The sequence below is a fragment of the Mucilaginibacter sp. genome, assembly GCF_025359345.1.
GTDB lineage: Bacteria > Bacteroidota > Bacteroidia > Sphingobacteriales > Sphingobacteriaceae > Mucilaginibacter.
On sequence record NZ_JANYGQ010000015.1, the window covers coordinates 1 to 57,671 of the forward strand.

The 57,671-nt window shown below is 42.4% G+C and carries 29 protein-coding genes, 1 tRNA gene and 1 pseudogene (1 of these 31 running past the window's edge); 13 read left to right on the forward strand and 18 right to left on the reverse strand.

Features of this window, described 5'->3' with window-relative positions:
- Positions 1-51: 51 nt before the first annotated feature.
- A pseudogene (locus Q0R52_RS07880) lies at positions 52-129 on the forward strand (ParA family protein); the annotation flags it as partial.
- On the opposite strand, the gene Q0R52_RS07885 reads toward Q0R52_RS07880, so the two are convergent.
- The 3 genes from Q0R52_RS07885 to Q0R52_RS07895 form a co-directional block, all read right to left on the reverse strand.
- Positions 110-247: a ParA family protein gene (locus Q0R52_RS07885; RefSeq protein ID WP_295793726.1), complete on the reverse strand. Its 138-nt coding sequence runs from the start codon at positions 245-247 to the stop codon at positions 110-112. The pseudogene Q0R52_RS07880 and the gene Q0R52_RS07885 sit on opposite strands and share 20 nt — an antisense overlap.
- Before the next feature lie 423 nt (positions 248-670).
- A complete protein-coding gene (locus Q0R52_RS07890; RefSeq protein ID WP_295793728.1) occupies positions 671-991 on the reverse strand; it encodes a hypothetical protein in 321 nt (106 codons plus the stop codon).
- Complete coding sequence (locus tag Q0R52_RS07895; RefSeq protein WP_295793729.1) at positions 988-1,317, reverse strand: helix-turn-helix domain-containing protein; 330 nt, start codon at positions 1,315-1,317, stop codon at positions 988-990. The genes Q0R52_RS07890 and Q0R52_RS07895 overlap by 4 nt, the downstream gene beginning before the upstream one ends.
- 228 nt (positions 1,318-1,545) lie before the next feature.
- On the opposite strand from Q0R52_RS07895, the gene Q0R52_RS07900 reads away from it, so the two are divergent.
- From Q0R52_RS07900 to Q0R52_RS07925, 6 genes are all read left to right on the forward strand, one after another.
- Positions 1,546-1,746, forward strand: a complete 201-nt coding sequence (locus Q0R52_RS07900; RefSeq protein ID WP_295793731.1) for a helix-turn-helix transcriptional regulator — start codon at positions 1,546-1,548, stop codon at positions 1,744-1,746.
- Positions 1,743-4,985, forward strand: a complete 3,243-nt coding sequence (locus Q0R52_RS07905; RefSeq protein WP_295793733.1) for a helicase-related protein — start codon at positions 1,743-1,745, stop codon at positions 4,983-4,985. Before Q0R52_RS07900 ends, Q0R52_RS07905 begins: the two co-directional genes overlap by 4 nt.
- A 1-nt stretch (position 4,986) precedes the next feature.
- The gene (locus Q0R52_RS07910; RefSeq protein ID WP_295793735.1) at positions 4,987-8,445 is read left to right on the forward strand and encodes an Eco57I restriction-modification methylase domain-containing protein; all 3,459 of its coding nucleotides are present in this window, start codon (positions 4,987-4,989) and stop codon (positions 8,443-8,445) included.
- Position 8,446: 1 nt separating this feature from the next.
- Positions 8,447-10,405, forward strand: a complete 1,959-nt coding sequence (locus tag Q0R52_RS07915) for an ATP-binding protein (protein WP_295793737.1) — start codon at positions 8,447-8,449, stop codon at positions 10,403-10,405.
- Between the two features lie 128 nt (positions 10,406-10,533).
- Positions 10,534-13,617 carry an N-6 DNA methylase gene (locus tag Q0R52_RS07920; protein WP_295793740.1) on the forward strand — a complete coding sequence of 1,028 codons (3,084 nt, stop codon included), beginning with the start codon at positions 10,534-10,536 and terminating at the stop codon, positions 13,615-13,617.
- Position 13,618: 1 nt separating this feature from the next.
- Positions 13,619-14,230 (forward strand): hypothetical protein, encoded by a 612-nt coding sequence (locus Q0R52_RS07925; protein ID WP_295793742.1) that lies wholly within the window; start codon positions 13,619-13,621, stop codon positions 14,228-14,230.
- Positions 14,231-14,591: 361 nt separating this feature from the next.
- Here the strand turns inward: Q0R52_RS07925 and Q0R52_RS07930 are convergent, their stop codons facing one another.
- Both Q0R52_RS07930 and Q0R52_RS07935 read right to left on the reverse strand, forming a co-directional pair.
- Positions 14,592-15,818 (reverse strand): site-specific integrase, encoded by a 1,227-nt coding sequence (locus tag Q0R52_RS07930; RefSeq protein WP_295793744.1) that lies wholly within the window; start codon positions 15,816-15,818, stop codon positions 14,592-14,594.
- A gap of 293 nt (positions 15,819-16,111) precedes the next feature.
- Positions 16,112-16,185: transfer RNA gene (locus tag Q0R52_RS07935), tRNA-Ile, on the reverse strand.
- 139 nt (positions 16,186-16,324) lie between these two features.
- On the opposite strand from Q0R52_RS07935, the gene Q0R52_RS07940 reads away from it, so the two are divergent.
- The gene (locus Q0R52_RS07940) at positions 16,325-16,948 is read left to right on the forward strand and encodes an HAD family phosphatase (RefSeq protein ID WP_295793746.1); all 624 of its coding nucleotides are present in this window, start codon (positions 16,325-16,327) and stop codon (positions 16,946-16,948) included.
- A gap of 408 nt (positions 16,949-17,356) precedes the next feature.
- Here the strand turns inward: Q0R52_RS07940 and Q0R52_RS07945 are convergent, their stop codons facing one another.
- From Q0R52_RS07945 to Q0R52_RS07975, 7 genes are all read right to left on the reverse strand, one after another.
- On the reverse strand, positions 17,357-17,698 hold the full coding sequence (locus Q0R52_RS07945) for a hypothetical protein (protein WP_295793749.1): 342 nt from the start codon (positions 17,696-17,698) through the stop codon (positions 17,357-17,359).
- 52 nt (positions 17,699-17,750) lie between these two features.
- Positions 17,751-19,010: a glycosyltransferase gene (locus Q0R52_RS07950; protein WP_295793750.1), complete on the reverse strand. Its 1,260-nt coding sequence runs from the start codon at positions 19,008-19,010 to the stop codon at positions 17,751-17,753.
- 16 nt (positions 19,011-19,026) lie between these two features.
- Positions 19,027-20,952 carry a kelch repeat-containing protein gene (locus tag Q0R52_RS07955; protein WP_295793752.1) on the reverse strand — a complete coding sequence of 642 codons (1,926 nt, stop codon included), beginning with the start codon at positions 20,950-20,952 and terminating at the stop codon, positions 19,027-19,029.
- Between the two features lie 36 nt (positions 20,953-20,988).
- A complete protein-coding gene (locus tag Q0R52_RS07960; RefSeq protein WP_295793753.1) occupies positions 20,989-30,798 on the reverse strand; it encodes a LysM domain-containing protein in 9,810 nt (3,269 codons plus the stop codon).
- Positions 30,799-30,818: 20 nt separating this feature from the next.
- Positions 30,819-31,865, reverse strand: a complete 1,047-nt coding sequence (locus tag Q0R52_RS07965) for a hypothetical protein (protein WP_295793755.1) — start codon at positions 31,863-31,865, stop codon at positions 30,819-30,821.
- Between the two features lie 15 nt (positions 31,866-31,880).
- On the reverse strand, positions 31,881-35,525 hold the full coding sequence (locus Q0R52_RS07970; RefSeq protein WP_295793756.1) for a hypothetical protein: 3,645 nt from the start codon (positions 35,523-35,525) through the stop codon (positions 31,881-31,883).
- Positions 35,526-36,421: 896 nt separating this feature from the next.
- Positions 36,422-36,991, reverse strand: coding sequence for an NlpC/P60 family protein (locus Q0R52_RS07975; RefSeq protein ID WP_295793758.1), 570 nt, complete (start codon positions 36,989-36,991; stop codon positions 36,422-36,424).
- Between the two features lie 231 nt (positions 36,992-37,222).
- On the opposite strand from Q0R52_RS07975, the gene Q0R52_RS07980 reads away from it, so the two are divergent.
- From Q0R52_RS07980 to Q0R52_RS08000, 5 genes are all read left to right on the forward strand, one after another.
- Complete coding sequence (locus Q0R52_RS07980) at positions 37,223-37,999, forward strand: hypothetical protein (protein WP_295793759.1); 777 nt, start codon at positions 37,223-37,225, stop codon at positions 37,997-37,999.
- Between the two features lie 116 nt (positions 38,000-38,115).
- Positions 38,116-38,472 (forward strand): hypothetical protein, encoded by a 357-nt coding sequence (locus Q0R52_RS07985; RefSeq protein WP_295793761.1) that lies wholly within the window; start codon positions 38,116-38,118, stop codon positions 38,470-38,472.
- Between the two features lie 92 nt (positions 38,473-38,564).
- The gene (locus Q0R52_RS07990; protein WP_295793762.1) at positions 38,565-38,981 is read left to right on the forward strand and encodes a hypothetical protein; all 417 of its coding nucleotides are present in this window, start codon (positions 38,565-38,567) and stop codon (positions 38,979-38,981) included.
- A 370-nt stretch (positions 38,982-39,351) separates the two neighbouring features.
- Positions 39,352-41,148, forward strand: coding sequence for an erythromycin esterase family protein (locus Q0R52_RS07995; protein WP_295793765.1), 1,797 nt, complete (start codon positions 39,352-39,354; stop codon positions 41,146-41,148).
- Between the two features lie 321 nt (positions 41,149-41,469).
- On the forward strand, positions 41,470-42,048 hold the full coding sequence (locus Q0R52_RS08000; RefSeq protein WP_295793766.1) for an alkylphosphonate utilization protein: 579 nt from the start codon (positions 41,470-41,472) through the stop codon (positions 42,046-42,048).
- 278 nt (positions 42,049-42,326) lie between these two features.
- Here Q0R52_RS08000 and Q0R52_RS08005 read toward each other — a convergent pair whose 3' ends face one another.
- The 6 genes from Q0R52_RS08005 to Q0R52_RS08030 all read right to left on the reverse strand — a co-directional run.
- Complete coding sequence (locus tag Q0R52_RS08005; protein WP_295793767.1) at positions 42,327-43,181, reverse strand: DUF2911 domain-containing protein; 855 nt, start codon at positions 43,179-43,181, stop codon at positions 42,327-42,329.
- A gap of 321 nt (positions 43,182-43,502) precedes the next feature.
- On the reverse strand, positions 43,503-44,138 hold the full coding sequence (locus Q0R52_RS08010; RefSeq protein ID WP_295793769.1) for a response regulator transcription factor: 636 nt from the start codon (positions 44,136-44,138) through the stop codon (positions 43,503-43,505).
- An 11-nt stretch (positions 44,139-44,149) separates the two neighbouring features.
- A complete protein-coding gene (locus Q0R52_RS08015) occupies positions 44,150-46,234 on the reverse strand; it encodes a tetratricopeptide repeat-containing sensor histidine kinase (RefSeq protein WP_295793771.1) in 2,085 nt (694 codons plus the stop codon).
- A 187-nt stretch (positions 46,235-46,421) separates the two neighbouring features.
- Positions 46,422-56,708, reverse strand: a complete 10,287-nt coding sequence (locus Q0R52_RS08020; RefSeq protein ID WP_295793774.1) for a putative Ig domain-containing protein — start codon at positions 56,706-56,708, stop codon at positions 46,422-46,424.
- A 509-nt stretch (positions 56,709-57,217) separates the two neighbouring features.
- The gene (locus tag Q0R52_RS08025) at positions 57,218-57,595 is read right to left on the reverse strand and encodes a hypothetical protein (RefSeq protein ID WP_295793776.1); all 378 of its coding nucleotides are present in this window, start codon (positions 57,593-57,595) and stop codon (positions 57,218-57,220) included.
- Positions 57,596-57,632: 37 nt separating this feature from the next.
- Positions 57,633-57,671: the final stretch of an FtsX-like permease family protein gene (locus Q0R52_RS08030; RefSeq protein WP_295793777.1), read on the reverse strand. It continues 1,644 nt past the right edge of the window; 39 of the gene's 1,683 nt are visible here — the last part of the coding sequence; its start codon lies off the right edge, out of view — the gene reads right to left on this strand; its stop codon occupies positions 57,633-57,635.

Here is a 57,671-nt window from a genome sequence, read left to right on the forward strand (position 1 = left end):
CATTATGCAATTACAGCATTATGTATTTATAACAATTTAGAATTACATACAATGGGAAAGATCATCACAGTAGCCCACCAAAAAGGGGGCGTAGGTAAAAGCACACTGGCTATGAATTTAGCAGTCTGTTTTCAGGATCAACTAAAGCAACATTTAATTGATCCTGAAAACACACTGCTAAATTCATTGCCAATGTGCTTTTTCCAACGCCCCCTTTTTGGTGGGCTACTGTAATGATCTTTCCCATGTTATGTAATTTCTAAATTGTTATAAATACATAATGCTGTAATTGCATAATGCCGTAAATCATTAAATACATAAATCTTTAATTGCAGACTTTTGTAAATACATAATGCTGTAAACCTGTATTTCTAAAAATGCAGGTTTCTTGAATTGTATAACTCTATAATTGCAAATTGCTGTAGATACATAAATCTGTAATTATGCATCAGGAAAGACTTTGCTCGTTGCTCTCCGACGTTCCATTATTTTTGCTTTTAAATGGCAATTAATTAACAATCGTTTGCTAAACATTCACATTTTAATCACTTAATGTTGATGCCCGATTTGATTACACTTTTAAGACCACAGCGAACCACTTTGTGATTCGGTGAACAAAGTTCAAGATCAACTAAACCGCCAAATTGTCATCAACATTTATAATTGTTACTCAGAACGATTCGCTGTAAAACGGCGACTTCCTTAACCGCATCTTCATTGCCTGCCTATAATCATAAATCCAATCAGCAGCACAAACTTTCCAGTTAATTATCGGGTGGCCGGTAGCACTTTTCCATTCCCGCAATTCATGTTCGGTGAAGAAATCGGCAGCAATTTCCGCCAGGCCTTTTTGATCAAAATAAATTTTAATGCTGATAAGCGATGGCGGCATGGAGGTGCCTAAGCCATCATCATTACGTACAACATTGGCAATCCTGTCTGTTGACTGTTTATCAAGATTTGAAACAATCCGCTTTGCCTTTCGCTTCATGCCATTTTCATTTGATCGTTCAACTTACCGGAACTCATCAGCGCCTCGATATCTTCCAGGTTGTAATAAGTTATACCACCTAACTTTTTAAAAGGTATTAGGCCTTTATCACGGAGATATTGGAGCTTGCTTTCAGAAAGGCGCAGCATCTTTTTAATCTCGAATGCTTTGAGCCATTGATGTCCCGGATGCCCGGTTTGTTCCTTCAATAGCTTTTTAATGTCAACAATCAATTGTTGTTTAAAATCAATCAAGTCCTGGACCGTGATCAGTTGATCGCGGTGAACTTTCGGAAAGTCATTTTGGGTTTCATTGTAATTTGCCATAGCTTAAATATTTACTCCAGCAAATGTGAGGAAGGGGAAAGTATTTTTTTCACACCTCATGTACGAGGTAGGTGTTTTTTTTCGGTAGTGCGGCCCATTCTATATGATAGATATAAGGCATGTTGATAACGTAACTATAATTTGTTAGATTAATCAACCAGTCACTATTTTTATATCACGCAATGAGATACTATATATTTGGTTACTTTAGTAAAAAGTTTCATCTCAATGAATCGTATAAAGGTAATCCTTGATCAAAAAGGAATCAAACAAACTTGGCTGGCTGAGAAATGCGGTAAAAGCTACAATATGATTAACTCATATGTGCAAAACCGAAGGCAACCAAGCTTGGAATTTCTTTATAAGATAGCAGAGATACTGGAAGTCAATGTGAAAGAGCTTTTAGTTGAGAAGGAGGATACAAAATGAGTACTAAGTTTTTTACAAACGACGGCGAGAATACCTTACTTAAAAAATTCGATGGCATATTTAAATATACAAATGTGTTTTATTTTGATGCGTTGGTCGGATATTTTCGTTCATCAGGTTATTTTAAAATCAGAGAACATTTAAGCCAGGTCAAGAAGATCCGCATACTTGTTGGCATTGACGTTGATCAATTAATAAGTCAAGCTGCCCTGAAAGGTTTAGAATTTAATTTTAATTCTGATATAACAAAAGAAGAATTTCTAAAGGATCTAAAAAACGATATACAATGCGCATTATATAAAAAAGAAATTGAGGAAGGTATATTAGAGTTCATAGAAGATATTGTAAATGGGAAAATTGAAATAAAAGCCCACCCGGATAAAAATATTCATGCGAAGATATATGTGTTTCGTCCAGAAATATGGAATGAACATAACAGCGGGTCTGTAATAACTGGTTCCAGTAATTTAAGTGAAGCCGGACTTGATAGAAATTTCGAATTTAATGTCGAACTTAGGGATTATGACGATGTTGTTTATGCCAATAAAACATTCGAAAACTTATGGGCGGAATCAATCAATATTTTGGCCACAGAGATTTCTAACTTAAAAAAAGAAACGTATCTCAACACAGATTTCACTCCGTTCGAAATATACATCAAATTATTAATCACTTATTTTGGCAACAGCATAGAATACGATCCTGAGTCGATTACAGATTTGCCCAAAGGCTACAAAAAGTTAGCTTATCAAATTGATGCTGTTAATGACGGATTCGCCAAATTGATGAAACACAATGGTTTCATTTTAGCCGATGTGGTGGGACTTGGAAAAACTATAATTGCTACTATCATCACTAAGAAATTCTACTTCTCGAATGGTTATCGCACCAAAACACTTGTAATTCATCCTCCCGCTTTAGGCGATAATTGGAAAAAAACTATGCGAGACTTTGAAGTGCCCAACGTGGATTATGTTACGAATGGGAGTCTTCATAAAGTTAAACATCCAGAGGACTACGATCTGATTATTGTCGATGAAGCGCATAAGTTTAGATCGGACGAATCGGAAATGTTTAATGAATTGCAAAAACTTTGTAAAACGGAAAGAAAACGACCAGGAATTAACGGGGCAAATCATAAGAAAGTCATGCTGGTTACTGCAACCCCTTTAAACAATAAACCGGAAGATATTCGTAATCAATTGTATTTGTTTCAAGACTCAAAGAAATCGACACTGGAAGTCGGTAATTTACAACACTTCTTTAGACCGCTGATTGACGAATACAAGAAACTTAAGCGAGAATTGAATCATGAAAAGATTGCGCATGGTGTAAAACGCATTTATGACGAAATTAGAGTAAAGGTATTAGAATCTATTATTGTTAGAAGAACTCGGACTGATATTCGAAATACGCCCGCTTATTGGGAGGATATAAAGCAACAGGGCGTTACATTTCCAGATATAGAACCACCAAGACAAATCCTATATCAATTGGATGAGCAATTAAATGAGTTGTATGACCATACATTCGATATTATCAAAGACACTCAAAACGGGTTGGGTTATTTTCGATACCAGGCGATCAAATACTTGAACCCCGATGCAAAAAAACAATATAAACAGGCCAATTTGATATCGGAACAATTGGCTCATATAATGAGAATCTTGTTGGTGAAAAGGATTGATAGCAGCTTCTTTGCCTTCAAAATGAGTTTAGCCAGGTATTATGATGCAAATCGAGCAATGTTAAAAATGATCGAGAATGATAAAATTTACATTGCACCTAAAATTCCAATAAGTGATTTCATATTGGAAGATAATGAAGACAAACTGGAGGAATTGTTACGAAATACGGATAATCCAGAAATAATTCAACAGTTCAAGGTTGAAGATTTCTCTGATATATTTATTAAGGGCATTAAAAAAGACAATGAGATTTTAAAAAAATTGAACGAGGCTTGGTCGTTAGTAAACAGCGATCCTAAATACGACACCTTCCTTCAGAAATTGAAATCGGAATTTTTAATAGATGGTATTAATGACAATAAAAAGTTAGTTGTTTTCTCTGAATCTCGCGAAACCACGGATTACATTTTTAATCGATTGAAACAGGATGGCATTGAAAAGGTATTATCTGTAAATAGTTCAAATCAAAAAGAACTTACTAAAATCATTGCTAAAAATTTCGATGCAAATCAGTTGAATATTTTAGACAGCAGTGATTACAATATCATAATTACAACAGAAGTCCTTGCAGAGGGCGTTAATTTGCATTTATCAAATGTTATCATCAATTATGATATACCCTGGAATGCTACTAAATTAATGCAGCGTATAGGACGAGTAAATAGAATTGGAACGCGATCTTCTAAAATATTTATTTATAATTTCTTTCCGACTGTCAAAACTGACAGTGAAATTGAATTAAATAAAAAAGCCTATATGAAGTTGCAGGCCTTTCACTCGGCCTTGGGCGAGGACAGCCAAATTTATTCTGTTAAAGAAGAGTTTAGTACTTTTGGCTTGTTCGAAAAATTGCCGAGTGAAGAAAAAGATGAGCGTTTAGAATATCTCAATTTTATCAGGCAATTCAAGGATCAATTTCCGGATATCTATGAAAGAATAAAAAAGAAAATTCCTGAGCGAGGCCGTGTTGGTAGAAAAGATGCAGGCCTTAATGACCAAACTGTAACTTTCATTAGAAATAAGCGACGAGATGCTTTCTATTTAATTAAGCCTGATTTGTTTTTAGAAGAGTTGACTTTCACTGAAGCCGCGCGTTTATTTAAGGCTCAAGCCGACGAAAAATCAATCCCACTACACCATCTTCATCATCAACATATAAATGAAGGTCTGAACTGTTTCCATAAAGAAAGTGATATTGTCAATTTGGGAGATATTGCTCCAGTTAAATTAGGGCCTAATGAAAAAAGAGCGCTTGCTTTTATTTCCCACAATATAGAATTAGATTTTGTTTCGAGTGAGGAAAGGACCCTTTTAGACAATGCAAAAATTGCAATAAAAAAGGGTCGTTTTCAGAAGTTACCTCGGGAAATAAATCAACTAATGAAAGGTGGTAAGGACGGCGCTAAAGGGCTGATAGACGTTTATAGTGCGTTAATAAAAATAGTAGAAAAATACCCGGTAGTAGAAAACCTGTATATTCAACAGGCTTCCAGTTTGCCAAAAAAAATTGAAATGCCAAAAATAATATTGTCCGAATCTTTTTCAAGTTAAGATGGAAAACCATTTAATAGCTGACGTTTTCAAATCGTCTTATAATTATGAAAACTGGAAAAGTATATTGATTTTTCTTTTTCCAGATGCTAACTTTTACAATACACCAATTCAAAGTGTTGATAAAAGTCTGGCTAAACACAGCATCGTAAAGTCCATTTGCGAATTCGGCAGCGCAAAGTTAACTGATGGGAAATTGATCAGGTTTTATGACGTAAGCCTTGAGGATGGCAAAAGTGTAAATAAAAACAGAGTTGGGTTAAGAAATCTTATCCATACTGAACTAAATCCTGGAGACACTGACGCATTGTTTGCGGTATATCATGCTCAAAATGAGCTGGACTGGCGTTTGACTTTTATTTCTAAATCAATTTACTGGGATAAAGATTTTGTTGAACACGTTAACATAACACACCCAAAGAGGTTCACCTACGTTCTTGGCGTAAACGAAACCGTAAAGACAGCTATATCACAATTCGATAGCTTGGTAGAAAAGAAGATAGACTTAAAAAGTTTGATCAATGCGTTTTCGGTTGAAAAACTCAATAGGGAATTTTTTACGCTTTATAAATCGCAATACGAAAAATTCTTTCTGTATCTGGCCACACACGATAGTTATCGTAATATTTTATTGGATAAAAATAAAATCAGTACAGACGACCAGGAAAAACCGTTAAGGGATTTTACAAAAAAACTTCTTGGAAGGATCGTTTTTTTATATTTTTTGCAAAAAAAAGGCTGGATGGGGTGTCCGGTAAATTCTGAAAATTGGGAGAAAGGTGACAAACAATTTTTGCTAAACTTATTTATAAGTTTTGAAAACAAGCCCTGCTTTCTAAGTTCATGCCTAAGCGAACTTTTTTTTAATACACTAAATCGCAGATCGGAAATATTTAAATTTACTGGTACACGTGTACCTTATTTAAATGGCGGTTTATTTGAACCGGACGAACCAAAGGAGTCCCAAAATATTGACTTTCCGGTAAGTTTTTTTGAAAAATTGTTCGACTTTTTTAGCCAATACAATTTTACTATCGATGAAAATAGCCCGGATGATCACGAAGTAGGCATTGATCCCGAAATGTTGGGACATATTTTTGAAAACCTATTGGATGATAATAAAAGTAACGGAACCTTTTACACGCCGAAGGAAATCGTTCAATATATGACCCAGGAAAGCTTGGTGCAATATTTGGAAACACACTTGGGTAAAAATGAGGCTATCGGCGCATTTATTCGTTATGGACAAAAGGGTGATGAAAACACCAGACATAATTTTATTCGAGATAATGCAAAGAGAATTGAAGAGCTTCTTGACAATGTAAAAATTTGTGATCCGGCTATTGGTTCGGGTGCGTTCCCAATGGGCATGCTTCATGAGATTTTTAAAGCTAAGCTTTCTTTGGATTGGACGCTGGACAGAGTTGAAGTTAAAAAGAATATTATTCAAAAGTCCATCTACGGGGTTGATCTTGATAGTGGAGCAATTGATATTGCAAGGCTCCGTTTTTGGCTCGCTTTAATTGTAGATGAGGATGAACCACATCCACTACCCAATCTGGATTTCAAAATTATGCAGGGAAATAGCTTAATGGAGAAATTTGAAGGTATTGATTTGAGTAAAATCCATGAAGGGCAAATTTATAATATTGAAGTAAAGGACCCCCAAATAAATATGTTTTCAGGGCAGTCCAAGCGGAAGGTTACACAAAGCCTGAATTTCGAACGGATTGAGGATTTAATGAATCTTTACTATAACGCAAATACACCTGAAGACAAAAAGGATCTGCACCAACGCATTGATAAACATGTCCTTGACCACATACACTTCACCTTAGAGGAACATAAAAGTGAACTTACGAAAGACTCCAAAAAATACATTAAAAATATAGCAACAAAGGTATCTGATCTAAAAACAGCAGAACAAAAGATCGCCTATCAAAACGATAGTAAGGATGCCAAAAATTTGAAAACACTAAACCTTAGATTAGATCAAGTAAACCAAAAGGAAATTGAGTTATTCCGCCTTAGCCAATCTTCAGACCGACCTTTTTTTCTTTGGCATTTATTTTTTAAAGAAGTATTTGACTGCGGGGGATTTGATATATTAATCGGAAACCCGCCTTACATCAATGCAAATGCGCTAAAAAAGATGTATGGAACAGACAAATATGATGAACTGAAAAGTGGCTATGAAACTGCTAAGGGGACAATTGATATCTATATTCTTTTTTATGAATTAGGAATTAACATACTTAAAGATCATGGTGTATTAAGTTATATCAATCCTAATAGATACCTGTCGGCAAGCTATGGTGAAGAATTAAGAAGATTTATACATAAAAGGACACAACTGGTATCCTTAGCAGATTACAGTGGAATAAAGGTATTTAAAGAAGCAAGTACCTATCCAGTTGTCACTATACTTCAAAAGGATGGCAACGAGCAGACAACGCCTATTATTATTAGACATTTTAACTCGTTAGGAAAAATGAGTTCAGAAAGGGAAGTTCCCTCAACTGATTTAACTTATTTGCCAGGCTATATTTGGGGCTACCTTTTAAATGAAAAAATTAATATTACTAAATTTATTATTGAACAGAGTGAGCCAATTTCAAATGTAGGGTTGATCAACGCAACTTCTACAGCTAAGGAAGCTGATGAATATCATTATTTACTCAATGAGAACAATATTGGCAAAAAGGTAATCAACACAGGAACCATTGATCGATACACATCTACCTGGGGAATAAGAAAAATGATTGATAAGGGTTCAGAATACCTTCGGCCCTGCATCGATATTAATGATTCCAGAATCAGCCGCAATAGAAGAGAGTTATACTCAACACCTAAGATTATTTTCGCTAAGATTGCTATTAGAACGGAGGCTTTTTTTGATAAGCATGGCGACTATGCGTCGGTTAATACAAATTGTATTCATTCCTTCCGCCCCGAATACATTCCCGAATATGTATTATGTTGGATTAATTCCAAGCTTTATCAATTTCTATTTGAAAGCTTTTTTGACGGGCTTAGAATGTCTGGTGGGTTTTTGCTGTATTCTGCCCCCAATGTTCTAAATACCAATATTAAAAAGGTTCCTATCCCAATTCAAAAGATTTTTGTCAACCTTTCAGAAATAATAACAGAGCTAATAAAAGAACAGGAAAGTGATAAAAAAAAGGACTCTCTCATTGAGCATGTTGCACTTTTTTTCGATGATATTATTGACGGTTGTATTTACGAGTTGTTTTTTGCTGATCATATGGTAGACCGCAACCTCAATATTCTAAATCTTGTACAAGAGCTTGTACCTCATATGCAGCGGATAAAGGCCGAGGATAAGATCAGCGTTATTATGGATAACTATCAAGAACTTCGTAAGAGTGAAATAAATGCAAGAATGAAGCTTTTCGTAGTAAAAAGCCCGGATATTCTTAAACCAATAATTCAAAATTAGCATGTCCGGTATAGACAAAATTATTTTACAAAACTTCAAAGCATTTCCAGCAGAAGAAACAATCTCTATTGAAGGTAGACACTTGCTGGTATATGGTGAAAATGGCAGTGGTAAATCATCCATCTACTGGGCATTGTATACCTTATTACAGGCTAAGGACAAAGGTGTCGACAAAACAAAAAAATACTTCGAAAGAGCAAATGAGGAAAATTTGCTGAATATTTTTACTCCAGGTGACGAATCTCATATTAAGATTTCATTTGTTGATGAGAAAGATGTTTTTTATAAACTTGACGTTAATGGAATTACCATCGAAGGGCAATCATTAAAAACTGATGATATTTTAACTGGACTTAACAATAATAGTGATTTTATAAGTCACAGGTTGTTATTTGCATTTTATCATTTTAGAAATTCCCACGAAATTGATTTATGGACAGTTTTTGAGCGGGATGTATTGCCATTTATTAAAACGGATAGAGGGACAGGTGAAAAGACGTTGTCTCAATCGTACAAAGAAATAATTGACAGTAAACCCTTTCGATTGCTTCGGGATGGTAAGATTGAGAATATTAAACCAAAAGCATTTTTCACTCGGGCCATTAAAAAATTTAATGAAGATCTGTTATGGTGGATCAATGAAATAAATCAAGAGGTAAATCAATTTTTTGAAAGCCATTTTCAAAAAGACAATGAAGAAAAGATCATTATAGAATTGAAATTTGAGGAACCGAATTATTTAAGTTTTGGCGGAATCAAGCAAAAAAGAAAAATTGGCACTCGCGAATATATTCACCAATCAAGAGAAATAAAAGATTTGATTGATCCGGTAATAGGGCTTTCTTTAAAAGCAGTAAAACTGGACAATACAATAATTCCGATAACCAGGCCCCAATCATACCTAAATGAAGCAAAATTAACGGCAATAGCACTTTCAGTTAGGTTTTCACTATTGTCGGACAATATAAGGGTTCCTTATGATGGGAAAGTTTTAGTACTTGACGACTTGCTGGTAAGTCTGGATATGAGCAATCGCGACAAAGTATTAGATATCATTTTGAACGAATTCGCAAGAGTCGATAAATATAAGGTTTACATTTTTACACATGATCGGGCGTTTTTCGAAATGGCTAAAAGCAGGATTACATATGCCCCAGGTCAAAATGAAAAAGATTGGAAGTTTCACGAAGTATATGCTTCAAAAAATGCTCAATTTCAAAGAAAACCTAAAATCTACGATTCCAAAGATCATATTGCCAAAGCAAGCTATCACTTGCACTCAACCCACGATTATCCGGCAGCTGCAAATTATTTAAGGAAAGCCACAGAGGATATACTTTCAAAATTACTGCCAAGTAAAGTGCTGAAAAACGATAATGGATCTGATAAAGAAAAGCTTGATAGTCAGCTACAGTCGGCAATAGTTTTCATTAAAAGGTTTAATATTGATCCAGCTTTCCTTGAAAGACTCAAAGAGTTCGTATCAACGCTTCTAAATCCACTTTCTCATAAGTCTGACAATTATGAATCAGCTTACAGAGAGGAAATCGAAAAAATTATTGATATAGTCGAAAAAATTAGGTCAACGCTGTCGGCGCTGAATTTTGTAGAAATAATACCCAGGCTCGCCGAAGTAAGATTACAATTAACAAAAAATGTTAATACTATTGATAACTACCGTTTAAGACTAAAAGATGATTTTTACGTCTGCCGGTCGATTACTGGTGTCGCAGTATCTAAATGCCAACTTGAGCGTGAACTGATTTGTTACGAGGTGATTGATGGGGCAAAACAAGCTGATGTGCCGTATACCGTGCCTGCGGCAAGCAATCAATGTGATGACCTAAAGATCTTTTATGACGGCGTTTGCAATAGAAGCCATATTGCAATTATGCCAAATTATTTAGATTTTTATTTAAGAAGTCAGGGCGAGGTTCAATTATCAACTTTGATCGTTTAATTTTGAATACTAAAAATATTAGTATAAATTAGCGTTTTGATATAAATTATTAATAATTAACTTATGTTTAGTGCATATATGGGCTTTGATAGTGGTCTTCAGTTGATAAATAATCTTTTAACTTAGAAATGGATAAGAGTTTTTTTATTGAAGAATTGGATTTTGCCCGTGCTGTTTCAACCAGTGATTCAAGTCCAGGAATATCTGATTATCAGAGCGATGTCATTCAGCTTGCTAAAGCATTTGACATTGACCAGGTCTACTTTTGCGCTGATTTTCCTGCGGTATTTATAAAAAACGTACCGGATTTTGAACTAAACTCATTAAAACAAATAGCAAACATCCATCACGATGTTTGGAATTATAAAAAGGTGTTGCAATTGTATGTAATATCAGATGTTGAAATTCGCATTTACAATTGTTCCGAAAAACCAGTTTATCTTTCACAAGACACAGATTTTGAGAAAGAAACCCAAAAATTGGAATTATACCGTTGTAAAAAAACCGACAAGGAAAGGTTAGCTACGTTAAATAAGATATTTTCACGCATAGCTGTAGACACAGGAATAATTTGGACGCTGGACGAAGCAACTGAAATAAGAAAAAAAATTAATCTTCAACGTCGTGTTGATAAATACCTGGTCAATAGCTTAATAGGTGTAGCATCTAAATTGCAGGACGATGGTTTGCCGGATATTAATTTAATTCATAAATTGATAATGCGGTCATTGTTCCTGTTGTTTTTAGAGGACAGGAATGCAACAGATGAAAAGTTCTATAAGGCGATAGACACTAAAGCAAAAAATTATTTTGATATATTGGGGAGTGTTTCGGCTACCTATAAATTATTTGATGAGTTAGAAACCCACTTTAAAGGTAATTTATTTACAGTAAATATTGATGAGCAGCAATTGGTTAAGCCGCAGCACCTGGATCTTATCAAGAGATGTTTTATAACTGGGTTTGACAACCCAAATCAAACGACATTATTTGACAACTGGCGGGTATTCAATTTTAATATTATTGAAATTGAGTTACTTAGTGAGATTTACGAGAACTTTTTAACCGCAGTCGACGCTAAAAAGAAAGATGAAACTGGTACATTTTACACACCACCTTCACTTGTTGAATTAATATTAAACCAAAAAATCCCTGTAAATAATGCCGAGACTCATTATAATATTAAAATACTTGACCCGGCCTGCGGTTCTGGAATTTTTCTTGTTGAAAGCTTTAAACGGTTGGTTAAACGTTATGAAAATAATAAAGGTGAAAAGCTAACTGATTATAGCGTTTTAAAAAAATTATTGATTGATAATATTTTTGGGATTGAATTAGATCCAAAAGCGATTAAAGTAGCCGCTTTCAGTCTCTATTTGGCTTTATTGGAGAATCTTAACCCAAAAACACTATGGCAAAAAAAGGAATTGCCTAATTTAATAAATGATCCTTTAGACCTAACACTTAAAGAACAGGGAAAGAACTTGTTTAGAAGGGATACCATTGCAGAAAACATAGAAATCGAAAATTTACAATTCGACCTGGTTGTTGGAAATCCGCCCTTTGGAACAAAGAAACTTTCAAAAACCATAAGTGATTACTGTGCTAAATTTGGTTTTGCAAAAGAAATGGTATTGCCATTTTTACACAAGGCAATTAAGTTTTCACCAAAGGGAGAAATTGCTTTGATTTTTAATACTAAAGTATTAACCAATACAGGTACTACATATCAAAAATTTAGAGATTGGCTATTCAATGACTGTTATGTCGAAAAGGTATTTAATTTTTCAATTCTTCGTAGAGTACCGATCAATTTAGGGGGACAATTGTTTGGCTCAGCCGTTGGCCCCATTAGCATTGTGTTTTACAAAAAAGAAGGTCCTGAAAAGGCAAGTGATACTATACTTTATTATGCCCCAAAAACATATCTTAAAATGGACGTGCTGGAAGGAATAGTAATTGATAGTACTGATGTTAAGTACCTGCCCAGGGAAGATTGTAAGACCTCCAATGCAAAGATATGGAAGATAGCTATGTGGGGTGGAACGGGTGACATCAATTTAATAAGAAAGTTGGACACGGTAAGTAAACTTTCCGACTTTATAACTAACAAAAAAATAAGGAAAGGGTTGGGCTTTCAATTTTTGATGGATTCTGCCAAAAATCCAATAACTGATAACGAGATACCTGAGAGATATCTTCCACCTCAGAATATAGCAAGGTATCATTCAAGTGCTTTTGTTAATATTAACAAAGGTTTAACACCTAACTCCATCAAACTATATGCGAAACACTATGGCGTTGCTATTGACCAACTGCCGACCATAAATATCTTTAGGCGAACGGGTGTAAAAGCAGCTTACAAGGGTCCGCATATTCTAATTAAAGAAGGCTTAAATAACTGGCAAATATGTAGCTCGTATGTCGGCACTGATTGTTCTTTTAACAGTAAGGTTCTTGGCTTACATCATTCTGACGAAAAGCTATTGAAGGGACTTACCTGTTACATCAACTCGAACTTTGCCTATTACTATCTATTTATGGTCTCCGCGTCGATTGGTATTGAAAGAGAAGAAATAAAACCCAACGAAATTTACGATCTGCCATTTATTTTAAGTGACGAACAATTATATGCCCTTGCAGATCTATATGACACAGCAATCAAGCCGAATGAGTTTTTCAAGAAAGACTTATCACGATTTGAGAGTGAGGTTGATCAATTGATTTATGGTTTTTATGATCTTTCTATTAAAAGCCGGATTATAATTGACAATGCGGTAAATACCACATTTCCATTGTTGTTTAAAGGAAGTAAATCCGTCAGTTTGTTGCCAGTTAACGGAAATCAATTCAAGGAATATGCTCAATCCTTAAGTAAGGAATTAGGGGATTTTTTACAGAATTCAGATTTAAAAGTCGCTGTAACAAACTACCAACTTTATAAAAGCAGCCCTATAGCCATGATCAAGCTAAGTTTTGGCAATAGCGGTGAAATTATTTATTCTCGGGAAGACGTAAATATTGAATTAAAACAACTTGATAAAAAACTGTTTAAAAAGGAGGCAACTAATATTTTTTTTAGAAAGAAGTTAAATTATTATGATGGTGATGATATATATATCATCCGCCCAAATCAGCGAAGATTTTGGTCAAACGGTGCGGCATTAGAAGATGCTACCGATTTAATTAACGAGATATTAAATATGCGTTAAGATGACCGGAGGATTTAACCCAGTTTATGTTGCTGTTTTCAAACAAGAATTTAATTCAAGATGTATGCAATTAGTTATTAATGCATACCATTCAGCAATCTCTGCAAAGTCAATTACACCTGTTTTGGAAGAAGAAGATATAACCGCAGTACTTTCAAAATTTATAGATGACAACCCAGTAAGGCTGGATTGGGGTATTGTGAACAATACAGAAGACCGGCTAAGAAATGATAAAATAACGGTTGCGAAAGGTTTTGCCAAAAAATCCGCGAGAATAGATTTAAGGTTTACAACTATTAATGCATCTACGGAGCATAGATATTATATGGAGGCTAAAAATCTAAAAGAAAGCGATTCCGCTTTAAAAAGAAGATATATTGTAACGGGTATTGACAATTATGTTTCTACAAAGTATAATGACGGTTTTTTAGTTGGTTATTTATTAGAAGGCAATGTCATGAACAATGTCGACGGTTTAAATAAGCTGCTGGTAAAGGATAACCGAAATGTCGAAGTAATCAATATCAGCCCTACCCAAATAAGTGGTTATAATTATTATGTTTCTGATCATACCACCATTAAAATAAAGCATTTATTTTTTGATTTCAACTGAAGAATCCATCAGAATTAATTCTACCTATCATCCGTTCGGAGTTCATGCCGACAAAAGGAGTTTATTCAAAAATTAAAATGTAATCCAATTCATTTATTAAAATCTGATAGACGTGACACAACAGCAATAATTGTAGAATTTAACGAAAAACCGTCACAATCCCTTCATTCAATTACTTGCAAAAAAGAAAATATATTCAAAAATTAACCTTAAGGAAGTCGAAAACGCAGTTTTTGGCTCAAGATATTTAGTTTAAATAGACAACTAATAATCTTTTGGTCTATATCTTTTCTTTTAAGGTATTAATTATGAGATCGTTATAAAACGATCTCATAATTATTTTACTATAATCGATCACTCGTTACACTAAATTCAGACGATTTTTTAAAGCCTCCATATCTTCCTTTAATTTTCGCTCTACTACCTTAGCATATATCTGAGTGGTAGTAATTTTAGTGTGACCTAAAATTTTACTTACCGTTTCAATGGGAACGCCGTTAGATAATGTAACCGTAGTAGCGAAAGTATGCCGGGCAATATGAAAAGTAACTTTTTTAGTAATCCCACATATGTCCGCAATCTCTTTCAGATAACTATTTACCTTTTGATTAGATACGGTTGGGAAAACTTTGCCATCTGAAAGTGACCTAATATTATCTTCGTACTTATCCAAGATTTTCAAGGCCGGGGGCAATAGGGGTACGTTTACCGGTATCAATGTTTTCTCTCGGCATGTCCTAACCCACCGTTCTCCATCGCTACCAGCAATGATATGGGCAGGAGTTAGATTAATCATATCCACATAAGACAATCCTGTGTAGCAACTAAAAACGAACATATCCCTTACCATATCTAAACGGGCGATGGCAAGCTTCTTACCTTCCATATCCGACAACTCTTTTTCAGATAGCTGCTCGCGATTAACTTTAAGAATTTTTAATTTGTAGGTAGCGAAAGGGTCATTGGTGATCCACTGCAAGTTTAAAGCAAGATTTACCATTTTCTTGAGACGAATAATATGTTTCATCACCCCATTATTATTTAAGGGCTGTTGATGATCTTTAGGTTTGTGGTTTCGTAGAAAAACTTCGAAGTCCTTGACAAACTTATAGTCTAATTGATGCAGGTAGATATCCGTAGCGCAAAACTGCGCTTCCAGAAACTTTACTAAATACCGCTGTGTAACATAATAATGTTTCAGGGTACTCCACTTCAAATCTTCGGTCGAAGTCTCGTTGTGGTAAGTGAAAAGACGGCTTAGCGTATAAACCTGTGCCTCTTCGCCCAAATATAGATCCTTAACTGCTTTGGCCGATAACATCTTCCTTTTGATTTGAAGTTCCTTATAACTGTTGCCTATGGCAAGGCGTACTTCCTCCAGGTAGTTATTAATGGATTTAACTTCTTCTTTGTTGCCTTTAGCCACACCCTTGCGGCCATCCCAATTTTTGGGGTCAACGTTTTGCTTCAAAGCAATGTAAGCGCGCTGCTTATTTACGGTAACGCAGGCATAAATAGGTTCTTTTCCGTCCTTTACTTTGTCTGGGCGGGTGGTAAAATGAATACCGAACGACTGTGATGTTTGCATAATATTAATTTTTAAGTTCAAAATGCTTACTAAACACCCTGTTTTCAGGTAACGAAAAGGTAACGCAGGGATGCTTAAAAAAGACCACTTTTTACAAACTTTTATCGATGTAATTGATTGTATGTCAACTAATTGAATAGGTTTGTGTTACCTAAGTTAAAAATTAAAAACAGGTAGTCGGATAGGTAACGAGAACGTTAGCTTTACAAAGGGTTGTTAAGGGGATAATTAATGAAAAAACCCCTTAAATCAGCGATTCAAGGGGTTTTTAGGTGTGGAAGGCTTCCACTTTGTGCGCCCACCTGGGCTCGAACCAGGGACCAAAAGATCATGAGTCTTCTACTCTAACCAACTGAGCTATAGGCGCTGGTTATTTTTGTGAGTTGCAAAGGTAAAAAAAAGTTGATTACTTAAAAATGAAATTATACAAATTATAAATATTCTATTTTCCGTGGCCTAATTTTCCTCTTATTAGTATGTTTGCTGTCAACGTTTAACCTCACTTTATGGCCACTATAAAAAATATCATTTTCGACTACGGCAATGTAATTTTCATGCTCGATTTCTTAAAATCGCAGAAAGCATGGGAGGAAATCGGAATTAGTAATTCGAATGAGTTTTACGGACACAGGGTGCAGGACCCAATTTTTACGGCGTTTGAAGATGGCTCTGCGACGGCTGAAGAGTTCAGGGCCTATATCCGTCAAAAGATTGGCAACCCAGGTTTAACTGATGCGCAAATTGATAGCGCATGGAACGGATTACTTGTTGGTGTAACACCCGGCAACCACGAATTACTGCTGAGCCTAAAACCGAAGTACCGGACTTTTTTATTGAGCAACATCAATCCAATTCATTATGATTACATAATGGATTACCTGCAAAAAGAGTTTGGGTTTGCCGGAAACGACCATTTGTTCGAGAAAGCGTATTACTCGCACCTTGTGGGCAAGCGCAAGCCCAATGCCGAAATTTTCGAACAGGTGCTAAACGAAAACAGCCTCGACCCGGCGGAAACGCTGTTTATTGATGACAGTCCGCAGCATATTGCAACTGCAACAAAACTCGGCATTCAAACTTATTTAATGACCGCACCGGATAGTATACAGGCCTTGAGGTTTTTAGAATAACCGATTACCAGTCATTTACCCCCATGGTTCGGGTACAAGCAGGCATATAATTCACGAGATTCGTAAAAATTCCCTATATTTAAACCTGCTAAACATACTTAACTCACTCCCAATGATCCAAGTTTTTATTTTTGCCGTTATAGCCATAGGATTTGCAATTTGGCTCATAATAGCCAGTAAAAATAAATCCAAATGGGGCATAAATTTAAAGCGCGTACACTGCCCCGTATGTCAGACCAGGCAACCTATTGTTCGTATGCCCAAAAGCGGATCGCAGGCACTTTGGGGCGGAACATCCTGCCCTAAATGCAACACTAACCTTGATAAGTATGGCAATGTAATTCCCTGAACAGCATCTTTCCCAATGGGGAAATAATGCAGCAAGCCAAAATATGTACGGCGCTGGTGTTATATTGTCCAGGTATTGGAAGTTGTCACCACGAACGACTGATTATTAAGCGCAATGGTTATGGTATCATTCGTATTAAACATATCGTCGATAATACTGCCACGGGTAACCACAATTTGGTTGGAGATGATGTAGCCGCCAAGGGCAAGTGTCGAAATCTCCAGTTGATCCATAAACAGGTTATTAGGATCGCCGTAATTAACTACCTGCTGCGACCCCATCGACGAATCCAATACAAATTGAACCGAATTTAAGTTTTGGCCGGGTTGACTGCCTGCCCTTACGGTAAGGTTGCCGTTAATTTCGTACCCGGTGTTGTTTACAAATAGTTTAGCTGGCATGGTAATATTTTTATGGTTGGTTGAAAAAATCTTAAAAATTGTGCATGTATTATTAAATATCCAATACTCCCGGCAGGCGTTCATCTGTTTTTATTGCCGTTAAATTTGCTGTTACGTAGTAAATATTGTTTTGTTTACAAAAGTCATTAGGGTAGCTGGTTTCGATAAACGACGCCTGAAATCTTGCCTTAATTTGCGGCACAAAATTCCTGATGTTTGATTTTGTGTAATACCAGAACGAGTTTTCGTTCCAGAAGCTTACGTGTGTTGGGTCCTGGAAAGCACCCCTCCCATCGGTTGATGGTGTCATCGACAGCAGCATGCCGCCATGTGCAAGCACCCTGTAAAACTCGTTCATCAGGTGAATCGAATCTTTTACATGTTCCATAAAATCAACCGCCCTTATAACCCCTACCGAATTATCTTCAAACGGCAGTCTTTGATTGCAGTCGGCAACAATATCCACATGCGGCAAATCGTACATATCAACGCCTAAGAAACCGGGCCTTTTACGGTGTGCAGCCCCCATATCCAGGGCCAGCAGGTTATTGCGTTTGGCCCAGCTGAGCATAATATCGCTAATATTCTGCTTATATAATTCTGTATTTTTTTGCTGTATAAGCTGATTCTGAACAACCTGTGTTTGCGCCTGGTGGATGCGCTGAAAATAAAGTGGTTTTTCAATATGTGCAAATCGTGAATCGGTAATGTACATGCGCTGAATCAGATCCTGGTCGTCGCAAACCGATAATTCTGTATTATATCCACCAGCCGATTGGTAAAGTTCTTTTGTAAAAGCGCGCAAATGGTTTGGCATATACCATATGTACGACATGGTTTGCGGCGTGGGCGAAAACGAGAGGCATTCGTTGTATGTTTTGCCATTATGCTCAAATGGCCGGTATGCCCATCCGTGCCTTTTATTGTATTCTGTAAACTCAGGCTCGCCTGTTTCCGTCATCCGGCTGGTGTTCGAAAATACAAATTGTGCTCCCTGCCCAAAGGCTTGCATTACCTCGGTAAAAGCATTAGGGTGCAACATGTCATCGTGGTCAAGCTCCAGCATATATTTACCGGCAGCGTGTTGCAGGCATTGCGCTTTTGCATCGCCGACGCCTTTAATAACCGGCGAGTAAAACAGCTTCACCCTCGGGTCGTTAACAAGAGCTGCAGGGAGGTCGTTTTTTGAGGCGTTGCCGTTTAATAAGAGCAGCCACTCCCAATCTGTTACGGATTGTTGCTGCAACGATGCGTAGGCATCCCCGAGAAAGCGCGTTTGATGCGTAGGTGTAAAAACTGACAGATTGCCCATTGGTAAATTAAATGACTTATAGTTTTCTTAAAAGATAAAACAAATTAGCTTCGCTTGTCTGTGTATTAGCCAGGGCCGGGCCGTTAAGCGTTGTGCCCCCACCTATCACGTACATGGCATTGCCAACCGCTGCCGATGACAAGCCAGCTGTTGCAACCGCAAGTTCGATGGTGCTGTTAGTCCAGGTATTGGTTTTATAGTCAAGCACATATACCGAGCTCCACGAGGAGCCGTTGTAGTTAACGCCGCCCATCAGGTATATTTTATCGTTCAAAAGCGCTGCGCCCGAAAAATAGAACCCTACCGACGATGGCGCCGGTATCGATGTCCAGCTCAGGTTCGACATCTCGAGATAACCGTATATAGACGAGGTAGCGCCCGAACTGAAGCCCTTGGTATTGCCGCCAAGTACATACAACCTGGAACCTACCATCACTGCACCCCCACCCGTAAATTGAGGCGCCGGGGTATTATAAGTACTCCATTGATTTGTTTGGGGCGTATAAACCTGTAAGGTTGCGTTACCTCCACCGTTGCCACCTAACAAAATCACCATGTTATTGTAACGCGCACCTGCCGCGCCGACAGCCGACATTGGCACTGCTGCCGGCTGGCTGGGGGACCACGAATTGCTCCTGGGCGAATATGCTTCGTTTGCATTTACCGGTGTCGAACCTGTAAAGCCACCCATTACAAATATCGTGTCGTCGAAAGTTACGGCTGCTGCTGCAAAACGACGTGCCGACATCGGTTCCATTACCTTCCAGCCGCCAGCCGATGTATCGTACATTTGATTGATAACAGAATTCATATCTACAGCGCTGGTATTGGGCGCTCCGCCAAACGCGTATATTTGGTTACCATATACAGCGCTTGCCTGCCACATACGTGCCAAAGGCATATCGTTTTTAAGGCTGAATGCCCTGGTAAGGGTAGTGGGCAATACAATAAGGCCTGTATTAACAAATCCATCAGGCGGCACATCCGAGTTTGAAAGCATTACGAGGCCCGCGGGTATATTGCCCGAGCTGCCACTATTGCCCTGGTAGCCCTGATTACCCTGGTCGCCCTGGTATCCCTGATCTCCTTTATTGCCCTGGTTACCTTGATTCCCCTGGTCGCCTTTGTCCCCTTGAAAACCCTGATTACCCTGATCACCTTTATTGCCCTGGAAACCCTGGTTGCCCTGATCTCCTTTATCACCCTGGAAACCCTGGTTGCCCTGTTCGCCTTTATCACCCTGGAAACCTTGATTGCCCTGATCCCCTTTATCCCCCTGGAAACCCTGATTGCCCTGGTCGCCTTTATCGCCTTGAAAGCCTTGATTTCCCTGGTCGCCTTTATCTCCCTGGAAACCCTGATTGCCTTGATCACCTTTGTCACCCTGAAAACCCTGATTGCCTTGATCACCTTTGTCACCCTGAAAACCCTGGTTGCCCTGGTCGCCTTTATCGCCTTGAAATCCCTGGTTACCCTGGTCGCCTTTATCGCCTTGAAATCCCTGGTTACCCTGGTCGCCTTTATCGCCTTGAAATCCCTGGTTACCCCGGTCGCCTTTATCGCCTTGAAATCCTTGATTGCCCTGATCGCCTTTATCTCCCTGGGAACCTTGATTGCCTTGAAAACCCTGGTTACCCTGGAAACCCTGATCACCCTGTATTCCATTAAGAATCATATAGCTCCAGTTGCCACCCGGCACGCCTACTTTGCCCTGGTTACCCTGGTCGCCCTGATCTCCCTGGAAACCCTTGTCTCCCTGGTAACCTTGTGTGCCCTGGTCGCCCTGGTAACCTTGATTACCCTGGAATCCCTGGTCGCCCTGAAACCCCTGGTACCCTTGCGGACCCTGATCTCCCTGCGGGCCTTGCTCGCCCTGGTCGCCCTGGTTCCCGTCGGTTAGTTTATCAGCTGCTTTAGCAGGCTCTTTTTTTTCCTCTTTCATTGCTTCTTTATTTTCAATTTTATCAATACGAAGATTTTAGCTCCATTTAATATTTTTTTCTTCCAGGTACAAATTGCGTATCCTCAGCACCGGCAACTGGGTGTTTGAAAGCCCTGAGAATAACTCGATATCAAACCTGAATTTTGCATTTGTAGTAACAGGGACATTCCCGGCAAACCAGTTTTGCAGTAAGGCTGTCAGCTGGCACACAAACGGGCTTTCGGGTGTTATATCGCCGGGCAATACCGGGCATAAGGTATTATCCCAGTCAGCAGGTATCGCGAAATTATATGGTGTGGAAATACTGATTGGTATTTCGGCGCTTAAGCCCGGGATATTTTCCTGTATATCATAAACATAGCTGCTGCCTATTTTAATCTGCCTTGTTGTTGTTTCATCAATCAACTCCGTAAACAGGGCTTGCAGGAAATTGCTTAAGTATAACTGCAACGGTTGTTTGGCTGGTTCGGATGTATAGTCCGCTATGTTAATCTCAATATTAGGGTCCAGCAGCGGCGTAAGTACGCTTACAAAACGTATGGTTGGTGTTGTGTAAATAAATTCCTCGTTGGTCTTTATTCCCGGAACCAGTATTTTATTACGTGTTATTGCAATCCCCGACCATATATTTTCTTCGTTAATGATATTGAATTTATCGTACCCGATTATACGCTGCGTTATTTTACGGCCATCATCGGGCGACAGATATTTCTTTTTACCATCAACCATGGTATAATAGGCAAAGCTTTTAAGCTCTTCCGTGTTATCAACCGGATGGGTAATAAAGCCTTCAATTTTTACATAAGGCAGCTTGTATTTTGTACCGGGCCGCGGCGTAACTGAAATCAAGAGTGCATTTTGTTCATCAATTACTATCCCGCTTTCCACTATCTCGTACTTGTAATTTACCTCGCCGGTACTTGCATCGGCGTATAGCTGCCTGTTTTCTTCCCATTTGCCCCATGCGGTCGCCACGCGTTTTACCAGCCAGGCGAACGACTGCATTGCTGTGCACGCATAATCAGGGTTCGACTGGTCGAGCAGGAACTCGTTGAAATCCCGCTGTATGCCGGGGTAAGCATTCGAGAATTGCAGTAAAGCCGCAAACAGGTCAGGGTCTTCATCGTCGGCAAAGCGGGCATTCATTAACGATTGTGAAGGAACATTAAGAATTATACCAGTATTGATAGTGTCCTGCTGTGCTCTCAGGTAATCATACGTATAGGTATAATTCCATTCTTTGGCTTCCAACAATTTATCTTCAACAGGCGCAGCATTTTCAATCAGTCCGGCGGCATCAGCAACCGATTTAAAGGTTTGCGCGGTAAGCGACGGCGCTGTTGGATAGGCCCGCAGCGGGATAGGTATCTTCAATTTGCCCAGCCCGGTATCAGCATCATCAAACGGCAGAATAAACGTTAGCCACGATGATGCCTTATAGCCTTTTATGCTATCAACATTTTGTATATCATGTTCAATCGAATTGATCTCATACTGCAGGTCGATCCCAAAGAAGCTGCTTTCGCCATGCAGATCATTGTCTTTTTTAGAATTGAACAAGATAGTCAGGTACGATTGCTTATCACCACCTAGGTCCGATTTTTCGAGCGAGAATCGCGTGGTCGAGAAAGCATAGGCCTTCTGATCGGCCTGCGTAGTGTCATTCGGGTCTAACACCTTACCAAACAGGTTAGGCGCTATAACATTCGCATCATTATATGGCGATTTCACATCCACGTTAAACTGCAGCACAGTATCTATGCTGTAGGCATTTGAAAGGCTGATGAGCAACTCCTGCCTTAACCGTTCCATCGCATTCGCCAGGTTGTGGTCATTAGGCTTATTGTCGTCGGCAAGCACGGTAGCCATGTGCTTAACAATGTTGCCCGCAAGTTCCTTTTTGGCATTTATAATGTATTGGTACGGATGGAGTATCGCCCCTGCCCCACTATCGCTTAGAGGTTTATCAATGGTATTTTCAATCTGCCAGGCGGGTATCGAAAAATCGGCTTGCAGGAATATGTCTATAGCGGCCAAACATGTTTGGGCCATCTTCTCAATATCAATACCATTGAAGGCCGATTCGAGCGGAGTTTCGTCTGATATCGGGGTACCTGTATGGTAAGGATATATCTTAACCATATCGCGCGATAGCAGGTGGGTTGCCAGCGGTAGCAACGCAAAGTAATACGGGTTGCCAACATCCGGAATTGAAAACTGGATTCCGGTAGCACTGTCATTAAACCTGGCCACCCAAATATCAATCGGGCTATTGTCTTCCGTTCCCAATTTAGGCATACCCGAAGCTGCTTTCAGTTCGGGGAATGCTGCTTGCAGTTTTTGGGCAAACTCCTGTATCGTAATGGCACTACCAGGCCCGCCGAAACTTGCGGAATTATCCTTTGTGAGGTTAGGGCCAAGCACCGAGGTTGAAAAAAGCACCGAAGGTTCATCCTTAAAACCATCGTCAACAAGGTCTAACTCGCGCGCAAGTTTCAGCTTGGTAACCAGCGCAAACAAGGCCAGCGGATTGCTGTCGCTTACCGGGCTTTCAATTATCTGGTTGGCCGGTATGGTAACCAAAGGCACAATGATTACCTCGCCCTCTTTGAGTTTTCCATCGGCCGGTATTGAAGGATTGGCCATGCGGATATTCTGCGGGGTTGTATCGTATTTGGTCGCTATCTTTTCCAGCGTATCACCTTCTTCAACAGTGTAGAACACGTAAGGGTCCGCGCCTGGTTTTAAAATTTCGCCAAGGTATTGATAAATGGCTATTACCATGTTTGTCAACACAGCCTTAGGGTCTGTTTCGATTGCCGCAAGGCCCGTATCACCCTCCAACGAGTTGGATATGATAACCTTCATATCCTCCTGTATGAGCTGGTAATATATTTGCACATAAGTCCCGCGGTCGGCTTCGGCGCGTTTTTTCCAGGCCACATCAGCAGCGCTTTCAACCGGCAAATAATTGGTAGGATTAAATGCCAGTGTAATGTACAGGTTAGGCGAACCACCTTCCGGCTTATCCACAATGTACGATGCCGAAACACTTGGGAAAAGGCTAAGGCCAATAACCGGATCGGTGTAACCTACGGTTATATCCGGCAATATTGCAGGCCCCGGATCAGGGATATTTTGGAACGATGTGAGGTTACCGAAGATATCCTGCCAGCGCATATCAATCTGCACGGTTTTGCCAACTGCACGATACGGATCCTCCTTTTCGGGCGGCAAATCCTCCGATGAGGCGTCCGTCACCACGGTTTTTACGAAAGGATACACCGGCACAATACGGTTGTATGGCATATCCTCGTCGGTAACGCCTGTTGGGCGCATTGGTTCGTCTAAATCACTTGGTGGCGGCGGGTTATTATCGCCCGGTGCAGCCGGAAGGCCGGCGACAGCTTCATCAAAATCATCATTTTTGGCGATGTTGTAGCCCAATAAATTGTAAAGCTCCTGCAGGTTTTGTTCAGCGTCGGTTAACGGGGTAACTGCTTCCGGACCTTTCCGCTTCATGGTGAAACCGATATTTCCAGGCGGAACGGTGGCTACTTTCACCTCTATCCGGCTATCGAAAGTCAACGGCGCTTCGAAGAGTTGCGGTTGGTGTTTATTGGCATGGGCAAGCGCAATAATGCTTACGCCATATTTTTCTGCCAATACTTCCAGGCTTTCGGCCGCCGCAGTAAGGTGCCCGTTTTGGGCGGCATTTGCTTTGCTTCCCGGGATAGCGAGCCGGGTATTTTTCCTGAAATGCGCTGTTTTATTTTGCGTGGCAATTTCGCCAACAGTAGTACTGTACCGCCTGGCAAAGGCGTGCAGCGTTTCGCCTTCGGCCATTGTGACATCTGATACCGTTTGGGCCAGGGTTTCGATGTACAATATTTCGTCCTGGATATTAATTGGCTCCCTTATAATTACGCTGTTAAGGAAGTTATGCAGCACGTTATTGGTTATATCGTAAGTAATTACTACCGAAATAGTAACCTCGGTATCGCCGTTAAATAAATAATCAGGCAGGCCATTTTTGCTGTCTTTAACCAGGTAGTATAAATAATATCCGCCGGTGCCAACAATGGCAGCCTCCCACATGTAGGTTAGAAAATCCAGTTGACTCATGCCCAAAAGGTTATCCTGCATACCGGGCACCGCTCCCAAAGCCCTGGCGCTTGCCAGTTGAGGCGGATTTGAGAGGGTCGAAAGATTTGTTTGCAGCAAATACATGCTGGTGTTGGCAATACTGTCAGACCGTAAACCACTTGGCGGTTCCTTCTGCCCATCCTGTGCAGGGTCTTTTGAATACAGAATATCTATTTGGTTGATTATCGTACCTGGATTAGCCGCGTAGTATTCAATAAGGTTTTGCAGCAAGCTCATGGATGCAGGGTCGATGCCGTGCAACTCGTATACATTCGGCATCAGTTTGGCAGGGTCCTCGCTCGATTTTACCTGCCGCAGCCTAACATCAATTTTGGTAGACCATGTATAATCATTAATAGGTACAGGCTTTGCCGTCCTTGTTTTGGTTTCCTGAACCTGCTTCAGCAAGCTAACTTTAGGCGCAATGGCATCGTAACCACTTAGCAAAGCTTGCAGGCTGTTTTTAAACATCCAGATGGATGGGTCGATGTTATCCTGCAGCAGGTTATCGCCGTTCATCAATGTCATAGGTACTGGTAAAGCCCAGGTTATATTGCTTGGCAGGCTAAACTTACGCGGCTGCACCCTGAAAAGGTCGCTGGCTTTCAGTTCAACAATAACAGGTTTTAACTTCGCTTTTTGCAGGTCCTGCAATGCGCCAATATCAACCCCTAAAAGGGTAAACGGCAGTTCGGTGCCGCCCGGCGTGCCTAAATTAAGCCATGGAAGCGATTCGGGTAATTTCAGGATGAGCTCATCGCCATCCACAAGCTTGGACGCATCAATTTCCTGGCCTGATATTTTGTACATCGCTTCGGGCTTGCCTATGGCCGAATCTTTTTCGGGCAGCGGTACCCGTAGGCCTTGCAACATCATATTGGCCGATAAGCCCGACAGGTGTTCAAAGTCATGGTTTTCTTCCATGGCTTTTATCAGGTCGGCAACCGTTATTTTCTCGACAAACGGCACCAGTATTTTGCTTTGATGTGGTAACAGCCCGGCTACCCCTATATTTTCGGCAATCAAGTCGAGCACATCAATGCCATGTTTGTTCGCTACTGAAAGCAAGGTTTCGTGTTCGTTTGCCGATGTGGTGTACTTTACATTCGGTATAAATATCCGCTCGCCGGCAATAAATTGATTGTTTTCATCAGCGCCAAACAGCCTTTCGCTTGTTTGCATCAGCTGGCCGGTGGGCAGGCAGGGGTCCACAACTTGTTCTCTCAGGAAAATATTGGCCTGCAATATTTCATTGTGCCCAACATTAAACCGTTTGCTAATTGAATGCAGCGTATCATTATGCCTTACGGTATAGGGTACTCTTTTCAGATTAAGCCCAACGTTAACGCTAAGTTTGCGCGTGCGGTTTGCATGCGCCAACTCAATTGCCGAGATACCAAAATGAGGGTTATCGGCAACTATGCTTTCGAAGCTGTCGCCTTCGTCTACAGGTACTACCATGGTAGTTAACCTGTCGATGCCTTTTTGTGTGCTTTCTTTGGCTAAAAGGGCGATATAATCAATCAGCATAAAAGTTGCCAGCGATTGTTTTTCTTCATCAATTGGTAAAATCGAAGGATTTTTAGTGTTGGCCCCGGTATTACGCACCGACAGCGCCCTAAAATAGTCGTGTACCAAACGCAGTTGCAGCTGGTCGTAGGTATATTCTGCCTCTTTATTATCGAAATGAATGTCGCCGGCCGGCGTTCCAAACACCAGGTTTGGCAGCATCGGCAATACGCTTACCGTTTTTTCAGCAACAACCTGGGTAGTGCGTGCCGGGGTAGTAATGGTGGCATTCAAATAATTCTCCATAAAGGTGAATACCTGCTCCACCGAAAATGGCTCTACCAAATCGTTTTGCGAGAAGTAGCAAATAATTTCGTTAAGGTTTGCTATGGTTACTTCCTGCGCCAAAATGGTGTCGACAGGTATGCCTTCGGTGGTTTTATTGAAGTAAGCGCCCAATACCCATAAAAACGCACCTTTGGCAAACTTTGTGAACGGATAATCAACTTCTTCTATAACGCCGTTTATTAAAAGTTGCTGCTTGGTTGTTGGCTGGTCAATGGCGCTTTCCAAATAAAGCATGGCCACAACACGGGCCTTTTGTTCAGCTGAGCCTTCGTCGGTGGCAACGGTAAACTGTGGTATATAAATTATCTCCAGGTCGACTTTTGTTACCGGGATTATTGGCAGCCAGTTCATTACCGGTAGAAACAAGCAATCCGTTTCTTCGTCGAGCGCCTGCAGGCTGAGCTGCCTGAACTGGGCAGCGTACAAACCTTTGCCATCCCATGGCTTCAGTTCGCGTTTGCCGATGGTAAATGAGAACTCGATAGTTGTTGAGAACGACAAACCGATGGTTATTTTAAATAAGCCCAGGTTTATCCGCACTTTTACCGATACGCTTACACCGGCAGACAGCGTAATTAAAATAGGCTCGTAGCTTTCAAAAACAATCCGCGCACTAACAAAAACTTTCAGGTCCACCTCGGCTGAGATGATCAGGAAATCGATGGCGCCGTACACATGGCCCACAATGGATATCTTGCCCAGTACATAATAATAGGTTATATCATCTTTATTGCCGTCGTAATAATTAAATGAGGCAAAGGTACCTTCCAGCAGGCCTTGTACTACTATGCTTATCCCCGCCTTTAGTATTCCTTTATTTATTTCTTTACCCACACCCACGCGCAGGCCCACGCCGAATACAATTACCGGGCTAAAGTTCCCGATGGTTGATGCAGGTACGGTCTCCGCAGTTTCGGCACTCAATACGCCGAAATAGAAGCCGCCGGAACCGATAAATGGCAATAGCTGCAAGCCAAACGATTCAGAAAAGTCGTCGTTAAGCGGGAAGCCGAAATCAATCTTGAAATCACCGTTGGTATAAATGTATATTTTTATGCTTGGCAGTGTTACCGATACGGTGCCGAAATCTATCTGCCTGATGGCATCCGGCAGTTTCAGGTAAACCTGGTAAACGCCAACGGTATCAGTTACTTTTTTATAAAGTATCTCGAACTTAAGCCCCTGGAAAACTTTTGCTTTTGGCCCGTCAACATAAATCGATAACCCATAAAGGTCAGGGTCAAAGAATACTATTCCGATGGCAAAAGTATCTACAATTACAAACTGCGAGCCGATGAGCCAATTGCTCGAACTGTTAAATTTAAGCTTAGTGCCGTCAATTGGATTAGTAGGATCAGGGTCTTTTTTATCACTTTCAAACGAATCCTTCAGCATAGTTATCGCTTCGGATACCGAATTTGGAGACTTGGGGTCAATTAACGACACGTGCTGCCCCATACCCAAAAACTCTAAACGGAAAAGGTTTTCGCCCTGGCCCGGTACGGCAGGGGCGGTTTCGGGTTTGGCAACATCCCACGGCCCGGGTAGCGGCAACGCGCCGCCAAGGAATGAACCCTCTGTAATTTGAATTTCCACAATTCCTTCCTTGTTCGGATCGTTCGGGAAATAGGTGTAGTAAAGCGTAATTTTTTTAATATCGATAAAGCCAAGGTTAATGCCAATCGGCACCGTAAAGCCGATTTTGTTTTTGGTGATATTGAAGGAGAAACCAAAATCTGCGAGCCTGATATTATTCATCACATTCCACGGCGATGGCAGGGTAATACTTTGGCCGGTGGCTGCATTTATCAGCAGTTCAATCATACCGCCCAGTGTAGAGTCGTCGGTAAACTTGAAGCAAATAATGCTATCCTTCTCGGCATTTTGGGTAAGCTTGGCCTCGAAGCCGTTAAAGAAAAACGTATAGTCGTTGTATGCATCTCTAAAATCAACCCGTGCGCCTACGTGTATGTTGCCAAAGTTCAATGCGCCCTCTATAAAGCCCGTATATGGCGAACCTGTTAGCGATTTTTTATAGGCTATTTCGGTAAGCCCGGTAATAATAAACGGACTCGAAAGGCCAAGATCGAGTTTCCACTCGGCGCCTAATTTAAAGTTGTAGGTATTTTCTGCGCCGTCTTCGTTGCCAGGGGTTGCCGGCGGAGCCTGGGTAAACGATGCAAACAGTGTGGTAATGGTAATATCGAACGGATTGAATTTGTGATATTCAACCGGCAAATAGGTATCTATAAGCTGTTTTAACTTTATAGTGCTGCCATCCTTTAATCCGCCGCTAAATACCCAGGTGTCTTCTTCGCCGGCGTATTCAGCGGTAACAAACAGGAACGGTGCTTCGTCGCCGGTGCCTACCTGGAACTCGCCGGTAATACTGCCGCTTGGCACCCCGGCTACGTAGCTTATGTTGAATGATACCGTCCGAACCACAATAGTGGTCAGTATCACAGGTATCTGCATGTCAGTAGTAAGCGCGGTCTCCAGCGAATAGGTGCTGTTTTTAGGGTCGACGGCTATATTTAGCACGCCTAGTTCAAGTGTATTGGGCAAACTGTTTGCAACGGTATCGCCTAAGAAATAGGCCACTATGCCTTTTAAATCCACAGGTGTCTCCGGATCGAGGGCTCCCATAAACACGTAGCTTGGGAACGCGGCCGAAATAATAAAGTTTACAGCAGACGGGCCTGTGCCAAGGGTGATGATACCTTCTATTGCAAGCGATGGACTGAATACACTATTCAGGTAAACCATCCCAAACCAAAGCTTAACAGATTTTAAGGTGATAAAGCCCGGGATAATAGCCCAGCTGTAATCATCGCGTGTGCCTACTTCAATGGTAAGCAGCGATATCGATTTTTGCGATGTGTTGAATGTAAGCTGCCAATCCTTTAATACAAAATCGTTAATAACCGGGATGTTGGATGGCATAACCGCCAGCAAATTCTCATCATTTGCCAACGAGATAAGCTCGGCTATCCCAACGTCCATGGTATCGGGAAGTATGGCCTGCATGATCAGCGATTCGGACTGCGTGCCAATTACGGTTGCAACGCCAATACGGTCGTTATTAATAGGCATGGTAGTTTCAACCAATATTTCAAGCACCGGAAGCGGCTTGCCTTTATTATCGCCTTTGTCGACAATATAAGCGGAGGCATTCATCGAAAATGCAAGGGTGAATACCGGGAATGAGCCCAGTTTGAGGTCAATGGTGCCTATTTTACCTGCGAGGTGCATTTCGGGCACGACGGTATCGGTGGTAACGATATAGCCGTCTTTGCCTTTGTTCAGGGTTACTTCGCCTTTAACTTCAATTACTTCGGCATTGAACAAACCGGCCAACGCGCTAAGCATACTATCGAGTTTAAGAAATCCCGAAAATATGAGGCCGGTTGCTGTAAGCGAAAAGTGTGCGCTGTCAAAAAATATGTATTGTATCCACTTTTTGGGGTCTCCCGGGTCGTAAAAACCGCTCCAGTTGCCAAACATCAACACCGGGAAGCTTTTGCCAAATGTCCAGCCGCCTTCGGCCTTTATTATCGCATCTGCCTCTATCGTCATCGTAGGAACGGTGCCGGTAACCGTGAATGCCAGCGAATTAACGTTAGTATCAAAAAATATCAGCGAATTTCCGGTTCCTTTAACAGTAACGCTGCCGGCGTTTAGCAAGGGTACCGCATCATCAATTACCAGGTCGGTATTTAATAAATATTTATCAAACAGTTCGGTTATCTCGGGAGAAGAGATAGTATCGGGTGCCAGCTTCAACGATCCCTCGTTTGCTGCGATATTTGCACTAATTATATCGAATATCTCCTGGAGTGTCATGTTCGTTTTTTCGTTTTAAATTAAATGTTGACTGTTACTACAACCGGGTAATGGTTACTGATGCCTTCCCTAACAAAATCCCATGCCGTATCCATGTCTACCGGTGGTAAAGCCACTATAGGGTTAGCTATACGCGCCAGGTAAACGTTTAGCGCTGCAATATTAAATGCACCAGCGGCGGCCGATAAATCCCCCACACCGGGCTGGGCTGCGGGTGGCCCGGGTTGCGGCGCCGGAACAACGGCCGATTCTACCATAAGGTTGACTACATTTCCGGTAGGTGTAACGGCAGCAACGGTTTGAAAAATATTATCATACGCATTGGCCATAAACGTCGCCGGGTTATTACCACCCAATGGATTATCTTTTAAACTGGTATTACTGGCAGTTGCCTGATAGGTTGGCAGGCCAAGTAAATTACCATACCAGAAGGCATTCAAATTATAATCGACGTTAAAATCGCCCGATACCATGCTCGCATCAAGGGGGGTACCGTCGTCAAATTCAGTAATAGAATTGAGGTTAGCTATTCGTTGAACGCCCAAAGGGGTGAAAGCCCCAAACATAGCATGATAAGAAATAACAGAAAACCGCTGGGCAGCCATGGCGTTTGTTTCAAACATGGCGAAAAATGGCCGCCGCCCGCCGTTTGCCGTCATCCTGCTTGGAAAAGGAAGCGGTCCATTGGTCAGGATATTAAAATAACCAAGCCCGTGATCCGGTACTACATTAGCGCCGACTGCCATCCCCAGGTCAATTGGTAAAAAGTTCCTGTCGGTGCGGTACATAATTATATACGCCTCGTTATTATACCCGCTGTTTGCCCTTACCGACCGCCATGGATTGGCCGCGGGTAAAATTCCCTGTAAAGCGTTAACGGCATTTGCAATAATGGGGGGCACCAATAACGAAGTGCTGTTTTTAACCTCAACCATGGCAAAAATTTCAGCATCCACATTATTTATCAATGTTGCTATGTAATTGATAAAATTTGCGCTGTTGGCGTTAAAATACTTTGCCGGCCCGTATGTTTCAATATTCCAATGTAATAAGGTTACGTTTGCCATGGTAGGTTCAATAAATTATATTTCAATTGTTAAAGGCCCGGTTGGTGGCGCAGTCACCGTTTTTTTAGGTGCGTAATAAGCAGCATACCAGGCCAACGTTGTTTTATCAACCCCGGTGGCATCGCCAAAAAGTATAAATTGCGTATCGGCAGCGCCGGGCAGCTTTTTACCCAATATGCTTAGCTTAACATTATTCAACTTTAACAGGTAGGCCAAATCAGCACCCTGCTCGCCTGCCACAAAGGTGAAACTCTGTATATTTATGCTTAATACGCTCTGCAGGCTCAGCGTTTTTTGGCCCCCAACACCCGGTAGTTTTATGCCAGTGGCCAGGCGCTTAACCGACGTGTCTGGGCTCCAGGCTGTGGATATCTGCGATACAAAACCCGCTTTGGCCGCCAGTGCGCCCATGCTGCCCAAATTAAGATTGTATAAAAGCGCATACCATTTTTCGGTGAGCGACTGCCCGTTAACCGGTACTTTTGAACGTATAACTACCGGCAGGAAACCAAGATCGGATGGTTTGGATTCGTCATCTTTTTTCGAATAGATGAGGCCGGCAAGATTTATCGGAAAATTACGGAACAGGCTATTGGCTCGCGGGGTGCTTTGCGACAAATCGAACGACATCCGTGCAGGGTCGAAAGTAAAAACCCGGTCGGTTGCGTCCCCGGTTACATTATCCAGCATAAAATCCATGTTAACAGCCAGGCCCGAGAAATAAAGCCCCGTGTTGTTTGTATTTTTCTGGTCGGCCCTGTCGCCAAATGAAAACAAGTCGAAGGATTCTATCAGTTTAAAATTCATATAGCCCCAAAACACAAAACGCGACGATATCTTTTCCGTATCCACGCCGGCAAGCAAAAACGGATTATCTTTTGTTTCGTCGGTAATGGTATAAAACTGGGCCTTTACTATCTCCACATAGTTCATGGTCTGGCTTTCAAGCAAAAACTTATAGGTTTGGCCGGGGCGGGTAACAAATGTGTAGGTGTTTACCCCATTATGCTTTTCATAGCTGCCGTTAAACTCAATGGTCTGATTTTTTAACGAGCTGCCCATATTGCTGGTATTGAGCTGCGCAGGTTCATCAAACCAGGCGGTGGTAACCAGCTGTATCTTGCTCGCAAAATCCTTTATTTCTGAATTTTCGAATACCACCTGTAAGGTCAATACCTTAAAATCATAAAGTGCCTGGGTATTTGATACCGGCGAAGGGGCTTGTTGCACCGAAACAAATGGCGAATTGGCCAGGTGGTCCCGGGTGTCCTGCTGTGCCCTGTAATCCTTATCGATATAGTTGATCAGCCCGAATAGCGAACTTTTTGGCAACGTTAGCTCACCGTTTACCGGCTCGATAAAGTTTACGTTCATGCCGAAGTGGTGCGCATAAAATTCGTCGCGCTTGATGCCGGCTAATAAACCTTTAAGGTCATCAGGGAAATTTTCGACGCCTATATCTACCTTTAAAACCAATATGCCGTTCCAGCTTGGGTTTTGCACTATCTCAAGAAAATTGAGATAACGGGTATCCGTCTGGGCATTCAGTTTCGTGGTTTCTATGTAGGAGGTTATCCATTTTGAAACCAGCGCCGGGTATTGGTTAAAAGTGGATGCGTTCGACCATGACTGCGTGTCCATCACCCTGTTTTCGAGGCTGCCGCCGGCGAATTTGAATATAATGATGTTGCGAAAATCTCCCTTATCGCTTCCCTTCCCTACATTTATGGTAAATGGCCAGTCGGCAATGGTAATTTTGTTGAGGAAAGTGCCCAGCGGTGCAGCTTCTGTAGCCACCAGGAAAAGCTGGTTCGATTGCAGCGAATCCCGCAGCTCTTTTGTAACCCCATTGGTAAACTCAAGGTTATAGTCAATACCCTTGCTTTGGCTTTTTGCCAGCAGCACCGATTGCCAGTCGAGCCCAAAATCGGGTATGGTTGCAAGCAGGCCTTGCGGAGTAGTGGTAAGCAATGTGGCAGCCGAAAGCAAAAGATTATTGGTTTGCGTATCCTGCGGGATAGATGTCACCGTATCGCGCCGTACCGGGATTATGATTTGCTTTTCGAACTGCTGTATATCATCATACAAAAATTGAGCGGATGAAGTTACACCCGAATAAGGCACCATTGGCAGCGACTGGGTTACCTGTTCAGGAAAGAAAGCTGCGGGGGTGTTGCGCAATTGTAACAGTTCGTCAGTTACATCAACTTTCACGCCCTCGTGGTCGTAAAGTGCAGCATCGTTTGGTTGGGAATAGTACACCGGTACCTGGTTTGGCAGGCCGATAGCCTTCTTTTCCGCGCGTTCAGCAGCGGTTGCAGATGGATTTGGGCGGATGTTTATCCACGATGTTTTATACTTTGCATCGAGCCCGGCCTGGGCGGTTTGCAGGGCGGCGGTAAACCCGGTGCGTTTTGCAGTCAGAAAAACATCAAGGTGGCGGTTAAAAGCCTCGGTTGCCAAAGCTGCCGACCGTGGTGTTGCCGGAGCAGCTGTCATTGCCGTTTTTATGATGGGAAATACCGGTGCGTAAGCGTTTTGTTTGGCCTCAAAACGCATTACATTGCCCCGGAATGATTTCGACTTTGATATAAATTGAACCGATTCGGCACCCGAAAGGCCGCAAATCAGGTAGTCGGATACCACGCCTTCCGCTTTGTCAGCATCCTGAACGGCCAGCTCAAAATCGCCCGCTGGAGCAAGGTAGTAGCGCGGATTGCCATCAACCGGCGGCAACTCTTCAAATACCAGTTTAGGCGGATGATCACTATCCACGAGTGGTATAAGGTTTACTTTTTTGCCATATACCGTGCGGAAATAGCTGGGCAATTGGTTTTGCCCGTTTAGCTCGATATACCATTGCCCTTCGTTATTCTTTTTCAGGAAAAATGAGGTGCCTGTAAATGCAAGGTACGACCTGTCGGGATTTAGTGGATCGGCGGGATCGAGCACATAATCAAACAGTATCTGCAGACCCTGGTCAGCGCCGGTTTCAAAGAGGGGGTAGTTTTGGGCTACATCCTGCTTGTTGTAGTTTATTACATAATACAACGATGCATTCCAGCCGGTGGCCGCGTTATTTGACAGGTCGCCAAGGCTAACCTGGCCCAATAGTGAGCCACGTTTATCGCCGGCCAGCGGCAGTTGGATATCGTACGGCCTGCGTGGCGGCGGGGCGCCTTCATAAGGCGGGTACTCGTAGGTGAACGCCGCTATATTATCCTCATTATCTTTAACCGGCACAATTGGCGCGAACTGCTTTAGCGGCATGGAGTAATTGGCGAAATAGAATGAGGTATCTGCAGCTATGGCAACAGTTTCGTTTTCGGTAAATGATGTAACAGCCGCCTCGCCCTTTATAGTTTGGGTTACATCGCTAAAGGTTAGCCATGCAAAGCCGGTATACGCCGGAGCCGGGTATTCCGCAGTAAAATATTTGGTTACTTCGGCCGCAAATTTTTCCATATCAGCTACCTTCGGCGCACTTTTCAGGAACAGGTAGAAGCCAATATAGGTATCCCAGGACTGGTTGATGGTTATTGTTCCCGGGATTTCATCGGGTACTTTTGAAAGAAAATATGCCATATACCCGCTGCCCGCCGGCGAACCCGCATCAAGGGTAAAAAGCTGTGTGCCCGGAAATCTTACAAATTGTATCATTATAGGTAAATGATTAGATAAGGCCGACTATTTAGGTTAATTGCTTTAACGAGATAAAGCATTTAAAATTAAGAAATATTTATGCAGAATTAAAAATTAATTTTCAATTAATTTAAGATGGATTTATAATTAAGAATCCCGCCGTTATTAGTTTGGAAGAAACCTTAAATACACTTTAAAGTGCTTTTTTTGAGTTGGTTTCATTGAATTAGCTGGAGTTGCTACCTTTCTGTCACTCAGAAATTGATGGTTAGTTTTGAGTTTATTGGGGTTTGGAGGATTATTTTAAAAGCCATGGCCCGTGCGATTATGAATGTTTAATTTGTTTTCAAAGGCATTCATGAACTCCTAAAGTCGGTTCTCGGGCGGGGAAGGGTGGGGTTTCCCGGACTATATTCCACTGCTAATCAAGCGTAAAAGCATGACGCAGAAACCCCTCCCTTCACCCCCAAAAAGTTTAAGTTAACCCATAAAAATTCTCCAGGTATTTTAAAGGGCCATCGGCCCGGAACATGTTGTAGCCACGGGTTTCAACCCGTGGTAAATTGATTAAAAAAATAAAGAGTGCCATCGGCACGAACCATGTTAAGGCGTAAATATTCAAAAATATTGGTCGAACCTACGGTTCTAAATCCATTTCGTTTTTATTCCACGGGTTAAAACCCGTGGCTACAACATTTGGCCGAGGCTACGCCTCTTTAATTCACTTAGCCGCCTGCTGCAAAAATCCATATGTTTTTTGTGGGTTAACTTAAACTCAAGGGAGTGAGTCGCACATCCCCACACTTTTTCCAGTCTTCCGAACCCCTATGGTCTTGAGTCGAAAGGTTGTGTTATTAGTTGGAAAAGGCAAGAATTCGGCTTTGCGCTTCCGACTAAAGACTATTGACTTAACTCTACTTCCCGTTTTGCGGGAATATGCTTATCGTTTTTATATACCGGCTTAAATAATAGCCATCCATTGCTGTTTCAACTACACCTTTGTTTTTTCCTGATGTAGAATGGATAAACTTTACCGCGCTGCCGGCAGCCGACGTAACTATCCCCATATGTCCTACTACTCTTTCCGTACTGTCGGTGCCGGTGAAAAGGATTAAATCGCCGGGTTTGGCATCTTTCAATGGTATTTGCCGGTGCATGAAAGTATAATCAACAGAACTCCGCGGTACTGCTATGTGAAAATGGTTAAACACGCAAGCAACAAAGCCGGAGCAATCCAGCCCGTATTTCGGGTCGGTAGAGGCTGTGCTATAAGGGATGCCTTTGAGCGAATCGGCATAGGCAAGCAGTTGATTGGGGGTGATGTTGCCGGTGGTAATGCAGGTTACGTACCCGGCGCTGTCGGCCGGGGCCAGCAGGATGTGGTTATGTACCATCGATGTATCCAGGTTATCCCCGTGTTTGCCCACCAGTTGGCACGATGACAAAACCGCAGCAATTATATAATACCATTTCCTAAACCGCATGGTTAAGGGGAAGCAAAAACGCGGCCAGTAAAGTTAGGGATGGGTTTCAATCCTCCCGTTAAAACGCTTAAATTTGGGACATTAAAGCAAAATGCTCGAACTGGCGGGGAGCAATGTTATTTTAAACCATTTTGTCAACCCAAGGCGAAAATGTAGTTTTAGCTCTTGGGCCATCATGTCAAGAGTACGCCACCCTTTAGGCCTGCGCCGCATACTCATAATTTTTAAGCTATGAAAGTTTTCACAGGGATAATATTAATCGGGGTCTTCATAATAGTAATAAGTGCGATTTATTCGAAAATAAAGAATAACGACGAGACATTGGACACTAATACTTTTTCAAAAAAAATACCGCAAGAATACTTGGATCTGTTGAAATGTCGGGACAGTAGTTGCGGTAAATCAAGCGACAGTATTGTATTTATCAATACAACGATGAGTAAATTTAGGAACCCAATTTCTTGCTTTTTTGTACATAAAGATTATTACTTACAAGTCTATAAAATAGACACATCATATAAATATCTGTTAACGAATACGATTAAGATAAGTTATGACGACGCATCTTTACGATACTTCACTGGTTATTATCTTGATGATTTTACAGAGATGGAGTTTTTATATAAAGCGACAAAACCCCAAAAGCCTATCAATATTTATATTGATTTATATGGAGAAAATACTAAAACCTTGATGAAAAATGACTCCATTGCCTATTATTTTTCTAAATGCAAAAGCTTTTCACTAGGATTTAATAAAAATGAGTCATTTGATATTCATGGACAACCAAAGGATGGAATATTAAAAAAAACAATCGATTTAGAAATGCTGCTTTTTAAACGGAAAAGCAACCTCTTTATGTTGACTCTTTCGGCCAAAGATGCTGATGGTAGTTTAAAGCCCTGGACGCTTTACAATCTTTTTTTAAATGATTTGGAGGGCAGTTTACGCAAGAAATTAAAGCCAAAAACAAAATGTCAAAAGTCACCTATCAAAATAGTAGTTTAACACTGTTATTAATAACAATCTTTGGACTGTCGTGTACAAATACCGTTCATCACAAACAGAGCGTTAGGATTTTTACGAAAGTTTATCCGCCGGGAAAATATAGGTTCACCGGATGCTTGATCGATAATAAGAAAGAGGGCTTGTGGATAAAATACGATAGCCTGGGTAAAATAGAATCGGAAACAACGTATGTCGACGGCAAAGCATGGGGCGAAACCAAAGTTTATGAGGATGGTGTTTTAGCCGGGCATACTAAAGATACAATTATAGAAAAGGACACAATTACGTACTCGTCACAATATAATTCTTTAGGAAAAACCCTTGTCAGCGGCCGGTATGTAAATGGAGTCAAAAATGGCATCTGGAAATACTATCAGGTTGATGGAAAAAAATTAAAAAAGGTGGAAAATTATACAAAGACGGGAATGAACGTAGTATATAAAGACACTGTAACCAAAAATCTTGATTTTTAGCTACTGTGGGTACAAATCCGCTCGTAAAACATACCCGCTGTAGTTTCCGTCTACGGACAGCGGGGACTTAAACAAAGACAGTAAATAAAATTATGAAAAAAAGATTTTTTTTGACTCTGCTTTGCTTGATCATAATCATCATTGGTTACAGAGTCTATTCTTCTTTTAAACGAAAAATCATCGTCATAGGATTCGCTTATGAGAAAGACGTTATTTCAATAAAGCAGTCAAAAAAATTGCGCCAAGTGGTTGATTTAGGTGGGCATAAAATCAACGCTAATAGAATCTATTCTTTTTACGAAACATTTGATTGTTTTACATTAAATGGCGATGTGACATTAACGATAGAGATTGATTCGGCTCGCCATAAATTATTAGATACGACGATTGTGCTGCGAAAAGAAAACAAGTTTCCATTTATTTCTTTTAAAGATCCAAATGAGACTAAATCTATTAGAAGTTTCTTTATAGGGGATCAAGCAGCCAAAGAGTTTATGCCACCTTATTAAAAATTGGGGCAGAGTATTAAACCCCGACCGTTCAAGCCCGCTTAATGCCGGAAAATTAAGCGCCCCGCTTAATTTTATTAATAACCTTCAATTGCATTCTGATTAGGGGCATATTAAATCATAGCTTCCGCCTTTTAATTTAAGCGGGACGCTTAAATTTGAGGCATTCAAGCAAAATGCTTGAACGGGCGGGGAAAACTTTGGTCGATATTTCTACCGAAGAAGCCCCACTATTAATGATTGAGATTGTCAATGATTGATATTTATTTTTTTTAATTTTTAGGAATTGTTTAAACATAAGTTTAATTTTATTTCTATATATAACTTGCAGTTTAAGCAATTCCCCCAATATTAAAGACCACTTAAATAATTGAAACATCAGAATCCACGCTACATATTACCTTTTGTGTTTGTTTTTTTTGCTTCACTCTCAGCAAAAACACAGACAATCGCTGAAAAGTATGATTTGAATTTTAGACAATTAGACAGAAATGATAAGTTATGGTTGTCAAGTGGTTATAACTGCGATTTTTTAACAGATAGCACAACTCTTTATCAAAACAGGCCGACATTTAAGTTGTATTATACACCTACGGTGCCGAATAATAAGAAAATGTGTTTTGCCTTGTCCAAAACCATTTTGTTGCCCGGTGGTATCCCCAAAAAAAAATGCGAAGTCTCTATTGTTTCTAAAGATGATAGAGTTCATAATCTTTGGTTTACGGTTACAGGTCTTGACAGGGAGGAAAGAGAGACATCCTCGAAGTCGATAAGGATCAGTAGTCGACTATGGAAGGAAAAAAAAAATTCTCTACTGCCTGGATATGTCGCGGCACTTAGGATTAGCATACATTATGATGGGGACAGTAGTGCAAATCAAAATATTTGGCTTGGCGAGGTAAAGATCAAGGTAAATGGAAAAGAAATTAACAACAAAAGTTATTTTTCGAAAAATAAAAAAGACAGCATTGAAGCAATCAAAGGCATTGTCAAAGGAAAGATGATACCTCTTGCTTTTGGCAATGACAGTACTCTACTAGCAAACATTAAAGAACTATGTAATAAAAGGATAATAGGGCTTGGAGAGTGTTGCCATGGCAGTAACACAATTCAAGTTGCAAGTTATCAGTTTATAAAGAATTTGATTGTCAATTACAATTGTAAACTGGTGCTGCTGGAAATACCTGTGGATGCCACTTTGATATTGGATAGGTACGTGCAGGGCAAAATGCCCGACAGTTATCAAAAACAGATAGAGGCTGACCGTAAACTTTCTATTGGCGGTTATAAGAATTTAGTTGATTTTCTTAATTGGTTAGAGGCATATAATGAGCGTTCGGTGAATAAGGTGCATTTGTTTGGTATAGATAATCCATCGGATCCGCAACTATATCTTTTCGAGTACCATTTAGCTTTGTTGGGCAAGGAAGGGGGGAAATTCTATCTTAGGAAAACGGTAGAGCGAAAATATGATGATATAATAGATTTTGCCCAAAGGGATACGATGTTCCAAAACAGATTGGGCAAACAAAGTTTTGAGTTTTATCTTTCCATTCTGAAAAATGAAACCGCTGTAATGAGTAATTTAGTTGAATGGGGAAAAGACAGGGACATTAGTATGTCTAAAAGAGTAAATTTTTTGGTCAATCTTTTTCTTAGGTCCGGAGAAAAGGCGGCGATATTCGCACATAGCGGACATCTTAATAGTGTTGAGCAATTTGATGATAATTTAAAAAAGGTTACGCCATTGGGCTTTTATCTTAAAAATAACTACGGGAACCAATATTTTTCCATCAGTTTCCAGATTGGTGAGGGCACTTATACTCAAGATAAAGCGCCACACGGACGAACTATGATAGATAGCTTAATAAAGCCTCCCCCCTACAGTTTTGAATATGCCGCCCTTGCAACAGGATCAAGCTATTTCTACTATAGATCCAAGTATCTTAATGATGCAATACTTTCCTATTGTAACATTGCCAGAGCCAGCCGAAATGAAAATAAGTTCCGGTTTTCTTGTCTAAAAAGGAGATTTGATGCTTATGTATTTATAAAGGAAAGTACGCCAATCAAAGAAGTCGAATTGTTTCCGGCGTTTTATGCGATGGATTATTTTTATTTAAGAAGAAAAGAAATGCAAGATATTGTAAGGGAACTCGGTAATTAACAGATATAATATAGCATCATTCAGGCGCGTATGCAGCGCAGAGGCCTATAGAGGTGGCGTACTCGTGCCCCGCGTTTAGGTAGCCCGCGTTCTTAATAATATTCAGGTAGCCCGCTTTACAACAAAGCGGGCTATTTTATTTAACCAATTTGGCAACTCAAAGCAAAAAATGTAGCTGACTATCAGCTATTTTAATTTGATGCAAAATCAATAACCTAATAATCAGCATGTTTCATACCGTTCCGGGTGTTCCGCGTGCAAAAATGGAACGCACGATCTTAGGTAAAAACGTTTAGCTTTGCGCCTCCTGAAAATTAAACCATGGCAATATCTTCATTAACCGAAAGAAGCGGTAATTTGTGCGAACTCTGTAAGTCGGCAACCGGCTTGTCGGTTTATACAGTTCCACCTGTAAAACACCCTGATAACGGGATAATGATTTGTGATGCGTGCCTTACGCAAATAACGAAAGGCGCCGAAACAGATGCCCAATACTGGCACTTTTTAACCGAAGCCATGTGGAGCGAGGTACCGGCTGTACAGGTTGTGGCCTGGCGGATTTTATCGCGTTTGAAAAATGAAAGCTGGGCAGCCGCAAACCTCGAGATGCTTTACCTGGCCGATGAAACAATGGCCTGGGCCGCAGCAATGGGTGAAGATGATGGCCCCGCGGCCGCAGCAGCGGTACACCAGGACAGCCTGGGAAACGAGTTACAAAGCGGCGACACCGTGGTGCTCACCCGGTCGTTGGATGTTAAGGGCAGCTCGCTTAATGCAAAAATGGGAACCGTAGTTAAAAACATCCGCCTGGTTACCGACAATACGGACCAGGTAGAAGGAAAAATAGAGGGCCAGCAGATTATTATATTGACGAAATATTTGCGGAAGCAAAAAGTGTAAACCCGATTATTCACTAAAAGTATAAATCTCTCCTGAACTGGACGTACTGATAATCAGGATGTTCCACAGCGTTCCGGGTGTTCCGCGTGTAAAAATGGAACGCTTGAGGTGAATTAACCGCTAAAACAAAAAGAGCCCCGGCAGTTACACCGAAGGCCCAGTCAGTTATAGTAGTTATGCTTAAGTCCAGAGTCTGAAGTCGAAAGTCCGAAGTCGAAAGTCATAAGTCGGGTTCAATTTTGACTGTAGACTTGAGACTCACGACTTCCGACTTAAGACTAATTCACCCCAGCATCATGCAGTACCTCGGTATTCAGGCGGATATATTCAGGATCCTTCCCTTCTGTTGCAAGCCTAAGGCCTTCTTTTGCGTTTATAATAGCATTTGCCTTATCGCCGTTTTTTAATTGCAGGCGGGCCAGCCAGTACTTCATATTGTCGGCGCCCGGGTTGGCTTTGTCGGCCTCCTGCATCCAGGTAACGGCCTGGGCAATGTTGCGGTTATGGTTGTAACACCAGATGGCCCCCATGTAGTAGGGCTTCTTCTCCCCTTTCATGGCTTCTATTATATTGGCCAGTATGCGGTTGTCCACATCGGCTTTTAAATGTATGGTTACCCCGGTATTTTCCCAAAGTATCTGCATCAGACCATCTTCCTGGTGCATATCGGCAAACTGGATGGTAAGGGTTTCTACTTTGTTATCCAGCTTAAACGGCTTCACCTTAAATCGCAGCACATCATCTTTAGCATCGTACGAATACGCGCCCCATTGTTTGGAAGTTTTGCTGAAAATAATAGTCCACTCGTCGGTACCGGGTATGCTGAAGAGACCGTACTCGCCGGGGGGTAAGATGTGTCCCTCCAATGCCACGGTGTCACTAAGCTTAACTATAGTGGCGTTGTTGGCGCCGGTGCGCCAAACAAGGCCATAAGGCTCCATGCCGCCAAAAATTTTGCGGCCCTTCGTATTTGGCCGGTAATAATTTACGGAAATAACACCCAGCCCAAAATCCTGCTCAATGCGCTGGCCCGTGCTTGATGCCGGTATCTTCATTCTTATTTCCTGCGCATTAACCCTGCAGCAGGCTGATATACCTAAAAGTATACCAAGGCATAGTAAAATTTTCTTCATTGTTTTTTTTTGATTTAAAATGGTGCCGCAATTGGCACCGTTGATTTTATTAATTAGTTAGCGCCCGTTTGTTCCAAAGCTAGCCAATTGACCGCAGAGCAATATCCCCCTGCTGGGGGGATGTTAATTTTTAATTTATTTTTAGGGTTGATCATTCCCATTGGGATGCCGCCATGCCTTTTATCAGGCTGTTTAAAAAGCGTTTCGGTGATACCCCGGGGAGTATTACGGGGAAGAGTGTGGAGTAGGATAAATTGGGCTGAGTACTGGTGGATTAGTTTGGCAAATAAACACCACCCAAAGCAACTGTGATTATTTATGCTAAATAATTTTCGAGGCCAACAGTATTGCGATGGCTTCTTTACCGCAGTTTACATGTAGTTTACGATAAGTATTCCTCAGGTGCGATCTGGCGGTATCATAGGCTATGCACATTTCATGGGCTATCAGTTTTACACTGTAACCTTTGGTAAGCAGGTAAAGTATTTCGGCCTCGCGGTTAGTAAGGTCGTATTTAAGCTGAACATTGTCTTTGGTAGCTTTAAAGGAGTTAATCACCTTCTTGGCGATCAATGGCGACATCGGAGCCCCGCCATTAAGCGCTTCCTTTATGGCATCAAAGAATTTTTCGGGCGATGTTTTTTTAAGGATGTAACCATCGGCACCAGCACAAATACTTTTAAACAAGCGTTCGTCATCCTCAAACTGGGTGTACATTATTATTGGTGTTTCGGGTCGCGATTCTTTAATTTCTTCAACACCGGTAATTCCATCTTTCCCCGGCATATCAATATCCATAATTACAAGGTCGGGCTGGCATTGCTTTACCTGGTTTTTAACATCGTTTACATTGTTGAAATCTCCAACTACCTCGTAACCTTCCTGTGCATTCAGCAAATAAACCAGGGAGTTCCGCAACGCTTCGTTATCTTCGTATATTAATAATTTTTGATTCATTATTTGTTAGGTTATCCCTTTTGAAAAATATCATATTTTGCCGGCCACTTCTTTTGAACAGGGATAGATACGCTGAAAAATGTCCCGTTTTCTGAAGTAATCACCAAATTGCCGTTCCATTTTTCAACCCTGCTCTTAATATTTTGCAGCCCGTTCCGGCCCTTATTTATCGTGGCAGGGTCAAAGCCTTTTCCGTCATCTTTAATCTCGAGGCAAAGTTGATCTTTGTTTGCCTTTAGGTTTATTGATACATACCCGGCAAATGCGTGCTTCCGTATATTATTTAAAATCTCCCTGAATATTAAAAAGATATCCCTTTGCTTTTCGTGCGATAATGACTGGTCCGAAAAGCCTTCCTCAACATTCATGTGGTAATCCATATTGTTACTGTCAAATATATCGCCGGCGTACCGCCTCATTCTCACCTGTAACGTACCCTGATCGTCAGGTTTTGTTTTCATGTTCCAAACAATCTCATCAAGCGCTTCTGTCGATGCAAGTAATTCTTCGCGGATGTCTGTCAAATGGTCTTTTTCAGTGCGCCCGCCTATAGCAGGATTTTTAATCAACTCAGTTAAAAACTGGATATTGGTTAACCTCGACCCAATGTCGTCATGCAAATCCCGTGCAATTGAGGTGCGCATTTTATCCATCTCGATAATAGCCTTAGCCTTTTGCATAGTGCGGGTACGGTAGGCCGCTAAAACAATAACCAGCAATACGAGCGCTGAAACCGTTATTGCCGAATATTTGAGTGCTTGTTGTTTCTCAAAATAGGCCCGGCTTATTTTTTGATCTTTTTTTAGCATTACAATTTCCCGTTCTTTGCGATCCACTACAGATTGTTCTTCCAGTTTTTTTACCTGCAGCGTTAGTTCGTTATTCTGCACGCTATCAACCGTTTTATGGTATTTTTCGTTATAGGTTAACGCTTTTTCAAAATCTTTTTGACCGGAGTAAAATTTTGAAAGGTACTTGTAACTATTCAGTTCCTGGTTTTTATCTCCATGTTTAATTGCCACCGCAATATCGTTCAACATTTTTTCCTCGGCCTTCTTTTTTTCCCTGTAGTCTGATTGTAAAAAAACAATTTTTGCATCAATTGCTGCAATTGCCGAATTATCGCCCGATTTAGAAGCAACTAATTTTGCTTTAACAAGATATGATATCGCATCTTTTGGCATATTCATATCCACATAAGTGTTTGCAATCTCCCGTAAAATATTGGGTTGCTCTGTCAAAATATTCATCTCCTGGTCAAGCTGTAGTGCGGTATTTAATTCAGCAAGCGCCTCTTTATAATTTTTAAGGCCATGGTAAATAACGCCGAGACTAAAGATTGCGGTCACAGCGCCCCGTTTATCAGCAATGGTTTTCTTCAATGCCTGCGATTTTAACGCATACGGCAATGCTTGCTTATAAAGATGCAGTTCGGTAAAATCGTTAGCGATTCCCTGGTAGCAAAAAGCTTCACCTTTTTGGTTGCCAATTTTCAAAAAAAGGTTCAAGGATTTCAAATGGTACGTTAATGCCTTCTTAAAATCGCCAAGACTAATATAGGTATTGCCAACGTTTAGTGACTGGCCGGCCGCCGACTCAATGGCTGCCTGCGAAGGGTCCATTTTTGTAGCAATATCGAGCGCACTTAGCATATGAAACATCGCCAGCTTATAGTTACCTTCCATTTTATAAAACAATCCGGCGGCTCCATGATAGTTCATTTTCATTTTTAACCCGTCCGTGCTATTTGATGGTGCAGCATCTGCGAGTGATTTCGCCTCGTTTAAACAAAATCTTGAACTATCAATCATACCTGTATTGAAATAAATAGTTACAAGTTGACAGTACGCATTATTTAAAAGCCGGGGAAGATTAAACCTTGGTGCTAGTTTTAGTACCTTATAGGAATAATTCTTGGCGGCATTCATATCGTACCTCGTCAGCGCACTCGAAAGCCTGTTCATACTTATACATTCTTCCTCTGTATTTTTATGGGTTGCTATCACCTTCTTCAAACTATCAATGGCCGGGCTTTGTGCAAAAAGCTTTGCCGAAAAAACCATTAAAACAATAAAGACAATTTTAGAAAAACGCATGGTGAAATATTTAGGAATTACATTTTCCCTAAATCTACTATTTTATTAAAATAATTTGTTGCCCTATTTTTTTAATATTAAATAATATTATATACTACAACAACGCGTACAAACCCAGTCTTTGAAGACAGCACCGCGGCCCCGCCGAAACGGGACCGGGTGTGTCATTCTCCCTAATTAATTACCTTTAGTATTTTAATAAGATGTATCCTGTTTTGCGAATAAGTTTACCCTTGTCGCCGTACTCCAACTGATAAAAGTAGGTACCTGCCTGTAGCGGCTTACCGTTTATGTTCGACTGCCCACTAAATACCCGCGATACATTATCATATCCTCTTACGGTGTACACAAGCATACCGCTGCGATTCATCACCTGGAAGGTATTTTCCGGATAGTTGCCGATATTGGTTATCTCCAGCACATCACCTATGCCGTCACCATTTGGCGATATGCCCTGTTTTACAATAGGTGCACCAGTATCAAGCGGTGTTTCGTCCACTTTGGCTGCAAAGCCCGGCGTGGTGGTGGTGGTTATGTTTACCGTCGCTACATCATTACCATCTGAGTTATAGGCAGTAATGAGGTAGTCGGTGGCTGCTACTGCCACTGTCGGTGTACCGCTGATAGCACCCGTGGGAACGTTAAACGTTAACCCGGCAGGTAATGCCGGATTGATGGTATAGCCGGTAGCAATAGCTTTGCGCACCAGGTTGGTGCCATAGTCGGCTACGTACAGATTTCCTGCCTTGTCAATAGCAATGCCATGCGGGCTACTCAAACGAGCTGCCGTGCCGATTCCATTAATGGAGCCTGCGATTCCGCTGCCTGCAAAAGTTGTTACTATGCCCGCCGGTGTAATTTTCCTGATTAAGTTGTTGGTACCATCGGCTACATAAACATTGCCTCCAGCATCTACTGCGACACCAAATGGTGTGTTGAAAGTGGCAGCCGTACCCGTTCCGTTTACGGCACTTGCTGCCCCACTGCCTGCGAGGGTGGACACTAATCCAGCAGGAGTTATCTTGCGGATGAGGTTATTGCCGCTGTCGGCCACATAAAGGTTACCAGCTGCGTCTATATCGAGCGAAAATGGTCCGCTGAAACTGGCTGCCGTGCCTGTTCCGTTTACTGCCCCTGCTGCCCCGTTACCTGCGAAGGTAGTCACTACGCCTGCCGGGGTTATCTTACGAATAAGGTTATTGCTGTAGTCAGCTACATAAAGATTACCCGAAGCATCAAACGCCAGCCCCCTTGGGGTATGGAATTTTGCCGCTATGCCTGTGCCATTTACTGCCCCGGCGGTGCTGCCGGCAAAGGTGGTCACCACGCCAGCCGGGGTTATCTTACGGATAAGGTTATTACCGCCATCGCCTACATATACGTTGCCGGCCCCGTCTACCGCTATTCCGGCAGGATTAGTGAACGTGGCCGCTGCACCTGTGCCATTGGCTGCACCTGCAACCCCGCTACCTGCAATGGTGGTAACCACACCTGCAGATGTAACCTTCCTGATTTGGTTACCGGTATAGTCGGCTACATAGCTGTTGCCGCCGGCATCTGTGCCTACTGCTATCGGTTTGGCAAAGCTGGCTGCTGCCCCTGTGCCATTGGTTGAACCCGAAACGCCGCTACCTGCCTGTGTGCTTATTTGACCATAGATAGCTGCCGGAACAAGCCCGCCTGTACTTATGGGATATAGTGTTGCTATCGGGCTGCCGGTTGAGTAAGTATGAGGCGTGGTGTAGCTAATAACCGGCGGCTGTAGCGGCTGGGGTACATTTATCATAATATTTACCACGGTGCTGTTGTTGCCATCGGCATTATAGGCAGCTACCGTGTAATTTGTGGATGCACTGGCCGAGGTGGGTGTACCTGTGATTATGCCGGTGGTGCCGTCGAACGTTAAACCTGCCGGTAGGTTTGCGCTGATGGTATAGCCGGTGATGACAGTTTTGCGTATAAGGTTGCCCCCGTAGTCTGCTACATACATATTCCCTGCTTTATCTATCGCGATGCCATGCGGATTGCTAAAACGTGCGGCTGCGCCGGTACCGTTTACTGAACCTACCGAACCACTACCTGCATAAGTAGTGACAACTCCTGCGGGTGTGATCTTCCTGATCAGGTTATTTGTCCCGTCGGCTATATAAATATTGCCACCCGTATCTGCAGCTACCCCGAACGGGCCACTGAAACTGGCCGCCGTGCCTGTGCCATTTACTGCTCCGGCTGCGCCGCTGCCGGCAAACGTGGTTACCACGGCGGCAGGGGTTATTTTCCTGATTAGGTTATTGCCACTATCGGCTACGTAAAGGTTACCTGATGCGTCTATATCTATTGAGAACGGACCGTTGAAGCTGGCTGCAATACCCGTACCATTTACAGCACCAGCTACGCCACTGCCTGCAAACGTACTCACCACTCCGGCTGCTGTTATTTTTCTGATCAGGTTGTTGCTGTAATCGGCTACGTAAAGATTACCCGAGGCATCAAAGACCAGGCCACGCGGGGTATGGAACTTCGCTGCCGTACCTGTGCCATTTATTGAGCCTGCTGCGCCGCTGCCTGCAAATGTACTGACTACGCCACCGGGGGTTATCTTGCGTACCAGGTTGTTTGTACCATCGCCAATATAAATATTGCCTGAACCGTCAACTGCTACCCCGGCGGGGTTACTGAATGTGGCCGCTGCGCCCGTCCCGTTAGTTGCTCCGGCTGCGCCGCTGCCCGCCAGAGTGGTAACTACACCGGCAAGGGTAATCTTTCGGATTTGATTGCCGGTATAGTCGGCTACGTAGCTGTTGCCATTTGCGTCTGTTGCTATTGCTATCGGTTTGGCAAAACTGGCGGCTACCCCTGTGCCGTTGGCTGAGCCTATGGCGCCATTACCGGCAAACGTAGTGACCTGACCATAAATTGTTGCCGGCACTGGTCCACCGGTATTGACGGGCGCGAGGCTTACCGGGCTGCCGGCCGCATAAATATTAGGTGTGTTATAACTAATCACCGGGGGTTGGGGAACTTGCGGAGGAGTTACTTTTATGTTGATCGTTGTCGTGCTGTTGCCATCGGCATTATAAGCCGTTATCGTGTAATTGGTGGCCGCTATTGCTGCTGTCGGCGTGCCGCTGATAACGCCGGTGGTGGCATCGAAACTAAGTCCGGCAGGCAAGGCTGCATTAATAATATAGCCAGTAGTGATAGCTTTGCGTATAAGGTTGGTACCATAATCTGCCACATACATGTTTCCTGCTTTGTCTATGGCAATGCCATGTGGGCTGCTGAAACGTGCAGCGGTGCTGGTACCGTTAACAGAGCCTGCAACGCCGCTGCCTGCATAGGTAGAGACTAAGCCCGCCGGGGTGATTTTCCGGATTAAGTTATTGGCACCATCGGCCACATAAACGTTGCCGCCTGCATCTACAGCTACGCCGAATGGTGTGCTGAAGCTGGCTCCTATACCCGTGCCGTTTAATGCCCCTGCTGCTCCGCTGCCTGCACAGGTACCCACTACACCTGCCGGGGTTATTATTCTGATCAGGTTGTTACCGCTGTCAGCTACATACAGATTACCCGATGCGTCTATGTCAATCGAGAATGGCCCGTTGAAACTGGCTGCTGTTCCTGTGCCATTTACGGCGCCTGCTACCCCACTGCCTGCAAAGGTAGTCACCACGCCGGCAGGGGTTATTTTACGAATAAGATTATTGCTATAGTCGGCCACGTACAAATTGCCCGAAGCATCAAAGGTCAGCCCTCTGGGGGTGTGAAACTTGGCTGCCACACCTGTGCCATTTACTGCCCCGGCTGTGCTGCCGGCAAACGTGGTCACTACGCCGCCAGGGGTTATTTTCCTGATAAGATTATTTGTACCGTCGCCTACATATACGTTGCCTGCCCCGTCAACTGCTATCCCGGCCGGGTTGCTGAACGTGGCCGCTGCGCCGGTGCCGTTGGCTGCGCCAGCTACGCCGCTGCCCGCAAGAGTGGTAACTACACCGGCCGGAGTAATCTTCCTGATTTGGTTACCGGTATAATCGGCCACATAACTGTTGCCGGCTGCGTCAGTGCCTATTGCTATGGGTTTGGCAAAGCTGGCGGCCGCACCTGTGCCATTGGTTGAACTAGAAACCCCGCTGCCCGCTTGTGTTGTTATTTGCCCGTATACTGTTGCCGGTACCGGCCCGCCTGTGTTTACAGGCGTAAGTGTTACTTGCATACCTGTAGTGTATACATTAGGTGTTGGATAACTTATAGAAGGAGGTTGCGGGGGAGAAAGTACTGTAATATTAACAGTTGCAGCCCCACCGCCACTTCCATTATACGCCGTTATTTGATAGTTAGCAGACGGAGTTATTTTTGCCGGAACACCACTTACCACGCCCGTTAATTCATCAATAATTAGTCCTACAGGTAATGCAGGACTTACATAGTACCCACCAACTCTTTTTACCTTTTTAATTAGTCCACTGCCATGATCGGCTACAAATATGTTGCCGCCAACATCAAACGCTAGCCCTGTAGGATTATTAAAACCTGTACCTATAATAACAGTTCCACCACCCGCGGCAGGTATTTCTTTAATGACATTATCAAAATCAGCTACGTAAACATTATTAAAATTATCGACAGCTACGCCATAAGGAGAGTTAAAACCTGTAGCAATAGTTGTTGCAGCCCCGCCATTAGCCGGTATTTTTTTTATGGCATTAAGTCCGGTACAGGCTACATACACGTTTCCGGCGGCATCTACCGCAATGGCGGTGGCACTACCTAATCCGCTAGTTAAAATTACCGGAATCCCAGTATTGAAAGGAATTTCGTATACCGAACCTGCACTTGTTTCTGCCACATAAATATTCCCTTTAGCATCTATTGCCAGTCCATATGGGTTTGTAAAACCATAATTGGTAAATACCGGCGAGCCGCCTCCTGCGGGAATCTTTGTTAATCCACTGCTGGATATTTCAGTTAAATAAATATTGCCGGCAGCATCGACAGCCACGCCCTGAACAACGTTAAATCCGGAGCCTACCGCTATAGAAGGTCCGCCATTTGCAGGAACCTTCAGTATTTTACCGCCCTGATCTGCCACAAATGTATTCCCGGCACCGTCAATCGCTACAGCGATTGGAGATCCAACCACACCTGATGAATTAACGGGATTATTGCTAAACCCTGGCGCTGTAACTGTGCCATTAACCACCGGACCAAGTGGTGCAATATTGCTACCACCTGCATACACCTGCGGACTGGCGTAGCTAATTGTCGGAGGCGGGATAAGATTAACCGCCATGTTAACTATTGCCGAAGCATTACCATATATATTATAAGCGGTAACTGTATAATTTGTTGCAGCCCGTAGCGCTATAGGAGTACCGCTTATTATGCCCGTATTATTGTCGAAGTTTAAGCCCGCCGGCAGCCCCGGGCCTACGAAGAATCCACCATTTGGCAGTATTTTCTTTACCAAATTGTTTTGATAATCTGCGGTATATACATTCCCGGCACCGTCAACCGCTACTCCATAAGGATGACTAAACCCTGAACCAATTGCATATGGTGCGCTGCCATCTGCCGGAATTATTTTTACTGCATTGTTATTGAAATCGCCAACGTACACATTTCCCCCGGCATCAACTGCAACGCTAATCGGTTGATTAAAACCTGATCCAATGGTAATCGGCGCTCCGCCGCCAACCGGTATCTTTTTTATTGTACCACTGGTCGGGTCTGCGACATATATATTTCCGGCAATATCTATTGCTACCCCCGTCGCGCTGGTTAAACCTGACATTATAACGACAGGTGTATTACTGCCTGCGGGAATTTTCTTCACCGTATTATTTCCGTTGTCAGCCACAAATACATTGCCTAAAGAATCGACCACTACGGCCGATGGGCTGCTAAAACCCGACCCTATGGACGTTGTTGCGCCACCTCCTATCGGGATTTTAAACACCATGCCAGCGCCGTCCGCCACAAACACATTACCTGCACCATCAACTGCTACCCCGGTCGGGTCAGTAATGCCCGAACCTATGCTTATCGTACCACCACCATTCTTTTGAATTTTGTCAACAGTGCCGCTTCCCTTATCGGCTACATATACGTTGCCCGCGTTATCAACAGCCACACCGGAAGGTAAATTAAACCCTGCACCTATACTTAAGGCGTTACTATCATAACTCACCGAGCCAACGTTTGTGCTTACTGGCACCAGTGGCGCAATAGCTATATTTTTTGTAAAAGGAGGAGGTATATTATAACTAACCGTAGGTGGCGGAAACAGGTTAACCTGCATGGGTACAGTATTGGTTACACCACTGGTATAATTATAAGCGGTTAGGTAATAACCGGTTACCGGGCTGCCGGCCAGCGGTGTGCCACTTATACTACCTGTTGTGTTATTGAAACTCAAACCTTTGGGTAATGTTGGTGAAATATAATACCCCCCAACCGGTTTAATTACTTTAACAATACTGTACGTGTCATCAGTGAGATATACAATCCCGGCACCATCCACAGCTATGCCAAGCGGGCGAATAACCGATGTGCTGATAATAATGGGCAGCCCGCCGCCTGCCGGGATCATCTCTATTGTATTGTTACCGGTATCAGCCACATAAACATTTCCGGAAGCATCTACATGGATGCTGTTAGGGTTGCTAAAACCGGTACCCAGTAATACCGTGGCACCGCCACCCGCAGGTATCATTTTAACCGCATTGTTACCTGCATCGGCCACGTAAACATTGCCAAGTGAATCAATATCCACATCTGTTGGCTGGCTAAAACCCGAACCTATAATAACAGGCGCGCCCCCGCCAAATGGAATTTTCTTTACAGCATCATTCCCTTTATCAGCAACATAAACGTTACCATAAGTATCAACCGCAACACCGGTTGGACTGCTAAATCCGGAGCCTATGATGTTAGTGGCCGCAGTTACTTTCAGGATTACCTTTACGGCATTGTTACCCTGGTCGGCCACAAACACATTGCCGACCGCATCAACTGCCACGCCGGTTGGGTGGTTAAAGCCGGTACCTATCGTTGCAACATTGTTTGCAAAGGTTCTTTTCACCGCGTTGTTTCCAGCATCGGCTACGTAAGTGGCTCCTTTGATATCAACCGCTACACCAATTGGATTTTTCAAATTTGAGTATTGTATCGCAGGAATTGTGCTATAACCCAGCGCGGCAACGCCTGTACTTTGCGGCACAACAGGGGTAATTGGTATATTAACAATGTAAGGTACCGGAACTTGATAGTGAACAACCGGCGCCGTAAGATCAAATACTTTTATATTTACCGGGGTGGAATTGCTTCCAAAACTATTGTACCCGGTGACAATATAGTCTGTAGCTGGCAAGGCTTTGGTGGGTGTACCGCTGATGATACCGGTTGCGTTATCAAACATGAGCCCGGCCGGTAATGCATTAATGCTATAGCCTCCAACTGGCTTTATTTTGTTTACCGTGCTGTTAAAAGTGTCGACTACGTATAAATTACCGGTTGGATCAATAGCTACCCCACTAGGAAGGCTAAAAGTTTTACTCAACGGAACTATACTATTGGTATTAACAGGTATTTCTTTTAGATTACTCAAATTACCATCCGCAACAAATAAATTACCGGCAGCATCTACTGCAATACTATGCGGAGCTGTAAGCCCCGACACAATAATAAAAGGCTGCCCGCCGCCAACTGGTATTTTATAAATTACACCGTTACCGCCTTCACCAAAGTACACATTCCCGGCAGCATCTAACGCAATACTAAGCGGATTTGGGTATGTACCCAGGTCTATCGTAGTACCAGTTGCATGGTCCACTTTTTTTATCTTGTTATTACCATTGTCGGCTACATATAGGTCGCCCCCTGTAAACACTACCCCTGTTGGATGATTAAATCCGCTGGCTATTACACTTGTAGCGCCTCCGTTCGCAAATATTTCTTTTATGGTGCCACTGTTATAATCAGCAACATAAATATTACCCAGGCTATCAAACGATACTGCTGTCGGGCCGCTGAGGCCGGTCCCCAACGAAACCACAGGGCCTCCGCCTGCAGGTATTTTCTTCACCAGGTTATTGCCGTAATCGGCTATATAAATATTGCCAGCAGGATCTATAGCTACGCCATGTGGCGCGTTGAATCCGAAACCGATGTTTGTGGTAGTATTACTGTATGCTATCGGGGCCACACCACTCACTACTGGTCCAAGCGGCGCAATAGCAGTAGCCGTTGTATATATTTGAGGACCCGCATAGCTAATGGTGAGCGCATTTACAGCAATGCTTATGGTTGCCGAACCGCTGCCGCTGGCATTAAAAGCTGTAACAACATAGTTTGTTGCAGGGCTTGGTGTGGTAGGTGTACCGCTAATACTGCCCGTTACCCCATTAAATAATAAGCCAGCGGGCAAAGCCTGGCTTATATGATAGCCGCCGGTTGGGTTGTTTTTACTTACATTACTGTTGCTATAATCCGATACGTACACGGTTCCGTCGCCTCCTGCCGCTATCCCTTCCATGCTGCCGGGGCCAAGGGTAATTACTATAACCGGTGCACCGCCGCCGGCAGGAATCTCTTTTACAAGGTTAGCATTGCCGTCGGTTATAAATAGATTACCTTCTGTATCTAATGCCATTGCTGTTGGCGCTGAAAAATTAGCGCCGTATATTATGTTAGCCCCGCCACCGGCCGGAATTTTATATATATTATGGGTGTTAATACTACCGGCATAAACATTGCCGGCAGCATCAACGGCAACGCTTTGCAAACCGTTTACGGTAAGTAAAGTTATTGCCGGGCCGCCATTGGCAGGAAATTCCTTTATTGCACTATTCCCCGTATCTGCTACATAAATGTTACCCGCAGCATCAATGGCTACCTGGTAAGGGTTGGTAAGGCCTGAACCAATTACCGACTGAACACCGAAACCCGGAGGTATCTTTGTTACACCGGAGCTTCCTAAATCCACCACGTAAACATTTCCCGCAGCATCAACAGCTACACCCATCGGATGTGTAAAACCCGAACCGATTGGGAATGGGGCTCCGCCCCCTGCCGGAATTTCCTTTACAACGCCGCCGGCATAATCAGCAACATAAACATTTCCGGCAGCATCAACAGCCAAACCACGCGGGCCTGCAATCCCGCCGGCAATAGTAACTTCGGGTGCAAACCCGGACGCACCAACACCACTGCTGACGGGCGTTATTGTTGAAATAGCCGCGCCTGCAGTAAATACCTGGGGAGTGCTATAACTAATGGTAAGTGCGTTAATCTTAATATTTATAGTAGCCGAAGCGCTTCCAAGGCTGTTACAGATAGCTACAATATAATTTTTTGCCGGCCCCGCTTTTGTTGGTGTGCCGCTAATTGTACCCGTTGCACCATCGAATTTTAAACCAGATGGCAATGCCACATTTATATGAAAGCCCCCGGTTGCGGTAATCTTTCTAACAACGTTATTTAATCCGTCGGCAAAATAAATATTACCACCGCCATCCACGGCAACGCCCTCTCCAATCCCCTGGCCCATGCTGGCAACTACGGCAGGACTGCCACTCACCGGAATCCTGGTTACACTGTTTGTATTTCCATCGCCTATATAAACATTGCCCTCACCATCAACAATAATGGCTGTTGGGCTTACAAAACCGGTGGCTACGGTGCTAATAGCGCCCCCGCCGGCAGGTATCTTATAGATAGATTGTGCTTGATCATCACCAACGTAAACATTTCCTGTGGCATCGGCTCCGATAGTAGTCATTCCGTTAAAAACAGGCCCAACTGTAACAATCGGACCACCTACAGCCGGTATCATTTTTACCTTGCCGCTTACGCCATCGGCAACATATATATTACCCAAAGCGTCAAGTGCCACACCTTCCGGCGCACCAAGGCCAGAGCCTTTCGAAACCACCGCACCTCCACCGGCCGGAATCATCTTTATACTTGGAGAATTCGTGTCGGCCACGTATACGTTACCCAGGGCATCAACAGCTAATGCATGTGGGTGAACAAAGCCCGAACCGATAGTTACCGCGGCTCCGCCTGCTGCTGGAATTTTCTTTACCAGGCCAGCGGCATTGTCTGTTATATAAACATTTCGGGCCTGGTCGACCGCTATTCCTCGCAGACTGGTTAAGCCTGACCCTAATACCAGGGGGGTGTTACTATACGACAGTGGCGCTATCCCTGTTGCTTTTGGGGTTAATGGTGCTATTGCAGTACCTGCAATATAAGTTTTGGCACCACCATAACTTATAGTTGGGGCTCCTACCATAACAGGCAACTTTGATGAAACAACAACCGTTTTTTTATTCCTGTCGTTTACAAGTTTAATACCTGCGTAAAGGTAGTTGCCAAAACTGACGAGGAAAACCAAAATGACTAATGATTTTGCAGCAAAGCTGGTTTGTGAGAACGTGTTGCGCGATAAAAGTAAAGGTGATTTCATAATAGGTAGGTGTTTATGACGGTATTGTTTGATAGCTATTTTTTTACGATGAGATATAAGTATCCCTTCAAGCGTCAAAGCTACCTTGCGCACAGTTGGTAAAAAATCATCTTTTAGGGTGATATTGGGGTAGCTGCTAAGGTTTTAGGGTTAGTTTCGGGGGGATTTTTCAGTATTTTTTAATACCAGCCCAGCAAGTTGAGGTGGACATGCCTGTTATTGATATAGGTGATGGTAAAAATCACATACCTATTTCGGTAAAAAATGCTTCGCGGTAATTATTTGCTATTGGAATTTCTTTTTGTTTTACAAATACCCGGTTGCCATCAATATGACTGATCATTGCTTTGTTGATCACAAATGATCGAAAAAGGAGCCGAATTAGCTCCTGGCTTTTAAACCGGTTTACTCCGATTCATACGTGTTATCTTCCAATATCCGACGATAATTAATAAGTGATATATATGCAGCCGCTCGGTAAAATGAGGGGCTGCACTTTCCATATCGGGTTATTGTTTTTTTTGTTGCAGGTACATAGCATATTGGGCAGGCGTTAAAATTCCTTGCAACGTTTTTAAAAACTCCTGCTGATTTGCTGCCAGTTTATCTTTCTTTTCTTTCTCGCTAACCTGTGCTACTTTAATTTCATCAACAGATTTGGTGTTGCCTAAATAGGCGTTGAATACTTTTTTTGTGGTTGCATCGTCTAAACTCAAAGATTGTTTAAGCCCGTCGGCAAATTTTTTCGAGCGCATCAACACATCTTTGGGCATCTGCCATTCATTGCCCTTTTTTACGGGTGTTTCGGCCTGTTCGCCGGTTTGTGCTTTGGCTTTTATACCGCACAGGGTGAGCGCCAATGCGCTTAGGATAATTGCTTTTTTCATTTTTTTAAGATTTATTGTATTTACTTTTTTTTAACTATTATTCGTTCCGTAACGATTTCACCGGGTTCGACAGCGC

Bases quoted from the DNA above. Each gene is read 5' to 3' on its own strand.
- Q0R52_RS07885 (WP_295793726.1), bottom strand. From the start codon at position 247: ATGGGAAAGATCATTACAGTAGCCCACCAAAAAGGGGGCGTTGGAAAA.
- Q0R52_RS07890 (WP_295793728.1), bottom strand. From the start codon at position 991: ATGAAGCGAAAGGCAAAGCGGATTGTTTCAAATCTTGATAAACAGTCA.
- Q0R52_RS07895 (WP_295793729.1), bottom strand. From the start codon at position 1,317: ATGGCAAATTACAATGAAACCCAAAATGACTTTCCGAAAGTTCACCGC.
- Q0R52_RS07900 (WP_295793731.1), top strand. From the start codon at position 1,546: ATGAATCGTATAAAGGTAATCCTTGATCAAAAAGGAATCAAACAAACT.
- Q0R52_RS07905 (WP_295793733.1), top strand. From the start codon at position 1,743: ATGAGTACTAAGTTTTTTACAAACGACGGCGAGAATACCTTACTTAAA.
- Q0R52_RS07910 (WP_295793735.1), top strand. From the start codon at position 4,987: ATGGAAAACCATTTAATAGCTGACGTTTTCAAATCGTCTTATAATTAT.
- Q0R52_RS07915 (WP_295793737.1), top strand. From the start codon at position 8,447: ATGTCCGGTATAGACAAAATTATTTTACAAAACTTCAAAGCATTTCCA.
- Q0R52_RS07920 (WP_295793740.1), top strand. From the start codon at position 10,534: ATGGATAAGAGTTTTTTTATTGAAGAATTGGATTTTGCCCGTGCTGTT.
- Q0R52_RS07925 (WP_295793742.1), top strand. From the start codon at position 13,619: ATGACCGGAGGATTTAACCCAGTTTATGTTGCTGTTTTCAAACAAGAA.
- Q0R52_RS07930 (WP_295793744.1), bottom strand. From the start codon at position 15,818: ATGCAAACATCACAGTCGTTCGGTATTCATTTTACCACCCGCCCAGAC.
- Q0R52_RS07940 (WP_295793746.1), top strand. From the start codon at position 16,325: ATGGCCACTATAAAAAATATCATTTTCGACTACGGCAATGTAATTTTC.
- Q0R52_RS07945 (WP_295793749.1), bottom strand. From the start codon at position 17,698: ATGCCAGCTAAACTATTTGTAAACAACACCGGGTACGAAATTAACGGC.
- Q0R52_RS07950 (WP_295793750.1), bottom strand. From the start codon at position 19,010: ATGGGCAATCTGTCAGTTTTTACACCTACGCATCAAACGCGCTTTCTC.
- Q0R52_RS07955 (WP_295793752.1), bottom strand. From the start codon at position 20,952: ATGAAAGAGGAAAAAAAAGAGCCTGCTAAAGCAGCTGATAAACTAACC.
- Q0R52_RS07960 (WP_295793753.1), bottom strand. From the start codon at position 30,798: ATGACACTCCAGGAGATATTCGATATAATTAGTGCAAATATCGCAGCA.
- Q0R52_RS07965 (WP_295793755.1), bottom strand. From the start codon at position 31,865: ATGGCAAACGTAACCTTATTACATTGGAATATTGAAACATACGGGCCG.
- Q0R52_RS07970 (WP_295793756.1), bottom strand. From the start codon at position 35,525: ATGATACAATTTGTAAGATTTCCGGGCACACAGCTTTTTACCCTTGAT.
- Q0R52_RS07975 (WP_295793758.1), bottom strand. From the start codon at position 36,991: ATGCGGTTTAGGAAATGGTATTATATAATTGCTGCGGTTTTGTCATCG.
- Q0R52_RS07980 (WP_295793759.1), top strand. From the start codon at position 37,223: ATGAAAGTTTTCACAGGGATAATATTAATCGGGGTCTTCATAATAGTA.
- Q0R52_RS07990 (WP_295793762.1), top strand. From the start codon at position 38,565: ATGAAAAAAAGATTTTTTTTGACTCTGCTTTGCTTGATCATAATCATC.
- Q0R52_RS08000 (WP_295793766.1), top strand. From the start codon at position 41,470: ATGGCAATATCTTCATTAACCGAAAGAAGCGGTAATTTGTGCGAACTC.
- Q0R52_RS08005 (WP_295793767.1), bottom strand. From the start codon at position 43,181: ATGAAGAAAATTTTACTATGCCTTGGTATACTTTTAGGTATATCAGCC.
- Q0R52_RS08010 (WP_295793769.1), bottom strand. From the start codon at position 44,138: ATGAATCAAAAATTATTAATATACGAAGATAACGAAGCGTTGCGGAAC.
- Q0R52_RS08015 (WP_295793771.1), bottom strand. From the start codon at position 46,234: ATGCGTTTTTCTAAAATTGTCTTTATTGTTTTAATGGTTTTTTCGGCA.
- Q0R52_RS08020 (WP_295793774.1), bottom strand. From the start codon at position 56,708: ATGAAATCACCTTTACTTTTATCGCGCAACACGTTCTCACAAACCAGC.
- Q0R52_RS08025 (WP_295793776.1), bottom strand. From the start codon at position 57,595: ATGAAAAAAGCAATTATCCTAAGCGCATTGGCGCTCACCCTGTGCGGT.